We start from the raw sequence: 50,606 nt of genomic DNA on the forward strand, positions 1-50,606 counted from the left end.
GGATCGCCTTCTGGGCGATGACATAGCCGTAGGGGCGGTTCTCGAAGTTGCCGCAATAGGCCGTGCGGGTGGCGCTGCTCAAGCCGTCGCGGGTGGCGCTGACCAGCCCGCTGGTGGTGAAGCCGGTGCAATGCCGCGCCAGTCCGGCGGCGATGTAGGCGAGGTAGGTGTCCGGGCCCATGTCCTGCGCGGCGAAGCGCTGCACTAGGATGCGGTCGCGATAATCTTCCAGGCCCTGGCCGCGGGGCAGGTATTCCTCGTGGCGGACACCCTTGCCTTCCCGCAGGTCGACGATGCGCCAGGCTGGGCCGGACGGCATCGGCACCGGCCAGTGGAGGGTCGCGGGCTCGGCGCAAGCCGCCGTGGCGGCGAGCAGGCTGGCAAGGAGGACGGTCGGTCGGAGGAGGCTCACGGTCGTTTCCGATGGCGCACACGGACCACAACGATAGGGCAAGGACATGTTTTTTGCCATGCCGGTCGCACTTTGTTACCGGCGGGACGCCGGTGTCCCGCCGTGGCAACGCCTGCTTGGATATAATCCTGTGCTTTTAGTCGCAGTGTTTGCCATGAGCGCCGATTCCAAAACCCAGCTTGCCGACCTTTTGCGCGCCGCCCTGTTGAGCGTCGCCCCCGAACAGGCCGAAACCCCCATCAACCTGGAGCGTCCCAAGCAGGCCGGCCACGGTGATTTTGCAAGCAACCTGGCGCTGCAGCTGGCCAAGCCGCTGAAGCGCAATCCGCGTGAGCTGGCCAACCTGCTGCTGGCCGAACTGCCCAAGTCCGACCTGATCGCCAAGGCCGAAGTGGCTGGCGCCGGCTTCATCAACTTCACGCTGGTCTCCGACGCCAAGACCGCCGTCGTGCGCAGCGTGCTGGAGCGCGGCGAGGCCTTCGGCCGCGGTGACAAGAGCGGCGTCAAGGTGCAGGTGGAATTCGTCTCCGCCAACCCCACCGGCCCGCTGCACGTCGGCCACGGCCGCGGTGCGGCCTACGGCGCGTCCCTGTCCGACGTGCTCGACTTCGCCGGTTTCGAAGTCACCCGCGAGTACTACATCAACGACGCCGGCCGGCAGATGGACATCCTGGCGCTGTCCACCTGGCTGCGTTACCTCGACCTGTTCGGCATCGCGATTGCCTTCCCGCCCAACGCCTACCAGGGCGACTACGTGAAGGACATGGCGGCGCAGATCAAGGAATCCCACGCCGACCGCTTCGCCAAGGTGTCCGCTGCCGACGTGCTGGCCGGCGCGCCGTCCGTCGAGGCCGACAAGGAAGGCCACCTGGATGCGCTGATCGCCAACGCCAAGAACCTGCTCGGTTCCGACTACGCATGGGTGCATGGCTTCGCGCTCACCGAGCAGCTCGGCGACGGCCGCGAGGATCTGGCCGAGTTCGGCGTGACCTTCGACAAGTGGTTCTCCGAGCGCTCCCTGTTCGACACCGGTCTGGTCGAAAAGGCCGTCACCGCGCTGGAAGCCGGCGGCCACCTGTACGAACAGGACGGCGCCAAGTGGTTCCGCTCCACCGCCTTCGGCGACGAGAAGGACCGCGTCGTGCAGCGCGAGAACGGACTGTTCACCTATTTCGCGTCCGACATCGCCTACCACGCCAACAAGTACGAGCGTGGCTTCGACCGCATCATCGACATCTGGGGCGCCGACCACCACGGCTACATCCCGCGCGTGAAGGGCGCCCTGCAGGCCCTCGGCCTGCCGCCCGAGAAGCTCGACGTGGCGCTGGTGCAGTTCGCGGTGCTGTACCGCGACGGCCAGAAGGCAGCGATGTCCACCCGCTCCGGCGAGTTCGTCACGCTGCGCGAGCTGCGCAACGAGGTCGGCAACGACGCCTGCCGCTTCTTCTACGTGTTGCGCAAGGCCGACCAGCACCTGGACTTCGACCTCGATCTGGCCAAGAGCCAGAGCAACGAGAACCCGGTGTATTACATCCAGTACGCCCATGCCCGCCTGTGCTCGGTGCTCAACCAATGGAACGGCACGCCGGCCGACCTGCTCGAGGCCGACCTCGCCCGTCTCGACAATGAGCGCGAGCTGGCCCTGTGCGCACGCCTGACCGCCTTCCCGGAAGTCGTCCGCAGCGCTGCCGCCGATTACGCGCCGCACCAGATCGCCTTCTACCTGAAGGACCTGGCCGGCGAGTTCCACAGCTACTACAACGCCGAACGCATGCTGGTGGACGATGAAGGCCTCAAGCTCGCCCGTCTGGCCCTGGCCGCCGCGGTGCGCCAGGTGATCCGTAACGGCCTCGCGCTGCTGGGTGTCTCCGCTCCCGAATCCATGTAATCGCCGGACCCGTCGTTCATGAGCCGTGATCTGAAACCCCGTCTGCAGACCAACAAGCCGAAATCGGGCAGCCGGGGCAGCACCCTGGTCGGTATCTTCGTCGGACTGATTCTCGGCGCGCTGGTGGCGGCGGGGATCGCGCTGTACTTCACTTCTTCGTCGCCGTTCCAGAAGTCGAAGCAGGAAGACAAGCCGGTGGCGCCGCCGCCGCCGCCCAAGCCGCAGAGCAGCGAGCCCATCGCGCTGCCCGGCAAGGCCGGCGACAAGCCGGTGGAGAAGCCGCGTTTCGACTTCTACAACGTGTTGCCGAAGGGCACCGATGCGCTGCCGGCGCCGGGAAAGCCCGAGGAAACCACCGAGGACATCCGGCCGGCCAAGCCGGAGAAGGCCGACAAGTCTGACAAGACCGCCAAGACCGACGAGGTCCAGAAGGGCGACAAGGCCAAGGCCGACGCCGAACGCGCCAAGGCTGAGGCCGCCCTGCTCGACAAGCCGCTGACGCCCGAGAAGTACTACCTGCAGGCGGGTTCGTTCGAAGACCCCTCCGAAGCGGACAATCTGAAGGCGCGTCTTGCGTTGATGGGGGTGGAAGCCAGCGTGCAGAAGGTCGACGTGCCCGACAAGGGCACCGTGCATCGGGTCAGAACCGGTCCCTACCTGGGGGCCGATGAAATGAACAAGGCCAAGCAGCAGCTCGCTGCTGGTGGCATCAATGCCGCCATCGTCCGGATCAAGCCCAAGGAACCAAAGCCGGCCAGCAGCGCTCAATGAGTGCTTTGCCGATTCAAGGAGAAACCGTAATGCAGCGTCGTGATGTCCTCAAACAGCTTTCCGCCGCGGTGGCCGTCGGCCTCATCGGGCGTCCCGTCCTGGCCCAGAGCGGCAGCGGCTTCGAGCTGGTTTCGCCGCCGCAGCCGACCGAGGCCAAGGGCAAGGTTGAGGTGATCGAGTTCTTCCATTACGGTTGCCCTCACTGCCGGGCCTTCGACCCGCTGCTGGAGCAATGGGTCAAGAAGGTGCCGGCCGATGTGTACTTCCACCGCGTGCCGGTGACCTGGGGCAATCCCCAGCTGGCCGGTTTCGCCCGTCTGCACCTGACCCTCGCGGCAACGGGCGATCTGGCCCGCCTGCACGGGCAGGTCTTCGATGCGATCCAGACCGACAAGCAGCCGCTGCATACCGAAGCCGGTGCCCAGGAGTGGGCGGTCAAGAAGGGCATCGACAGCAAGAAGTTCCTCGATGCCTACCGCTCCTTCGGCGTGCAGGTCGGCTTGCAGCGTGTCGAGAAGCTCGGCCGCGATTACAAGGTGCAGGGCGTGCCGACCCTGGCCATCGACGGCAAGTACTTCACCTCCGCCTCCATCGCCGGCTCCCACGAGGCTTCCCTGAAGGTGGCCGACCAGCTGATCGTCCGCGCCCGCGGCGAGCAGGGCCGCAAGTAAGCCGTTCCGGTCGCGGTGCCAGCGGTGCCGCGGCCAGGTCCTTCACCCTCCTCCCCTTTTCCGCCTCTTTACCTGTGACGCTCCGCGTATTCATCACCGGTGCCTCGAGCGGCATCGGTGCTGCGCTGGCCCGCCACTATGCAGCGGCCGGTGCCAGCCTGGGCCTGGTCGGACGGCATCGCGAGGCGCTGGCCGAGCTGGCGGCCGGCCTGCCTGGCGTGCATGCCGTGTATGGCGTCGACGTGGCACAGCCGGGGGCGCTGGCCGATGCCGCGACGGATTTCATGGCCCGCTTCGGGGTGCCCGACGTGGTGATCGCCAACGCCGGCGTGTCGGTGGGCACGCTGACGGAGGAAGCCGACGACCTGGCAGCGTTCGAACGGGTGATGCGTACCAACGTGCTGGGTATGGTCGCCACCTTCCAGCCCTTCGTCGCGCCACTGCGCCAGTGCGGTGGCGGGCGCCTGGTCGGCATCGCCTCAGTGGCCGGCATCCGCGGCCTGCCCGGCGCCGGGGCCTACAGCGCGTCGAAGGCGGCGGCGATCGCCTATCTGGAAAGCCTGCGCGTCGAGCTGCGTGGCAGTGGCGTGAAGGTGGTGACCATCGCGCCGGGCTACATCGACACGCCGATGACCGCCATCAATCCCTATCCGATGCCCTTCCTGCTGCCTGCCGACGAGGCCGCGCGGCGCTTTGCGCGGGCCATCGAGGCGGGTGTCGGCTACACCGTCATCCCGTGGCAGATGGGCGTGGTCGCCAAGTTGCTGCGCCTGCTGCCCAATCCGCTGTTCGACCGCCTGTTCGCGCGGGCCGGGCGCAAGCCGCGGGGCTTGCCGCTGTAGCCTGCGCCGGCGCCGTCAGTGGGCGGCGTCGCCGGTGGCGGCGGGCCGGCTGTGGGTCGGGTGGGTCAGCCACACGCTGACGAGCAGCAGCAGGAACAGGCAACCCGACAGCCAGAACACATCGTTGGCGGCCAGTGAAAAGGCTTGCACGTTGACCTGGCGTTCCAGGATCCCGAGGCCGCGGGTCAGATCGATGCCCTGGGCCTGCAACTGGTTCAGCGTGTCTCCGGCGATCGGGTTATAGACGCTCACCTGCGCGGCCAGCTGTTCGTGGTGCAGCGCCGCGCGGCGCTCCCACAGGGTGGTCATCAGCGACGCGCCGAAGGCCCCGCAGGTGATCCGCACGAAGTTCGACACGCCCGACGCCGACGGCACGCGCTCCATCGGCAGCCCCGACAGGGTGATCGACACCAGCGGGATGAAGAAGCAGGCCATCGCGATACCCTGGATCAGCTGCGGTACCACGATACTGCCCGGTGCGATGTCGGTGGAGAAGCCCGCGCGCATGAACGACACCAGCGCGAAAACCAGGAAGGCCACGGTGGCCAGACGGCGCGGGTCGGTGCGCGGCAGGATCTTGCCGACCGCCGGCGACAGCAGCAGCGCCAGGATGCCGATCGGTGCCGTCACCAGCCCGGCCCAGGTGGCCGTGTAGCCCATGTACTGCTGCAGCCACAGGGGCAATACCACCACGTTGCCAAAGAACACGCCGTAGGCGGTGGCCAGCGCGATGACGCCGAACAGGAAGTTGGGGCGGGCGAACAGGCTCAGGTCCACCACCGGGTGTTCCTCGGTGAGCTCCCAGACGACGAACAGCGCGAAGCCCACCACCGTCACCACCGCCAGCGCGACGATCTCGGCGGACTGGAACCAGTCCAGCTCCTTGCCCTTGTCGAGCAGGATCTGCAGCGCGCCGACCCAGATCACCAGCAGCGCCAGCCCGACCTTGTCGATGGGCAGCTTGCGGGTCGGTGTCTCGCGGTGTTTCAGCAGCTGCCAGCTCATCCAGGCTGCGCCGATGCCGACCGGCACGTTGATGTAGAAGATCCACGGCCAGGACAGGTTGTCCGACAGCCAGCCGCCGAGGATCGGGCCCATCACTGGCGCGACGAGGGTCGTCATCGACCACATCGCCAGCGCCATGCCGGACTTTTCCCGTGGGTAGGCCTGCAGCAGCAGGGCCTGGGACAGCGGGATCATCGGCCCGGCGACGGCACCCTGCAGCACCCGCGCGGCGATCAGCATCTCCAGGCTGCCGGCCAGGCCGCACAGCAGTGAGGCGAGCACGAACAGCACCACGGAGGCGACGAACAGGCGCACCTGGCCGACGCGCTGGCTGAGCCAGCCGGTCAGCGGCACGGCGATGGCGTTGGCGACGCCGAATGAGGTGATGACCCAGGTGCCCTGGGTCGGGCTGACGCCCAGGTCACCGGCGATGTTGGGCAGGGACACGTTGGCGATGGTGGTGTCCAGCACATTCATGAAGGTCGCCAGCGACAGGGCCACGGTGGCCAGCCGGCGTGCCCCCGGTTCGAGGGGCGGCAGCGGAGCGGGGGCGGCGCTCATCGCTCAGGCCCGGGTGCGGCGCGGGGTGGCCAGGGCGGCCGCCGGCGGGATGGCTGGCAGGGTGACCTCCGGCAGGCCGGCTGCCTGCCCGCCGCTGTTGGTCGAGATGATCGCGCGGATGCGTTCGCGGGCGGCCTTGCCCAGGTCGGCGAAGACGTCGGTATGGGCCACCGGCACGGCGGGCGCGGCGTCCAGCGGCGCGTCGCCGCCGTCGTGAAGATCCACCTCCACCTGCATCGACAGGCCAATGCGCAGCGGATGGGCGGCGAGTTCCTGCGGGTCGAGGCTGATCCGCACGGGCACCCGCTGCACGACCTTGATCCAGTTGCCGCTGGCGTTCTGCGCCGGCAGCAGGGCGAAGGCGGCGCCGGTACCGGCGGCCAGGCCGGCGATCTTGCCGTGGTATTCGACCTTCGAGCCATACACGTCGGCACTCAGGGTTACCGGCTGGCCGATGCGCATGCGGCCGAGCTGGCTCTCCTTGAAGTTGGCGTCCACCCACACCTGTTCCAGCGGCACGACGGCCATCAGCGGCGTTCCGGCGCTCACCCGCTGGCCGACCTGCACCGCACGGCGGGCGACGAGGCCGCCGACCGGAGCCGGCACCACGCTGCGCGCGAAGGCCAGGTAGCTTTCCTCGACCTTGGCGGCCGCCCGCAACACGTTGGGGTGGCTTTCGATGCGGGTACCGCTGGTCTGCACCCGGTTGGTGGTGAGCTGCTCACGGGCCGTCTGCACGGCGGTTTCGGCGGCACGCAGCGCGGCGCGGGCGTGTTCGATCTCCTCGGCGGCGACGGCGCCGGTGCCGGCCACCTGCTGGCGGCGGGCCAGGTCGTCCCTGGCCTTGGCGAGGTCGGCTTCCTTCTGCTTGACCGCCGCGTCGAGGGCGCCGCCGCCGGCGTACAGCGCACGTACTTCGCGCACCGTCTGGCCGAGCTGGGCCTCGGCCTGCTGCAGCGCGACGCGGGCGTCGGCGTCGTCGAGGCGGACCAGCGGCTGGCCGGCCTTAACCAATTGGGTGTCGTCGGCATCGATGGCGACCACCGTGCCGGCGACTTGCGGTGTGATTTGCACGACGTTGCCGGCCACGTAGGCGTCGTCGGTGTGTTCCAGGTAGCGGCCGTGGGTCATCCACCAGCCGCCCCAGGCGGCGCCGGCCAGGGTGCAGGCGACGGCGATGGTGATAAGGCTGCGCTTGCGCTTGCCGTTGGTGGTGTTTGCTGCGGTGCGGTCGGGGCTGGTCATGGTCCAGTTCCTTCTTGGCGGGATCAGTGGGACGTGTTGGTGGGCAGGTAGCCGCCGCCGAGGGCGCGGGCCAGGCCGGCGCTGGCGTCGAGGCGGCGGGTGCGCAGCTCCGCGGTGAGGCGGCGCTGGACGAGCAAGGGGGTTTCGGCGGCGAGGACGGCCGTGTAGCTGGCGAGGCCGGCCCGGTAGCGCACTTCGGTGAGGCGCCAGGCGTCTTCGTAGCGGGCCAGCGCAGCTTGCTGGTCGCGTCCTTCGATGTCGGCACCGCGCCAGCTGGTGAGTTGGTCGGCTACGTCGCGCAGGGCATCGACGAGGGTCGCGTTGTACTGGGCGATGGCCGCGTCCTGTTCGGCGTTGCGTGCGGCCAGGCGACTGCGCAGGCGGCCGCTGTCGAACACCGGCAGGTGGATCGCCGGGCCGACGCCGAGCATGCGGCTGCCGCCTTCGAAGAGGTTGGACAGGCCGATGGACTGCAGGCCGATGAAGGCGTTGAGATTCACGTTCGGGTAGAAGTCGGCGCGGGCGGCGTCGGTCTCGCGGCGGCTGGCTTCGACGCGCCAGCGCTGGGCGTTCACGTCGGGCCGGCGGCCGAGGAGGTCGGCCGGCAGCTGGCTCGGCAGTGTCACGGCGACGTCGTGCAGGGCTGGCGGGGTGAGGTCGAGGCCGGCGTCGGGGCCGTGGCCGGTGAGGGCGGCCAGCTGATTGCGGACCAGCGCCAGTTGCACGTCGAGGGCGCTGCGTTCGGCGCGGGCGGCGGAGATGCCGGCGTCGGCCTGGCGCAGGTCGGTTTGGTTCTCGAGGCCGGCCTTCAGGCGCAGGCGGACCAGCTCCTGCAGCTTTTCGCGCTGCGTGACGGTGGCGTCGGCGATGGCCCGCAGCTGATGCAGGCGATCGAACTGCAGGTAGGCGCGGGTGATCGCGCTGCTCAGGATCAGGCGGGCGCCGGCGGCTTCGGCCTGGGCGGCGCGGGCATGACCGACGGCGGCATCCAGCGCGGCGCGGTTGCGGCCCCAGAAATCCAGGTCGAGGCTGAAGTCCAGCGCGGCCCGATTCAGGCTGGTGTAGCGCCCTCCCAGGCCGGGCGGGAAGATGTAATTCTCGGACAGACGCTGCTGGGTGCCTTCCGCGTTGGCGCCGATCTGCACGCCGTCGGCGGCCGCGGCCAGCCCAGCCATCGCGCGGGCCTGGGCGAGGCGGGCCTGGGCGAGTGTCAGGCTGGGGCTGTCGTGCAGCGCGTCGGCGATCAGGCGGTCGAGTTGCGGGTCGCCGTAGGCGGTCCACCAGGCGTCCGTGGGCCATTCGCCAACGGGGGCTGCCGCCAGGCTGCGTTGGCTGGCCAGCTGGTCCGGCGCAAGGGGCGCGGCGTGCGGGCTAAGGCCGCTGGGGCTGGCGCAGGCGCCGAGCAGGCCGAGCAGCGGTAACAGGAGGGCAAGATGTCGCTTCATACGGAATTTCCTGTATTGGGCTGAGACTGTCTGTGCTGTATCTGCCAGGGCAGATATTTACTTCAAAAAAAGCGGCGGAATCCGCCGCGCTGCCGGAGCGCTGTCCGGTTCAGTCGTTGCGCTTGTCCAGGTTGGTGACGATGCGTGAGATCAGTTGTTTGGTCAGCACGATCTCTTCTGGCGTGAAGTCCCTCAGCGCCTGGTTGAGCATGTCCACGACCCGCGGTACGAGCAGCGGGAGCAAGGCCTTGCCGGTGTCCGTGACGTGCAGCAAGACCACCCGCCGGTCGGTAGTGCTGCGTTCCCGGCGGATCAGCGCCTTTTCCTCGAGGCGATCGATCATGCGCGTCATCGAGCCGGTATCGCAGCCCATGCATTTGCACAGCGTACTTGCGGTTTCCCCGTTGCGCAGGGCGATCTGCTTGAGCACCGTCCATTGGGCCGTGGTGATGTCCAGATCGCCGATCCGTTCGTCGAGGGCCTGGGTGAGGCGGAGCTTGGCCTGATGCAGCAGGAAGCCGATGCTCTCCTCCTGGCGATAGTTCTCGACAGTGTAGGGCGGGGACTGCGGGGTATTGGCTGTATTGGGCATTTGCGGCAAGAGCAATTACTGCATAGGCAGATAATTTGCCTTTTCTCGATTCAAGTCAACAGGTATCCGTCACGGGAGAGAACCCGTGACGGCGAAGGGGGCGCTCAGGCCAGCTGGGTGATGGCCGGCAGGTACTTCTTGCCGAGGGCTTCGGCGACCTGCGGGTGGGTCACGTTGCCGGCGCAGATGTTGAGGCCGGCGCGCAGGCCGGCGTCGTCTTTCAGGGCTTCCTTCCAGCCCTTGTCGGCGATGGCCAGCACGAAGGGCAGGGTGGCGGCGTTGAGCGCGTAGGTGGCGGTGCGGGCCACGGCGCCGGGCATGTTGGACACGCAGTAGTGGACGATGCCGTCCACCAGGTAGGTGGGGTCGGCGTGGGTGGTCGGCCGGGAGGTCTCGAAACAGCCGCCCTGGTCGATGGCCACGTCCACGATCACCGCGCCGGGCTTCATCGCGGCGAGCATCGTGCGGGTGACCAGCTTGGGCGCGGTGGCGCCGGGGATCAGCACGGCGCCGATCACCAGGTCGGCCTGCAGCACCTGGCGCTCGATGGCGTCGCGGGTGGCATACAGCGTCTTGACGCGGCCGCCATAGACTTCGTCCAGGTGGCGCAAGACCGGCAGTGACTTGTCGAGGATGGTCACGTCGGCGCCGATGCCGACGGCCGTGTGCGCCGCATTGTTGCCCACCGTGCCGCCGCCGAGGATGATCACGCGGCCCGGCTCGACACCGGGCACGCCGCCGAGCAGTACGCCACGCCCGCCGTGGGATTTTTCGAGGGCGGCGGCGCCGGCCTGGATGCTCATGCGGCCGGCCACTTCCGACATCGGGGCGAGCAGCGGCAGGCCGCCGCCGGGGGCGGTGACGGTCTCGTAGGCGATGGCGGTGGCGCCGCTGGCGAGCAGTTCTTCGGCCTGGCCGGGGTCCGGCGCCAGGTGCAGGTAGGTGAACAGCACGTGATGGGGCTTGAGGCGGGCGCGCTCTTCGGCCAGCGGCTCCTTGACCTTGATGATCAGCGTGGCCTCCCCGAAGACTTCGTCGGCGCTCAGGGTGACCTTGGCGCCAGCCCGCTCGTAGTCGTTGTCGCTGGCGCCGATGCCATGGCCGGCGCCGGATTCGACGAAGACCTCGTGCCCGTGGGCGACGAGTTCACGGACCGAAGCGGGGGTCAGGCCGACCCGGTATTCGTGGTTTTTGGTTTCCCTTGGGACGCCGACTTTCATGATTTTCTCCGTTTATGCTGCGGCTGCGGCTTATCGCCCCAGATTACCGCGACTTGCGCCGGCTTCCAACAAGGATGCGGGTCTTGAGATACTGGCGGGATGATGAACGAGAGAGAAGTCGATTTCCTGGTGGACGCCACCGGTCAGCGCCACGATCCCTGGGAGGGGCCGGCGCGTATCGTGTCGCTGGTGCCGTCGCTGACCGAACTGGTGTGCGAACTCGGGCTGGCCGACCAATTGGTCGGGCGTACCGGCTTTTGCATTCATCCACGGGCGACCCTCAAGACCATTCCCAAGGTTGGCGGGACGAAGGACGTGAACCTGGCCCGCCTGCGCGAACTGGCGCCGACCCACGTGATCGTCAATATCGACGAGAACCGCAAGGACTGTGTGGAGGAGATCGCCCGCTTCGTGCCGAACGTGATCGTTACCCACCCGTGCCAGCCGGAGGACAACCTGCCGTTGTACCGTCTGTTCGGCGCGGTGTTCGGCTGCGAGGCGCGGGCTGAGGCGTTGGCCGATGAGCTGACGGAGGCGGTCGCGCTGGCGCTGGCGGCCGGCCGCGAGCTGCCGCGGGAGAGGGTTCTGTACCTGATCTGGCGCGACCCGTGGATGACGGTGGCGCCGGATACCTACATCTCGGCGAGTCTGGCGATGGTGGGCTGGGACAGCTGGCCGGCGCCCGGTGACGGCGTCCGTTATCCGGCCTTTGATTGGGATGCGCCATGGCTGGCGGAGGTGGATCGGGTCTTCCTGTCGTCGGAGCCCTATCGTTTCCGCGATGCGCATGTGGCCGAAGTGGCTGGACTGGCCGGGCGGCCGGCCCGGCTGATCGACGGGGAAATGACGTCCTGGTATGGCAGCCGCGCGGCCGCCGGGTTGCGTTACCTGGCGGCCTTGCGGCGGCAACTGGCCGCCTGACGCGACGGCCTGGCGTCAGACCTGCTGACGCAGAACCTGATGCGGTGCCGGTACCGGCCAGCCGTTGGCACTGCCAATCTCGGCGAGGGTCTTGTTGGTGTCGAAATACACCTGCCAGTAGTGATCGTTGTGGCAGTGGGGGCGCACCACGAGCCGGGTGCCGGCGGCGTTGAACTCGAGGATCTCCACGTCCGGGGCGGGGGTCGCCAGCACGTTGGGGATCTGTGCGACGCGGTTGCGGATCAGCTCCATTGCCTGCTGAGGGGCGACGCTGTGGGCCAGTTGCGCGAACAGTTCGACGCGGCGTGACGGGTTGGCGGTGTAATTCACGATGTTGTCGGAGAACAGCTTGTTGTTGCCGACGGTGGTGCGCACGTCGTCGGGCTGGTCGATGGTGGTGGCGAACAGGCCGATCTCCTTCACCGTGCCGGTGATGCCGGCGCCGCTGATGAAGTCGCCGACCTTGAAGGGCCGCAGGATGATCAGGAAGGCGCCGGCGGCGAAGTTGGACAGCAGGCCACTCCAGGCCACCCCGATGGCCACGCCGGCAGCCGCGATCAAGGCCGCGAAACTGGTCGTTTCGATGCCGAACACGGACAGGATGACGATCACCAGAACGATGCGCAGGATCACCCGCAGGGTGGCTTCCAGGTAGCGGACCAGCGTCGGTTCGACTTTCTGGCGGGTCATGCTGCGGCTCGACAGGTTGCTGACCATGTTGATCAGCCAGCCGCCGATGATCCACAGGGCAATCGCACCGGCCAGCTTCCAGCCGAGGGGGATGAGGTAAGAGGTGACGAAACCGGTGAGGTCGATGTCGCTGTCGAGGGCCATGGCAGTGCTCCGTGGGTTAACAGGTTTGAAACCAGTCTAGTCGCTGCCCGTGGCAAAAGCTGCTATGCCAAGTTAATTTTTTGTGGCGCATCCCCGGAATCGGGCAGCAGGGCCTGCAGGCGTTCCGGGGGAAGGATCGCAAAGCGGGCGGCGACCACCGGGCGGCGACCCAGCTTGAGGACCAGCTTGTCGCGGGACAACAGGGCCCGGGCGCCGCTGTCGCGGGCGACTTCGAGGAATTTCTGGTCGTCCCGGTCGAGGCAGTTCGGGAGCTCGCAGGCCGGTGGATCGACCGCTTCGACGAGGTGGCAGCGGGCCCGGTAGGCCGCGGCGATCTCGGCCTGGCGCTCCGGCGTCTGCTTGAACTGGGAATAGGCCAGGACCCGGACCAGTTCGTCGAGGCAGTCCTCGCGGCCGATGGGGCGCAGGGCTCCACTTTCGACGGCGGCGCGCAGGCGGACCAGGCTCGGGTCTTCGAACATCCACAGGGACAGCACCACGTTGGTGTCGAGCACGACCGGCAGGCCGTGGGGCAGGGGGGCTTCGAGGAGATGGGTAGCCACGGGAGGGATAGGCAAAAAAATACGGAACTCAGGTCAAAACAGAAAGGGGGCCGCAGCCCCCTTCCGGTCAATCAGGTGCTAATGCACCCGTTCAGGCGGCCTGCTGTACATCCAGACGGGACTTGACGTAGGAACCCGGGGCGTCCTCGAGCACCTTGAGGGTGCCCTTGACGGGATCGCGGGCCGGCACCTTGCTGGCGTCCTGGCCTTCCAGCCAGGCTTGCCAGTCGGTCCACCAGGAGCCCGGATGCTGCTCGGCGCTGGTGAAGAACGCGTCGGCGGTTTCGGGCAGCTTGGCGGCCGAGTTGGTCCAGAAACCGTACTTGTTGGCCGCCGGCGGGTTGACGATGCCGGCGATGTGGCCGGAACCGCCCAGCACGAAGCGCACGTTGCCGCCGAAGTTGCGGGCACCCGAGTAGGTGCTCTTCCACGGGGCGATGTGGTCTTCGATGGTGGAGATGAAGTAGGTCGGAACCTTGATCTTGCCGAGGTCGATGGGCACGCCGCCCACTTCGATGCCACCCGGCTCCTTCAGCAGGTTCTTCATGTACATGTTGCGCAGGTAGAAGCTGTGCATCTTCGCCGGCATGCGCGTGGAATCGGAGTTCCAGAACAACAGGTCGAAGGGGAAGGGGTCCTTGCCCATCAGGTAGTTGTTCACCACGAAGGACCAGATCAGGTCGTTGGCGCGCAGCATGCTGAAGGTGCCGGCCATCTCGGAGCCTTCCAGGTAGCCGCGCTCGAACATCTTCTTCTCGAGGCTGGAGACCTGGCCTTCGTCGATGAACACGCCCAGCTCGCCCGGATCGGCGAAGTCGGTCATGGTCGTGAAGAAGGTGCCGGAGGCGATCCGCTTGTCACGCTTGCCGGCCATGTAGGCCAGCGTGGTGGCCAGCAGGGTGCCGCCCAGGCAGTAGCCGGCGGCGTTGATCTCCTTCGCGCCGGTCTGCTCGACGATGGCGTCCACCGCGGCCAGCGTGCCTTCCAGCAGATAGGAGTCGAAGCTCTTCTCAGCCAGGCGCTCGTCCGGGTTGACCCAGGAGATCACGAAAACCGTATGGCCCTGGTCCACGCACCACTTGATGTAGGAGTTCTTCTCGCGCAGGTCGAGGATGTAGAACTTGTTGATCCACGGCGGCACGATCAGCAGCGGGCGCTTGAACTGGTCCGGGGTGCTGGGCGTGTACTGCAGCAGCTGCATCATGTCAGTCTGGAAGACGACCTTGCCCGGCGTGGTGGCGACGTTCTTGCCCAGCTCGAAGGCCGAGGTGTCGGTCATCTTGACGCGCAGGTTGCCGTCGCCTTCTTCCACGTCGCGCAGCAGGTTGTTCAAACCCTTGATGAGGTTCTGGCCGTGGCTCTTGACGGTTTCCCGGAAGACTTCCGGGTTGGTCAGCGCGAAGTTGGACGGGGACAGGGCGTCGATGTACTGACGGGTGTAGAAATTGACCTTCTTCTGGGTCTGGTCGTCGAGGCCGTCCACGCTGCTGACCGTGTCATGGATGTGACGGGCGGCGATCAGGTAGGACTGCTTCATGAAGTCGAACAGGAAGTGCTCCTGCCATTCCTCGTCCTTGAAGCGCTTGTCGTCCTTGGCCGGAGAGGCCACCGGGCTGCCGCCCATGCCGGTGAAGCGCATGACGGAGTGCTGCCACAGGGAGAAGTAATCCCACACCAGGTTCATCTGGGCCTGGGCCAGGCGATACGGATTGGCGAGCAGCTTGCCCATCATGTCCATGAAGGCCTGGGCGATGCCCAGTTCGTCGGACGGGGTACTGAGGCCTTTCTTGACCTGCTTCTGGATATGGTCGGCGAGCAGTTTGGAGGCCCGCTGCGCAACTTCGGCGTAGGTCTTGGCGACTTCTTTCGGGTCCGGCAGTTCGGACTTGACGGTTTCTTTTTCTGGCGCAGCCATTCGTGGGCTCTCCTAATTAATGGCTTTTGACGAAACGGACAATTCCATCGCTATCCACCGACCGGCACACCTCCCTTTTGCGCTCGAGATGGTTCAGGTGGGCGATGGCTTCCCCCATGGCAAACATGACCTGATGCGTGTCGAGCGGCCGCGGGAACAGCGTCGTCAGCAGTTCCCCCGCGCAACGCGGCACATCACAGGCGGCGAGAAGTTCCGCACAGCGTGCATCGTGGTGCTCGACGAGCTGATCCACGCGCAAGCCGATATTGCGGAACGGACTCCCGTGGGATGGTAGCACGAGCGTTGTTACCGGCAATCGCTTGAACTTGCGGATCGAATCGAGGAAGCGGCCGAGGGGATCGTCCTCGGGCGTGACCGCGAAAACGCTGACATTGGTGGAGATCCGCGGCAGCAGCATGTCGCCGGAAATGAGGATGCCGGCATCCTCGCAAAAGAGGGACATGTGCTCCGGCGAATGGCCGTAGCCGACGATGATTTCCCAGTCGCGGCCGCCGATACGCAGGCATTCGCCATCCACGACGCGTTCGTAGCGGGACGGCAGCGAAGGGACGCCGCGCTCATAGGCATTGCCGCGCTGGGCGAGGGCCTGGCAGCGTTCCTCGTCGAGGCCGTTGCGGCGGAACTGGGCGACCATCGGCTCAGTGCCGTAGCCCCCCAGCTGGTGCCAGACGGCATGGCCGCTGAGGTATTCGCCGTGAGTCATGGTGATGCCGGCGCCGGTGCGTTCCGACAGCCACTGGGCGAGGCCCAGGTGATCGGGGTGGAAATGGGTCACGATGATCCGTGTCACCGGTTTGCCGACGTCTGCCAGGATGCGTTGCCAGGCTTGCTGGGTAGCCTCCAGGCCGAAGCCGGTGTCCACGATCGCCACGCCGTCGCCATCCTCGATCAGCCACAGGTTGATGTGGTTGAGGGCGAAGGGCAGCGGCATCCGGATCCAGTGCACCCCGGGCGCTACCGTCAGCGTCGTGCCTTCGGATGGAAGGGTGTCGAAGGGGTATTCCAAGGTCTCGCTCATATGCCGTTCTCCTGGTTGGGTCTTGTAATGTTTATTGGGAAGTGTGCGCGTTGCCCGCGCTGTTGAAATCTGATCTACTGCGCGCCATTCCGTGCCCTGACGCCGTAAGCCGCGTCCGACTCGACTCATGAGCCAGGAACAAACCTACACCATCACCGATCTCGCCCGCGAGTTCGGGATTACCCCGCGGGCGATCCGTTTCTACGAGGACGAAGGCCTGCTCGCGCCGACCCGCGCCGGCCGCAACCGTGTCTATGCGCGGCGCGACCGCACCCGCCTGCGTCTGATCCTGCGCGGCAAGCGCCTGGGCCTGTCGCTGGCCGAGATCGGCGAACTGCTCGGCATGTACGATGGCGTGCGCAATGCCGCGCCCCAGCTGAAGCGCTTCCTCGCCGTGCTGGCGGACCGGCGCCGGGCCATCGAGCAGCAGCGCGAGGACATCGAAGCCGTGCTGGGGGAAATCGCCATGCTCGAAAAGCAGTGCACCGAACTCCTGGCCGAAAATCCTGCCGGTGCGGCGGCAGCCCGTGCCGAACTGGCAGCCCGTTTGCGCGACGCACCATGATTTTTAGCAGGAAAATTACGTTAACGTAAGCGTAATCTGTCGTGTCGTAAGCCTTGTCCCGTGTGCCATGCGAGCCTTTTGCCGCGGGGTTGATAAGGTGTCGCGGGGGATTTTTCCGCCGCCATCATGGGTGAAACCGGGGGCGAGGACGGGTATCGTACTGACCTGTTCCGTTTTCAAAGGAAGAGAAGATCGATGGCAGTAACACTCCGCGTTCTCGGCTCCGACAACAGTGTCGAACTCGAACATGTCCGCCAGTTTTTCCGCAACTATGCAGGATGGCTGGGGGTGGATCTGGCGTTTCAGAGCTTCGGCGATGAAATGGCCAGCCTGCCGGGGGCATACTCGGCGCCGGCCGGGCGCTTGTTCTTTGCAGAACTCGACGGCCAGCCCGCCGGTTGCGTCGGCATCCGCCCCTTCACCGAAGGTGTCTGCGAGATGAAGCGCCTGTACGTGGAGCCCGAGCTCCGCGGCAATGGCGTCGGACGCGAACTGGCCCTGGCGGCCATCAAGGCAGCCAAGAGCCTGGGTTACCGCCGCATTCTGATCGATACCCAGCCGGCGATGCGCATCGCCGTCAAGCTGTATCGCGAACTGGGCTTCACGGAAGCGCCGGCCTATTATCCGACGCCGCTCGAAGGCACCATGTTCCTGGCCCTCGATCTGGATAACTGGAACGAGACCGAGGTCAATAACGAGAACCTGTTCCACCTCTTCGATTACAACCTGGCCTGGGCCAAGCACATGCGCCAGGTGGACCCGGGTTTCTTCGAGAAGCTGTCCAAGCTGCAGGCCCCCGAGTACCTGTGGATCGGCTGTTCCGATTCCCGCGTGCCGGCCAACGAGATCATCGGCCTGCTGCCCGGCGAAGTCTTCGTCCACCGCAACGTCGCCAACGTGGTGGTGCACACTGACCTCAACTGCCTGTCGGTGATCCAGTTCGCCGTCGATGTGCTGAAGGTCAAACACATCATGGTGGTCGGTCACTACGGCTGCGGCGGCGTCGGTGCGGCGCTGCGCCGCGAGCGTGTGGGACTGGTGGACCTGTGGCTGCGTCACGTGCAGGACGTGCATGTAAAGCACGCCAGCCGCGTCGATGCGCTGCCGCCGGAGCTGCGTCAGGATCGTCTGTGCGAACTCAATGCGCTGGAGCAGGTGGTCAACGTCTGTCAGACCATCGTTGTGCAGGACGCCTGGCGGCGCGGTCAGCGCCTTACCGTGCATGGCTGGGCCTACGGCCTGAAGGACGGCCTGATCCGCGACCTGGGCATCAACGTCAGCCGGCCGGAAGATCTCACCCCGCGCTACCTGTCGGCGCTGGAAGCGCTGGAGGCCTGATCTGCAGGATGTCCGCTCCACGCAGGGGGCGGAACATTCCTGTAGGGGCGAATGAATTCGCCCGCGGAGGCGGATAAACGTGGCAGGGTGAATGAATTCGCCCCTAAGGGGAGCCGGGGCGACAGCCCGGCGGCTCCGGAGCCAAAAAGAAAAGCCGGGTAAACCGGCAGCACAAAACAGGAGACATGCGGCGATGGCCGATTTCAAATTGCGCGAAGGCGTCAGCCTGGAATCCCTCAACAGCCGCGGTGCCGGGCACCTGCCGGGCTGGTTCGGTTTCGAGGCGGTCGCACTGGCGCCCGGCAAACTGTCCTCGCGCATGTTGATCCGCCCCGAGATGCTGGCCCCCAACGGCTTCCTGCATGCGGCGACGATCATTGCACTGGCCGATACCTCGGCCGGCTACGCCACCATCGCCCACCTGCCCGACGGGGCGCAGAGCTTCACGACCATCGAGCTGAAGAGCAATTTCCTCGGCACCCAGACCGACGGCGTGCTGCTGTGCGACGCCACCGCGGTGCACCTCGGCCGCAACACCCACGTCTGGGATGCCGAAGTGCGCTGTGGCGGTAGCGACCGGCGCCTGGCCCTGTTCCGTTGCACCCAGATGATCCTGTGGCCGAAGGCCGCCTGAACGGGAGATTGCCGCCATGAACACCCCCCAACGTTCCGCCGCGCCGCTGGATTTCTACTTCGACTTCTCGTCCCCGTACGGCTACTTCGCCGCCGAGAAGATCGACGAGCTGGCTGCCCGCTACGGGCGCAGCGTGCTGTGGCACCCCTTCCTGCTCGGCGCCACCTTCAAGGTCACCGGGCTGGGGCCGCTGCCCAGCATTCCGCTGAAGGGCACTTATTCCCTTCACGATATTCAGCGCTCGGCGCGCTATTTCGGCCTGCCTTACCGTCAGCCGAGCAGCTTTCCGCTGCCGACCCAGCATGCCGCCCGCGCCTTCCTGTGGATCAACGACCGTGATCCGGTGTTGGCCCGTCAGTTCGGGCTGGCCATCTACCGCGCCTATTTCGTCGATGATCAGAACATCTCCGACCTGGCCGTGGTGCTCGACGTGGCCGCCGGTCTGCGCCTGGACCGGGACGAATTGTCCGCCGTCGTCGGCAGCGCCGAGATCAAGACCCGGCTGATCGCCGAAAGCGAACTGGCGCTGGCCCGTGGCGTGTTTGGCTCGCCCTTCATCTTCGTGGACGGCGAGGCCTTCTGGGGCGCCGACCGCCTGTCGCAGGTCGAGAAGTGGCTGGCCGAAGGCGGCTTTTGATTACGTGAGGAACTTGTGCCGCGGGTCTGTTGCCCATCGCGAAGCGCCTGCCATGGATAATGCGGGGCCTTGAATCAAAGCCCCACGACCCCGGAGACCTGGATGTCCGCCCCGATCGATTTTTATTTCGACTTTTCCTCGCCCTACGGCTACCTGGCTTCCGAGCAGATCGACGTCATCGCGGAAAAATATGGCCGCACGGTGATGTGGCACGCCATCGTCCTCGACGCCCATTTCCAGCCCCAGGGCGGCATGCGCATCCCGTCCGCGCTGATGCGCTCCGAGTATGTGCGGCGCGACGTTGAGCGCTCGGCGGCCTTTTTCGAAATCCCCTTCAAGGAGCCCAGCCCTTACCCGCTGCATACCGAGCATGCCGCCCGCGCCTTCCAGTGGCTCAGCGATCGCAACCCGGACGAGGCGCGGACGTTTGCCCACGCGGTGTACCGCGCCTATTTCGTGGACGGCCGCAACATCGCCGAGACCGCGGTGTTGCTCGATATTGCCGAAACGCTGGGTCTCGACCGGGAAGACGTTTCGTCAGCCTTCGCGGATGCCGGCACCAAGGCCCGCCTGAAGGCCGAGATCGATCTGGCCGAAGCCCGCGGCGTGTTTGGCTCGCCCTTCTTCATCGTCGAAGGTGAGGGCTTCTGGGGTAACGACCGCCTGCTCCAGCTTGAGCGCTGGCTGGCCAAGGGGCCGTACTGAGGAGCGGGCGATGCGGCGTATCTGCGTATTCTGCGGTTCTCGCATGGGCGGCCGGCCGGTCTACCGGGAAGTGGCTGAGACGCTCGGCCAGACGCTGGCCGAGAAGGGCGTCGAGCTGGTCTATGGGGGCGGTAACGTCGGCCTGATGGGCGCCGTCGCAGATGCTTGCCTGGCGGCCGGCGGCAAGGTGGTGGGCGTGATCCCGCGGGCGCTGCTGGACTGGGAAGTCGGTCACGAGGGTCTGACCCGCCTGGAGGTGGTGGACTCCATGCACACCCGCAAGGCGCGCATGGCCGAACTGGCCGATGGCTTCATCGCATTGCCTGGCGGGCTCGGCACCTTCGAGGAACTCTTCGAGATCCTCACCTGGGCCCAGCTCGGTTTCCACGCCAAGCCGGTCGGCCTGCTCAATGTGGAAAGCTACTACTCGCCGCTGATCCAGATGCTCGACCGTGGCATTGGCGAAGGCTTCATGAAGGCCGAGAACCGCGGCCTGCTGCAGATCGAGGACAATGTCGCGGCACTGTTGCGAGCCATGGGTCAGCACCACCCGCCGGCCGTCGGCAAGCGCATCCGCGATGAGAAGCAACTTTGAATGGCGTCGCCGTCCGCCGCCTGAACGAAGTCCGCGGGCGAATGAACTCCCCCCAACAAGCCGTTCCAACCACGACCCGTCGCCACGCAGCGGCGGGCATCCTTGACCCAGAGAGTGTTTCATGAGCATCCCCTCCCCCTGTATCAACGTCTGCCGCATGGATGAGGCCGCCGGCTACTGCGCAGGCTGTTTCCGCACCATTCCCGAGATCACCGAGTGGAGTGGCGCCAGCGAGGCCCGCAAGCAGGCCATTCTGGACCTGATCGCCGGGCGCCAGGCGGCCCTCTTCGATGGCCCGGCGGCCAGCGCGCAGCCCGCCTGAGGACGCCGCGATGAGCGACGACAATCCCTGCGTCGGCATCTGCCAGATCGACGAAAGCGGCTACTGCATCGGTTGCGGCCGCAGTGCCGACGAGATCTTCGGCGAGACCGATTCCGCGGTGGGCGGCCAGGACAGCGCGACCGACAGCCTGAAACCCGTCGCCGGCTCGCCGGCGGACGCGTCAGACTGAGCGTCGGCCATGTCCGCCTGTCCCTTGCCGCCCGGCATCCGGGTGCTGGAGCGCGGCTGGCTGTCCGCCAACAACGTGTTGCTGTTCGACGGCGACACGGCCACGCTGGTGGATAGCGGCTACGTCACCCATGCCGGCCAGACTGTCGCACTGCTGCGCGAAGCGCTGGATGGACGGCGTCTTGGCCGTCTCCTCAACACCCATTCCCATTCCGATCACATCGGCGGCAACGCGGCGGTGCAGCGCGCCTTTGGCTGTGCCATCGGCGTGCCGGCGGGCATCGCCGAGGCCGTTCACGCCTGGGACGAGGCGGCCCTGCTGCTGAGTACCGCCGCCCAGCAGGGCGAGGCCTTCCGGCCCGATCACGTCATCGCCGCCGGCGAGCGTCTGCAGATGGGCGGCTACGAATGGCAAATCCTGGCGGCCCCCGGTCACGACATGGACGCGCTGGTCTTCCACGCGCCCGACGCGCGCCTGCTGATCTCGGGCGACGCCCTGTGGCGGGACGGCTTCGGCATCCTGTTCGCCGAGGTCCTCGGTGCCGGCGGTGGACTGGAGGGCGCGCGCTCCACGCTGGAGGCCATTGCCCGCCTGCCGGTGGAGCAGGTCATTCCCGGCCACGGCGCACCTTTCGTCGAGGTGGAGGAGGCGCTGGAGTCCGCGTTCGCCCGTCTGCGCGCCTTCGAGGAAGACGGTGCGCGGATGGCCCGCAACGCGATCCGCGCATGCTTCACCTTCGCCCTGCTGGACGCCGGGCAGATGGACATCGACGGCCTGCCGGCCTACCTGGAGCGGGTGCCCCTGTACCGGGAGGCCAATCGCCGCTTTCTCGGTCTGGATGCCGGCAAGCTGGCGGAATGGCTGCTGCGGGAACTTGAACGTGCCGGCGTGGCGCGGGCCCACGGACAGACGCTGCGGGCGGCCTGAAAATCTGGCAAATCCCCGATCTGCGCGGAAACGCGGATGGTTGTGGCGAAAAATTTTGTTTATGCTGTTTCCGCCCTCGCCCCTTTCCCGGCTGCGGGACCCTCTGGCGCGGGTGCAAACCCCACCTTCGTTTTCGAAACAGGATTGCCCGACCTCATGCAACTCGTTCTGATCAGTGGACTGTCCGGCTCCGGCAAGAGCGTCGCCCTCAATGTCATGGAGGACTGCGGCCACTATGTGGTGGACAACCTGCCGTCAGCGCTGCTGCCGCAGTTGGTGTCCCACCTGCGCGGTGCCGGCTACCAGCGCATCGCGGTGGCCGTCGACGTGCGCTCGGGGGCCGGCATCGTCTCTTTGCCCAAACAGGTCGAGGCGCTGCGGGGGATGGTCGATGACCTGCGCTTCCTGTTCCTCGACGCCCGCGACGACGTGCTGATCGCGCGTTTCTCCGAGACCCGCCGCCGCCATCCCCTCGGCGATGCGTTCAGCACCCTCGGTGAGGCGATAGCCCGCGAGCGGGAAGAGCTGGCGCTGATCGCCGAGCTCGGCCAGCGCATCGACACCAGCGACCTGGCAGCCAACACGCTGCGCAACTGGATCAAGAATTTCATGAATCTGGAGGCCGGCAGCCAGATCGCCGTGCTGTTCCAGTCCTTCGGCTTCAAGCACGGCATTCCGCTGGATGCAGACCTGGTCTTCGACGTGCGCTGCCTGCCCAACCCCCACTACGATCCGCTGTTGCGTCCCCTAACCGGGCGGGACCAGCCGGTCATCGACTTCCTTGAAAAGGTACCCGAGGTGGGGCAGATGGTGGACGACATCTATGCCTTCGTGGCCTCCTGGCTGCCGGCCTACGTCAATGACAACCGCAGCTATCTGACCATCGCCATCGGCTGTACCGGCGGCCAGCACCGTTCGGTGTATGTGGCCGAACAGCTGGCTGCGCGCTTTCAGGACAATGCGCGGGTCCAGGTGCGCCACCGCTCCTTCAAATGAACCGGGCCGTCGCCCTGCGCCGCTGGCTGGCCGTGTGGGCGAGCTACCTGCAGGCGGGCGACGTCCTGACCCTCGGCGTCGCCCTGGGGGTATGCGTGCTGTCGGCGCTGACCCTGTGGCAGGGCGGACATCCGGACAAGGCCATCATCCGCGCCGGCGGCCGCGTCTTTGCCGAAGTCGACCTCAATGCGCCGCGGGTGGTGGAAGTGCCCGGTCCGATCGGCACAACCCGCATCGAGGTGCAGCCGGGCCGCGCCCGCGTTGCCGCCGATCCCGGCCCGCGCCAGTACTGCGTGCGCCAGGGCTGGCTCAGCAGCGCCGGCGCGGTGGCGATCTGCGCGCCCAACGAGGTCAGCCTGTCCCTGTCCGGGCGCACTGCCGACTATGACTCCCTCAACTACTGAGATCGAACTCAAGCCGACAGCGGACGACCACCGGGTGGCCCGCCACGCGGCGGCGGCCATCGTGCTGACCGTTGCGGAAGCGGCCATCCCGCTGCCGCTGCCGGGCATCAAGCCGGGCCTTGCCAACATCATCACGCTGGTGGTGCTGGCCCGCTGGGGCTGGCGCGAGGCGGCCTGGGTGGCGCTGCTCAGGGTGCTGGTCGGTAGCCTGCTGCTCGGCCAGTTCCTGGCGCCGGGTTTCTTCCTGAGCCTGACAGGTGGCGTGATGAGCCTGGTGGTGCTGGGGCTGGCGATGCATTTGCCGAAACGCTGGTTCGGCCCGGTCAGCCAGAGCGTACTGGCAGCCTTCGCGCACATCGGCGGCCAGGTGCTGGTGGCGCGCGTGTGGCTGGTGCCCCATGACGGGGTGTTCTACCTGGTGCCGGTCTTTGCGCTGGCGGCGACGGTGTTCGGCCTCGTCAACGGCCTGATCGCCGCCCGCCTGCTGTCCGAAGAGCTGGCGGAGAAGGGCGTCAGCGCCGCCGACGTCGGGAAATAGGTCGTGGCGCCGGCTTGTCCGGCAGGCCGAGGGCGGCCCGCGACAGGCGGTCGGCGTCCGGATTGCGGTGGCGGGGGACCCACTCCAGGCGCACTGACACGAAAGCACCCAGCTCGGTCTGCAGCCGCTCGATGATGCCGTGCAGGCGGGCGATGTCGGTGCGCGCTTCGCCGTTCAGATGACGGACTACGAAATCGCTGTCGCCCCGCACCCGCAGGTGGGCGGCTCCAGCCTCCCCAGCCAGGCGCAGGGCCTGTTCGAGGGCCAGCAGCTCGGCCTCGTTGTTGCAGCCGTTGCCGTGGGCGGTGGTCGATAGTTCAATGTGCTGTCCGTCCGGGCCGCGCAGCAGCGCGCCGAGGCCCAGCCGTCCGGGATTCGGGTAGGCCGAGCCGTCGAACCAGATCTGCCATTCGGTGCTGAGGTGGGGAGGCGAGTTCATCGGATGTAGGTGCGAAGTCATTCGCCCGCGGAGGTGGATTCGCGCGTTGCGGGCGGATGAATGCGCCCCAACGAGATCCGTGCCCACGGGATGTGCCGCAAGCATGCGGCAAATCGGGGCGGGCGAAAAGGCTGACGGCCGTCATCCACCCATCACTTCGCCGTAACACCGGTGCAGCATGCCGCCGCAACACTGGTGGGATGGACCACGCCGGACTCATCTGCCAGGAACTCGCCAGCCATCGGACCTCCCTCCGGGTGGCGGTGGTGACCGAGACTTATCCGCCTGAAATCAACGGGGTGGCGATGACCACCGGGCGCATCGTCGACGGCCTCGTCGCCGCCGGCCACCGGGTGGATCTGATCCGCCCGCGCCAGGCCCAGGAGGGGGGCGCCATCGCCGGTGGAAACGACGGTATCGAGGAGATGCTGTCCCGCGGCATCCCGCTGCCGCGCTATGCCAATCTGCAGCTCGGCCTGCCGGCCCGCAAGGTGCTGCTGAGGCGCTGGTCGCATCAGCGCCCGGACGTCGTGCAGGTCGTCACCGAAGGTCCGCTCGGCTGGTCGGCGCTGACCGCCGCGCGCAAGCTGAACCTGCCGGTGATCAGCGAGTTCCACACCAATTTCCACCGCTACAGCGGCCACTACGGCGTCGGTTGGCTGAAGCGCCCTATCGCTGCCTACCTGCGCAAGTTCCACAACCGGGCCGACCTGACTCTGGTGCCGACCCGCGCCCTGTGCTTTGAGCTGGCCGGACAGGGCATCCCGCGGGTGGATGTGGTGTCGCGCGGCGTCGATACCCGGTTGTTCGATCCGGACCGCCGCAGTGGCTTGCTGCGCCGCAGCTGGGGGCTGGAGCCGGACGATCTGGCGGTGGTGTACGTCGGCCGCATCGCCCCGGAAAAGAACCTGGCCCTGCTGGAAAAGGCCTTCGAGGCGATCCACGCCCGCCAGCCGCGGGCCCGCCTGATCATGGTCGGCAGCGGCCCGGCCCTGCAGGGCATGCGTGCGCGCCAGCCGCGGGCCATCTTTACCGGCCCGCAGACCGGCGAGGCGCTGGCCGAGCACTACGCCAGCGGCGACCTGTTCCTCTTTCCCAGCCTCACCGAGACCTACGGCAACGTCGTCGCCGAGGCCCTGGCCAGCGGCCTGCCGGTGGTGGCCTACCGGGACGCCGCCGCTCAGGAGCTGGTCAGCCATCAGGTGCATGGCTGGCTGGCCGAGCCGGGCAACGAGACGGCCTTTGTGGACGGCGCCGTGGCCCTGGCCGAGGCCCCCGAATTACGCGCCCGTCAGCGTCTCGCTGCGCGGGAGCGGGTGGCCAGCCTGGCCTGGCAGGCCATCGTCGACAGCCTGGTGGCCTTGCAGCGCCAGGTCATCCTGAGTTCCCCCGTCGCTGCCCGGAGGTAAACCCATGTTCGTGCTGCCCGCCCGCCTGCAACTGCTCGACGACCGCCTGGCAGTCCGCTCCAACCGCCTGTCCCGCCATCGTGGCCTGCGCGACCTGATGCGGGCGGTGAGCCGGCTTGGCGACGGGGTGGCCTGGTACACCCTGGCGGCCTGCCTGTTCGCGCTGTTCGGCGCCGAGGCCCTGCCGGCCTTGCGCCAGATGCTGGCCGTCGGCGTTATCGGGGTGATCGTCTACAAGATCCTCAAGACCCGCACGCTGCGCCCGCGTCCCTTCGAGGTGGTCAGCGACGTGGTGTGCACCGGTGCGCCCCTCGACAAGTTCAGCTTCCCGTCCGGCCACACCCTGCACGCGGTGAGCTTCTCCCTGGTGCTGGCCCAGCATTTTCCACCGCTGGCTCCGGCGGTGTTCGGCTTTGCGGCGCTGGTGGCCGTGTCCCGTCCGGTGCTCGGCCTGCACTATCCCAGCGACGTGCTGGCCGGCGGTGCGATCGGCGCCACGCTGGCCTACGGTGCCGTCACGCTGTTGTAAAGCCGCGCCCGATGGCCTGCTGCATCGGCTGCGAGGGACTAGACTGAAACTATGCCCGGTAGCCAGGAGATGCGCATGAGCACGCCGACCCGATCCGAGCGGGATTCCTTCGGCCCCATCGACGTTCCCGCTACCGCCCTGTGGGGCGCCCAGACCCAGCGTTCCCTGCACCATTTCGCGATCTCCATCGAACGCATGCCGGCCGCGCTGATCACGGCACTGGCCGAGGTCAAGCGCGCCTGCGCGGTGGTCAATGGCGAGCTTGGCGTACTGGCTGCCGACAAGGCGGCGGCCATCGTCGCGGCCGCCGACGAGGTGCTGGTGGGCGATCACCCGGAGGCCTTTCCGCTGTCCGTGTGGCAGACCGGCTCCGGCACCCAGACCAACATGAACATGAACGAGGTGCTCGCCAACCGTGCCTCCGAGATGCTCGGCGGCGAACGCGGCATGGGGCGGCGGGTGCACCCCAACGACCATGTGAACCTGGGCCAGTCGTCCAACGACGTCTTTCCGACCGCCATGCATGTTGCTGCCGTGCAGGTGCTGGCCGACGGGGTGCTGCCGGCCCTGCGCGCGCTGTTGGCGACACTGGCCGCCAAGGCCGCGGAGTTCGCCGACATCGTCAAGATCGGCCGCACCCATCTGCAGGACGCCACGCCGCTGACCGTCGGACAGGAGATGGGCGGCTGGGTGGCCCAGCTCGACCTGGCGGAAGCGGCCATCGTTGCCAGCCTGCCGGCGGTGCTGGCGCTGGCCATCGGCGGCACCGCGGTGGGCACCGGGCTCAACGCGCCGCCGGGCTTCGGCGAGCGGGTCGCCGCCGAGCTGGCGGGGCGCACCGGGCTGGCCTTCCGCAGCGCGCCCGACAAGTTCGCCGCACTGGCCGGCCACGATGCGCTGGTCGGCGCCCACGGGGCTCTCAAGCAGCTCGCCACGGCCCTGATGAAGATCGCCAACGACGTGCGCTGGCTGGCCTCGGGGCCGCGCTCCGGTCTCGGCGAACTGCTGATCCCGGAGAACGAGCCGGGCAGCTCGATCATGCCCGGCAAGGTCAATCCGACCCAGTGCGAGGCGTTGACGATGCTGTGCTGCCAGGTCTTCGGCAACGATGTGGCGCTGACGCTGGGCGCCGCGTCCGGCAACTTCGAGCTGAACGTCTTCAAACCGCTGATCGCCCACAACTTCCTCGGTAGCGCGCGTCTGCTGGCCGATGGGATGACCAGTTTCGACACGCACTGCGCGCGGGGCATCGAGGTGAACCGCCCGCGCATTGCCGAGCTGGTGGAGCGGTCGCTGATGCTGGTGACGGCGCTGAGTCCGCATATCGGCTACGACCGTGCCGGCGAGATTGCCAAGCTGGCCCACCACCGCGGCACCACGCTGCGCGAGGCGGCGCTGGCACTCGGCTACGTGACGGCGGAGGAGTTCGACGGGTGGGTGCGTCCGGAGGCGATGGTCGGGCTGTAAGCCGTGTGCGCCTGCTGGGCGACGAACAAGTCCTCCGGCAGCGGCAGGCAGGCCCGCAGCAGGCGGCGCGGTGCGGTAATCAGCCTGGCGCGGGCTTCGACCGGTTCGACTTCGGCCAGCCAGCCGGGCTGTTCCCCTTCCAGCAGGCGGCCGAGCTGGCCGAGGCGGCGGCCGGTGTGGCCGAGGTAGAGGTTGAAGCGGCGCTGCACGCGACGGTCGATGAAACGCGCCGCGTGGTACAGCCCGGCGTGCAGGCCGCTGTTGCGCAGCCAGCTTTCGCCCTTGGTGAGGGTGGCCAGGGCCTGGCCGACCTTGTCCGGATGGCACTGGAAGGCGCGCCCCATCAGCGGCGCGAGGACGTCCCGCTCGCTGCGCATCAGATCCGCCGGGCGGGCGAACAGTTGCGGCGCCACGTGGCGGTCCATGGCCCATTCCACCGCTACGTGGGTGGCCAGCTCCGACTCGAACCACAGCCGCTCATGGGCCGGCACGAAGTGGTTGTGGGCGATGATGTCGGCCATCAGATGGCTGGCGTAGCCGAGCACTGCGGCCTGCTCGGCATCGCCGCGGGCCGTATCCATCAGCGCCTGCAGCTGGGGCCAGCGGTGGCTGGTGGCCAGGGCCTCGGCGCCGGCGCTGCGGGCGGTGAGGGCCACGTCGGGCAGGCAGGCGCCGGCCATCACCAGCTTCGGGTGGCGGCGTGCCAGGCGGTGCAGGGCCGGGTCGGCAAGGGGGATCGCCCAAAGCAGCAACTGGGCGAAATAGACATGGGTGTACAGGCCCCAGGCCACTGCGTCGGCACTGGTCAGCAGCAGCGCCGGCAGCCACAGCAGCGTATGTGCGGCGAGCCGTCGGCGGGTGCGATGCAGGGGCAGGATGTCCATGCGTGACAATGTGCACGCTGCCTGTGACGAAAGCGTGGAATGGGGGTGTCAATGCCGTGACACCTGCCTTCAGACTGATCGCCACCTGCCGTTAGCGCCTGTTGCGCCGCTATCAATCCTTGTGAGTGGCGGTGCTTTTTGGGTTGGCTCATGAAACTGCCGTCGTTCGCGTTTTTTCCTGCATCCGTTCCGGGTCGGTTCCACCGCCTGCTGTTGATGGCCGTGGTATTGACCAACGTGGCGGCGATCGCCCTGGCGGCCTTCAACCTGAGCCAGAGCCAGCGCAAGGCAGAGGCATTGGCGACCCTGACGACCCGCAATCTGGTCGAAGCCGTCGAGCACAGCCTGGTCAGCACCAGCCGCACCATCGACGTGACGCTGCTGGCCCTGGTGGACGAGATCGAACGGTCCGAGCGTGAAGGCGCCGGCTATCTGTCCAACGCGGAGCTGCTGGGCCTGCTGGCCCGCTACAAGTCCTGGCTGCCCGAAACCGACGGCTTTCGCGTCTTCGACGCCCACGGCCGGCCGCGCTGGTGGTTCAGCCGGACCGGCTCGGCGGCCGGCATCGACGTCTCCGACCGGGACTATTTCAAGGTCCTGCGCGACGATCCGGGGCGCGGCCTGTTCGTGGCCCGGCCGGTGCTCAGCCGGGTGACCGGTACCTGGGTGATCACCTTCGCGCGTCGCCTGCGGCATGCGGACGGGGCCTTCGCCGGGGTCGTCACCGCGGTGGTGCCGCTCGAACACTTCAACCGCCTGCTGCCCCGGCAGCAACTCGGGCCCCAGGGCGGCGCCACGCTGCGTTACGAGGATCTCGGCTTGATCGTGCGTTCCCCACCGGTGCCCGGGCCGGCGGGGATGATAGGCAGCACGAAGGTGTCCGACGACCTGCGTACCCTTGTCGCCAGCGGCCGTCCGGAAGCGAGCTACCGGACGGTCACCGCTTCCGACGGGATCGAGCGGCTGAACACCTTCCGGCGGGTGGACGGATTGCCCTTCATCCTGGTGGTCGGCATGGCCACCGACGACTATCTGGCCGACTGGAACGAGTCGGTACGTCATACCGTCGAGTTGCTGGCGGTCTTTCTGCTGGTGTCGATGGGCTCCGCGGTGCTGATCGGGCGGCTTTACCGGCGCCAGTTCCAGAGTGCCGAAAACCTGCGGGAAAGCCATGCCCGTCTGGAAGGGACGCTCGCCGATCTGCGCAATCGCGATCAGGTGCTCAGCGCCACCGAGCAGGTGGCCGGCCTGGGGGTGTTCTCCATCGATCTGCACAGCGGCGAGGCCTACAGCTCGGCGCAATTGCGCGGGATCCTTGGGGGGGCGCCGGAGGAGCCCCTGAGTGTGGACATCTGGGCCGAGCGCATCCATCCGGATGACCGGCTGCGGGTGGTGTCCCGCTTCCGCGAGGGCCTGATGCAGCGGGGCGAGCCCTTCGACGAGGAATACCGGATCCGGCTGCCCGATGGCGCGATCCGCTGGATCCATGGAATCGGCGGCGTCGATCTGGACGCCGACGGCCGGCCGGTGAGTGTGCACGGGGTTTCGCTGGACATCACCGAGCGCAAGGAGGTGCAGGCCTCCCTGCAGGCCGCCCTGGACGAGTATGAAAAGCTGGTGGAGCGCATGCCGGCCGGCGTCTTCAAGCAGCGGGTGCGTGCCGACGGCAGTTTCAGCTTCGACTATGTCAGCCCGCGCTTCTGCGAGCAGGTCGGCATCGACGAGGCGGCGATCCTCGCCGACCCCCACATTGTCACGCGGCATATCCATGCCGACGACTATCCCGGCTATGTGGCGCGCTGCCAGGCCGTGCGCGAGCGGCCGGGCCCCTTCGAATGGGAGGGGCGCGTGGACGTCAATGGCGAGGCGCGCTGGATGGCGATCTTGTCGCGCCCGACCCGCCTGCCGAATGGCGACATCCTGTGGGAGGGGGTGCAGTCCGATGTCAGCGATCGCAAGCGCGCGGAACTGGCCCTGCGCGAAAGCGAGGCGCGTTACCGTTTGCTGCTGCAGTTCTCGCCGGTGGGGATCCTGCAGTACGACACCGAACTCAAGGTCAGCTACTGCAACACCCAATTTGCCGAGATCATGCAGGTGCCCCACGACTACATGGCGCACGTGGACTGTAGCCAGCTCAGCGACCGGCGTGTGCAGCCGGCGCTGCGGGCGGCGCTGGAGGGGCGCCTCGGCGAGTACGAGGGGCCGTACCGGACGACCTTTGCGGGCAAGGAGCTGAACATCGCGATGAACTGTTCGCCGCTGCGCGATCCGGCCGGCGGCCTGATCGGCGGCATCGCGATCCTGCAGGACATCACCGAGCGGGTATTGAAGGACCAGGAACTGGCGCGCTATCGCGACCACCTCGAAGAACTGGTGGCGGAACGCACCGCCGATCTGGTGGCGGCCCGTGCCGAGGCCGAACGCCTCGCACAGGCGAAGAGCGAGTTCCTCGCCAACATGAGCCACGAGATCCGCACCCCTCTCAACGGTGTGCTCGGGCTGGCCCACATCGGCTACCGGGAGAGCCAGGGGCGCGACCGGGCGCGGGATACCTTCGCGCGCATCCTGTCGTCCGGCCAGTTGCTGCTGGGCATCATCAACGACATCCTCGATTTCTCGAAGATCGAGGCTGGCAAGCTGCGCATCGAGGCGATCCCGGTGGAGCTCGCCGGCGTCATTGGCGAAAGCCTGGCCCTGATGGAGGCGCGGGCCCAGGCCAAGGGGCTGGTGCTGCGCTTCCGTCGGGCCACCCCGCTGCCGGAGCGCTGCGTCACCGATCCGCTGCGGGTGGGGCAGATCCTGCTCAACCTGCTCTCCAATGCGATCAAGTTCACCGAGCAGGGCAGTGTCACGCTGAGTGCCGAGTTTGCCGACGGGCAATTGATCCTGCGGGTCAGCGATACCGGCATCGGCATGAATGACGAAGAAATCGCCAAGGTCTTCGCCCCCTTCGAGCAGGCCGACAACTCCGTTACCCGCCGTTTTGGCGGCACTGGGCTGGGCTTGGCGATCACGCACCGGTTGGTCGAATTGATGGGCGGTCTGCTGAGGGTCAACAGCCGGCCCGGCAGCGGCAGCACCTTCGAGGTGCGTCTGCCCTGCGAGCCGCTGCCGGCCGGTGCGGCCCCCGAATTGCCGCTGCTGGCCGAGGATGCGCTGCCGGGCACCCGGCTGGCCGACATGCAGGTGCTGGTGGTGGAGGATAACGAGGTCAACCAGATGGTGCTGGAGGCCCTGCTGCAGGAAGAGGGCGCCCGCGTGACCCTGGCCGGAAACGGCAAGGAGGCGGTGGAGCAGGTGTGTGCCGGCGGCGACGAGGCTTTCCAGGTCGTGCTGATGGATGTCCAGATGCCGGTGATGGATGGTTATGCGGCCACCCGTGAGATCCATGCCCTGGCGCCCACTCTGCCGATCATCGGACAGACCGCCCATGCCTTCGAAGAGGAAAAGGCGCGCTGCCTGGAGGCCGGGATGGTGGCCCACATTGCCAAGCCGGTGGATCCGGAACTGCTGGTGCGGGTGATCCTCAGGCATGCCCGTCGCCGGGTTGCCGTTTCGCTGTAGACGACCGCCGTAGGGGCTGGCCCTTCGTTGGGGCGGGGACGGCTGCCGGCCCCGGCCTACGAACGTGGGGCGAACATGATGATCGCCATGCCGGCCAGCGCCACGCTGCCGCCGATGGCGTCCCACAGGGTCGGGCGGATGCCGTCCACCGCCCACAGCCACAGCAGCGCGACGCCGATATAGACGCCGCCGTAGGCCGCGTAGGTGCGGCCGGCGGCGGTGGGGTGGAGGGTCAGCAGCCAGGCGAAGGCGGCCAGGCTCACTGCCGCCGGCAGCAGCAGCCAGGCGCTGCGGCCCTCCCGCAGCCATAGCCAGGGCAGGTAGCAGCCGAGAATTTCGGCCACGGCGGTGACGGCGAAGAGTATGAGGGTCTTGAGTTCCGGCATGGTTGGATGGGGACACGAATGTGGGTCAAGATTAACCCGTCGCAGCAGGAACCGTGCCTCTCGGCCACGATCCAATCCTCGCAGGCCGGCCAATCGGAGGATCGTTCATGAGCGAGCAGTCCCGTAGCGAGCCCTTTCCGGCCGGCGATGCCTCATTCCGTCGGGTCGTCGAGTGGGCGCCAACCGCGATGGTGATGGTGGATCACGAAGGCCGCATCGTGCTGGTCAACGCCCAGGCCGAGCGCCTGTTCGGCTATGCCCGCGACGAGCTGCTGGGTGAGTCCGTCGACCGCTTGGTGCCGTCCCGCCTGGCGGGCCATCATCCGGCCTATCGGGCCGGCTTCTTTGCCGATCCGCATCCGCGGCCGATGGGCAGCGGGCGCGACCTGTTTGCCCGGCGGCGGGATGGCAGCGAGTTCCCGGTGGAGATCGGCCTGACGCCGATCGAGGCCGGCGGCAGCTTCATGGTGCTGGCGGCGGTGGTGGACATCACCGAGCGCAAGCGCCAGGAGGAGCGTTTTCGGCGCGTCGTCGAGTTTGCCCCGAGCGCGATGGTGATGGTGGATCGCAGCGGTCGCATCGTGCTGGTCAATGCCCAGACCGAGCAGCTGTTCGGCTATCCCCGCCAGGCGCTGATCGGCGAGGCCGTCGAGATGCTGGTGCCCGAGCGCCTGCGCGGCGAGCACCGGCAGTTCCGCAGCGGTTTCTTCCACGCGCCGCTGGCCCGGCCGATGGGCGTCGGCCGCGACCTGTTCGCGCGGCGTGCCGACGGCAGCGAGTTTCCGGTGGAAATCGGCCTCAACCCGATCGACACCGACGAAGGGACCATGGTGCTGGCTTCGATCGTGGATATCACCGAGCGGCGCCGCGTACAGCAGACGCTGGAGAATGCGCTGCAGGAAAAGACCGTACTGCTCAACGAGGTGCACCACCGGGTCAAGAACAACCTGCAGGTCATTTCGAGCCTGCTCAACCTGCAGGCAACCCACGCCAGCGATCCGCGCCTGCGCAACATCCTGGCGGAGAGCCAGAGTCGCGTGCGGGCGATGGCCCTGACCCACCAGCTGCTGTACGAGCGCAAGGATTTCTCGCGCATCGACCTCGGCGAATACCTCGACCGCCTCACCCAGTTGCTGCTCAGCAGCTACCGGGAGGACAGCGCGCGCATCGCGCTGCGCTGCGTGCTGCCGGGCGAGCCGCAGTTCCTCGACCTGGAGCGCGCCGTGCCCTGCGGCCTGATCGTCAATGAGCTGGTTACCAATGCCTTCAAGCACGCCTTCCCGGCCGGTCGCGGCGGTGCGGTGCAGATCGAGCTGACGGCGGTCGGCGCGGAGCTCGACCTGGCGGTGAGCGACGATGGCGTCGGACTGCCGGAGGGCTTCGACCTGGCTGGCGTGACTTCCCTTGGCCTTCAGCTGGTGCCGCTGCTGGCCGACCAGTTGCGCGGCCGGTTTACCGTGGCGAGCGGCGAGGGGGCCCGTTTCGCGTTACGCTTCCCGCTGGCCCTGCCGACCCGGAGATCTCGATGATTGCCGACAAGCCGATCAATCTGATGCTCGTCGAGGACGAACGCGTCGTCGCCTTCGACCTCAAGAACCAGCTGCAGTCCCTCGGCTATCGCGTCGGTGCGATGGTGGGGAGCGGCGAGCAGGCAGTGCGCCAGGTGGCCGACGTGGCGCCCGATCTGGTGCTGATGGACATCCACCTGGAAGGAGACATGGACGGGGTCGAGGCCGCCACCGAAATCCAGGCCCGCCACCGGATCCCGGTGATCTACCTGACCGCCTTTGCCGAGGACGACACCCTGCGCCGGGCCCTCGACAGCCGGCCCTTCGGCTACCTGGTGAAGCCCTGGGATGTGCGCGAGCTGCATGCGTCGATCCAGATGGCCCTCGCTCGCCGGGAGGTCGAAGTGGCGGTGGAGCGCAGCGAGCTGCGCCTCAAGCTGGCCCTGGAGGCAGCGGCGCTGGGCGTCTTCGAGTGGCAGCCCGGGCAGCCGCGCAGCCCAGGGGATGGCGGAACCGCCGCCGTGTTCGGTGAGGGCAGCTTGGTCGCCGAGGGCGATCGGGAGGCGTCTTTCCTGGCCCGCGTCAATCCCGATGACCGCGAGCGGGTTGCCGCCGGCCTGCAGGCCGCGCTGCTCAGCGACGATGCGCGGCGCATCGAGTTCCGTACCGCCCGGGACAATGGTGAGCCGCACTACATCGAGGCTCACGTGAAGGCCCATGCGTCCCGGCCGGTGCGCCGGGTGGTCGGCGTGCTGCAGGACGTGACCGAGAGGCACAAGATCGAAGAGCGCCTGCGCCAGTCGAGCGTGGTCTTCCATACCGCTGCCGAGGCGATCCTGATCGCCGACGGCGAGCGGCGGGTCTGCGCAGTGAATCCCGCCTTCACGCGGATCACCGCCTACAACGAGGCCGAGGCGCGCGGTTTCGACGTGGACGTGCTGTTGCGCATCCAGCGCGGAGAGCAGGGCAGCGCGGCCTTCTTTGCCGAGCTGGCGGCCAATCCGGACGGCTACTGGCAGGGCGAGGTGATCTGCCGGCGCCGCGGCGGCGAACCCTTTCCGGCCTGGCAGAGCCTCAGCGTGGTGCATGACGCTCAGGGGCGTGTCGGCAATTACGTGATCGCCTTTTCCGATGTGAGCGAGATGCACGTCGTCGAGGAGAAGCTGCATCACCTGGCCCACCACGACCCGCTCACCGGCCTGCCGAACCGTCTGCTCTTCGACGACCGCATCGAACAGACCATCGAGCTGGCGCGGCGGAGCCAGCAGCACTGCCTGCTGTTGTTCCTCGATCTGGACAGCTTCAAAGTGGTCAACGACACCCTTGGCCACGTGGTCGGCGACGAGCTGTTGCGCATCGTCGCCGGCCGCCTGCGCGGCGCCTTGCGCGGCACCGACACGATTGCCCGGCTGGGCGGCGACGAGTTCGTGGTGCTCACCGGCAGCAGCAGCCCGGAGTACGCGGCCGAGCTGGCCGGCAAGATCCTGCAGACCGTCAGTGCGCCGATCCGCCTCGGCCGGGAGGGCATCACCGTCTCGGGGAGCATCGGCATCGCGGTCTATCCGGAGGATGGCGGCGACCGCCACGCGCTGATGCGGGCCGCCGACATTGCGATGTATTCGGCCAAGGCCGCGGGGCGCAACCGCTACCAGTTTTACTCCCCCGAGATGGCGGAGCGCAGCAACGAACGGTTGAACCTGGAGCAGGGCCTGCGCCGCGCCATCGAGGAGGACCAGCTGCTGCTCCACTACCAGCCGCAGGTGGAGCTGGCCGACGGGCGCATCGTCGGGGTCGAGGCGCTGGTGCGCTGGAACCATCCGCAGCACGGCATGATTCCGCCGGTGCGTTTCATCCCGGTGGCCGAGGAGAGCGGCGTCATCGACAGCCTCGGGCGCTGGGTGCTCGAACGGGCCTGCCGCGAGGTGGCCGGCTTGCGCCAGCGCAGCGGCGAGCAGCTGCGGCTGGCTGTCAATGTGTCGGCGCGGGAGTTCATGCGCGAGGATTTCATTGCCAGCGTGCTGGCCACGCTGGCCCAGACCGGTTTCCCGGCCGCGGCGCTGGAACTGGAGATCACCGAGAGCACCCTGCAGACCATCGAGCGCAGCATGGAGATCCTGGCCGCCCTCAAGCAGCACGGGATCGCGGTGAGCATCGACGATTTCGGCACCGGCTATTCGTCCCTCAGCGTGTTGCGCGACCTGCCGATCGACCGCATCAAGATCGACCGCTCCTTCATCATTCACCTGCCGGAAAGGCGTGAAGGCATGGCCATCATCGAAGCCATCGTGGCCCTCGCCAGTTCCCTCGGCATGGAGATCATCGTCGAGGGCATCGAGCGGCGCGAACAGGCTACCTTGCTGCTGGGGCTGGGTTGCGGCGGTGGCCAGGGCTACCTGTTCAGCCGTCCGGTGCCCCATCCGCAGCTGCTCGATCTACTGGCCGGTACGGACTGAGTCCCGTCGCCGCGGCGCGCGGCCGCCGTCCGCACCTTTCTGTACGTGGACGGGGCAAAGTGCCATCATGGGGCCCAGGCACACGAAAAAGAACACGTGGCCCATGGCGCCCAGCCCAACAGACTTAGCCTTGCCCGACGCCATGGCCGGATCCAGGGAGTTCGGCATGCGTCTGTTGCACGATCACACTTACCGGCCTGGCCGGCGCAGCTGCCTGCACATGCTGGCGGCGCTGGCCGCCACCGGCCTGACGGCGTCCTGGCCGGCCGTGGCGGGCACCACCTACACCTTCGGTGTCGTACCGCAATTCGAGCAGCGCAAGCTGTTCGCCATCTGGAAGCCGGTGGTCGATGAACTGGCCCGCCGCACCGGGCTGGACATCAAGCTGGAGGTGACCCTGTCGGTGCCGGAGTTCGAGGCCGCCATTGAGGCGGGCAGTTTCGATTTCGTCTATGCCAACCCGTACCACATCCTGAAGCTGCGGGATTCCCAGGGCTACATTCCGCTGGTGCGCGACGAGGAGCCGCTGCGCGGCATCATCGTGGTGCGCAAGGACAGTCCGCTGAAGAGCGTGAAGGAGCTGGACGGCAAAACCATCGCGGTGCCGTCGCCGAATGCGCTGGGTGCCAGCCTGCTGCCGCGCGCCGAGCTGGAGCGCCTGCACGGTGTGCGGGTGCAGATGCTCAATGTGAAGACCCACAGCTCAGTCTATCTGCACGTGCTCAACGGCCTCACCGAGGCCGGCGGCGGCGTGCAGAAGACCCTCGCCGAGCAGCCGTCGGCGATCCAGGCCCAGCTGCGGGTGCTGTACACGACCCGCGACATCCCGTCCCATCCGGTGGCCGCCCATCCACGCATTCCGCAGGCGGTGCGGGAAAGTGTCCGGCTGGCGCTGCTGGCCATCGGCGCCAGCCCGGCGGGCAAGGCCCTGCTCGACGACATTCCGATGCCGCGGCCGGTGGTGACCTCCCTCGACGACTACCTGCCGATGCGCCAGTGGGGGCTGGAGAAGTACTGGGCCATGGACCGCAAGTAGGTGGCCATCGTGAGCCATTCCCTGCGCTGGAAACTCCTGTTGCCGCTGCTGCTCGGCAGTGCGCTGATCCTGGCCGGCCTCAATTTCGTGTGGACGCCGCGTTACCTGGAAGACCAGCGCACCGAGTATCTGGAGGAGGTCAATCACCACCTCGACAGTGTCATCGAAGGCCTGGTTCCGCTGATGCTGGCCAGCCAGCTCGACATCATCACCGAGAACCTGGGCGAGCTGCAGAAGAAGAACCGCGACTGGCACGAGATCCGCCTGATCGATGCGCGTGGTCGACAGATCTACCCACCGATGGTGGGTGCCCCGGCGGCGATCGTCGCCCATCCGGCGATGCAGGTGATCGACAAGGACATCGCCTACCTGGGGGTGCCGGCCGGCCACCTGCGGGTGCAGATCGACCTCAGCCGCTGGCTGGCCAAGCGCCACGCCCAGCACGGCCAGCTGGCCCTGATGCTGGCCGGTTGCGTGGCCCTGCTGGGCCTGGTGTGGAGCGTGATGGTGGAGGGCATCGTACTGCGTCCGCTGCTGCGCCTGTCCCGCGCCGCCAAGGCGCTGGCCCGGCGGCGTGTCGATGTGGCGCTGCCACCGGCGGGGCGCGACGAAGTGGGCGACCTGGTGACCAGTTTCGCGGCGATGCGTGAGGAGTTGCAGGCTTATCACGAGGAGCTGCTCGGCGAGATCGGCGAACGGGAGAAGGTCGAGCAGGCCCTGCGCGAGCATCGTCAGCACCTGGAGGAGCAGGTCGCTGAGCGGACCGTCGAACTGGTCGCCGCCAAGGAAACGGCCGAATCGGCGAGCCGGGCCAAGAGCGTCTTCCTGGCGACCATGAGCCACGAGATCCGCACCCCGATGAATGCCATCGTCGGTCTCACCCACCTGCTACAGCGCCATGTGCACGAGCCGCGGCAGCTGCAGCAGCTGGCCACCATTGCCGACTCCGCCCAGAACCTGCTCGGCATCCTCAACGACATCCTCGACTTCTCGAAGATCGAGGCCGGCAAGATCGAGCTGGAGTCGGCGGACTTCGAGCTGGAGTCGATCTTCGAGAACGCGGCCGCGCTGATCGGCGCCCGTGCGGCGGAAAAGGGCGTGGAGGTGGTCACCCACCTGGACCCGGAGATCCCGCGGGTGCTGCGTGGCGATGCGCTGCGGGTAGCCCAGATCCTGCTGAATTTCGCCAACAACGCGGTCAAGTTCACCGAGCACGGCAGCATCGCGCTGCGGGCCCGTCTGCTGTCCCGACGCGGGGATCTGCTTGGCCTGCGCCTGGAGGTCCAGGACACCGGAGTCGGCGTGCCGCCGGAGCTGCGCCCGCGGCTGTTCCAGGCCTTCGAGCAGGCCAGTAGCGGGACGACCCGCCGCTACGGCGGCAGCGGCCTGGGTCTGGCGATCGTCAAGCGGCTGGCCGTGCTGATGGGCGGCGAGGTCGGTGTCGACAGCACTCCGGGTGAGGGCAGCACGTTCTGGTGCGTGATCCACCTGCAGCGGGGTGACGGCAAGGCCGTCCTGCGGCCGGCCCATTTCGCTGGGGAGCGGGTGCTGGTGGTGGACGATCTGCCCGACGCCCGCGAGATGCTGCAGGTGATGCTCGAGAGCCTCGGCCTGCAGGTCGATACGGCGGCCTCGGGACCCGAGGCGCTGGCGCTGATCGCCGCCGCCGACGGCGCCGAAGTGCCCTACCGGGTGGTATTGCTGGACTGGCGCATGCCCGACATGGACGGCTACGAGGTGGCCGCGCACATCCGCCGCATGACGCTGGGCGCGCCGCTGCTGATCCTGATGGTCACCGCCTACGGGGCCGAACTGCCGCCGGACGGGGCCGCGGCGGTGCATTTCGACGGGGTGCTCGCCAAGCCCGTGCAGCGCCTGCAGCTGACCGAGGCCCTGGCGCGGGCCCTGTCGGCCGGTGCCAGCGTGGTGGGCGGCACCCAGGATTCGGGCGTGGCGGGCTTCGATGCCGCCAAGGCTGGGGCGCACATCCTGCTGGTGGAGGACAACGTGGTGAACCAGCAGGTGGCGCGGGATCTGCTGGAGGAGGTCGGCTTGCAGGTCGAGGTGGCCGACAACGGTGCGCTGGCCGTCGAGCGCATGGCCGGCGGAGCCCATTTCGACCTGATCCTGATGGACATCCAGATGCCGGTGATGGACGGGCTGGAAGCCGCCCGGCGTATCCGCCAGCTGGAGGCCGGGCGCAGCCTGCCGATCCTGGCGATGACTGCCAACGCCTTTGCGGAGGACCGGGAGCAATGCCTCGCTGCCGGCATGAACGGCCATGTGCCCAAACCGGTGGAGCCGGACCGGCTATACCAGATCCTGTCCACCTGGCTGCCCCTTGCCGGGCAGGCCCCTTCCGCGCCGGCTCCCAGTGCCCCGCCGTCCGCCGGAGCGGAAGACGATGCGGACGAAGCCGGATTCGCCAGGCTGGAGGCCCGTTACCAGGCCAAGCCGGCCTTCGTCGCCAAGCTGCTCGGCACCGTGCTGCAGGAGTTGCCCGGCGATGCGGAACGGCTGCGCCGGGGCGTCGATGCCCGGGATCTTGCCGCCTTGACCAAGGCCGCCCACGGCCTGAAAGGCATGGCTGGAAGCATCCTGCAGGACACCCTCGTCAAGCAGGCCCGCAGCACCGAGCTGTCGGCCCGCGACGGCAATCCGGAAGCCCTGGTGCTGGCCCTGGCCCTGGCCGAACACCTGGACCGGTTATCCGTCACGATCACCGCGCATCTGGCGCGCCGGCGCGTCGAAACCGCCCCGCCGCAAGGCTGACGCAGCCCGCGCCGGGCGTATACTGAAACCAAAAAAACCGAACGATCCCGTGCCTCGTGAGAATCGGTGATGCCCTACAAGCGCCACATCCTGATCGCCGATGACCAGCCTGCCATCCTGCTGGTGCTCGAAGAAATGCTCGAGGAGCGCTTCGAGGTGCACGCCTTCGCCGACGGCCGTAGCCTGCTCGATTACGTGAAGACCGGCGGTCGGGCCGACCTGGTGCTGACCGACGTGATGATGCCCGAGGTGGATGGCTTCGAAGTGTGCCGCCAGCTGAAGGCCGACGCGGCCACCCGCGACATTCCGATCCTGTTCCTGTCCAGCCTGGAGAGCGACACCGACGAGGCCTACGGCCTGTCCCTCGGCGCCGAGGACTTCATCCACAAGCCCTTCTCGCCACCGGTGGTGCTGGCGCGGGTGCGCAACCACCTGGCCCTGGCGGATGCCAGCCGGCAACTGCTGCGGCGCAACGAGGAGCTGGAGGAACTGGTCGCCGAACGGACCCGCGAGGTGGTGCGCCGCGGCCAGCAGCTGATCAACGCCCAGGACGCGATCATCACTGCGTTGTGCACCCTGGCCGAAGTGCGCGACAACGAAACCGGCAACCACATTCTGCGTACCCAGGCCTACGTTGGCGTGCTGGCGCGGGCGCTGCAGGGCCACCCTGACTTCGCCCCCTTCCTCGACGACGAGGCGATCGCGCTGATTACCAAGTCGGCAGCCCTGCACGATGTGGGCAAGGTGGCGATCCCCGACGCGGTACTGCTCAAGCCCGGGCGCCTCGACGCCGAGGAGCGCCTGATCATCCAGAGCCACTGCGCCTACGGGCGCGACGCCATCGCCAAGGCGATCGCCGGGGCTACCGCCGACAACCGTTCCTACCTCGACTACGCGCTGGAGATCGCCTACAGCCACCACGAACGCTGGGACGGCGAGGGCTATCCGCAGGGCCTCAGGGGGGCCGAGATTCCCATGTCGGCACGCCTGATGGCGGTTGCCGACGTGTATGACGCACTGATCTCCCGGCGGGTTTACAAGCCCGCCATCCCTCATTCGAAGGTCGTTGCGATCATCGCCGAGGAGCGTGGCAGGCAGTTCGACCCGGACATGGTGGATGCCTTCCTGCGGGTCGCCGACCAGTTCGAGCAGATCGCCGTGCAGCACCGGGATGCGGGCGCTGTGCGCTGAGTGCCCTGCGGGGGCTTGCAAAGCGGCGCCGGGCGGCTATAATGCGCGCCCTTCCCCAGTGCAAAGCCATCCGCGCCACGCACAGGCAGTCATTGCCCGGGTATGCGTCCTTAGCTCAGTTGGTTAGAGCGCCACGTTGACATCGTGGAGGTCGGCGGTTCGACTCCGTCAGGACGCACCACTCCTTCTCTGCGCTTCCCCCCGAACACGCGTCCCGCTACAGTCCGGTTCCGTCTCCGCCACGGCCCTGCCGACGATCCGCCATGACCCGTACTTCGACTTCGCCGAGCCCGCCTTCCGCGCCCCAGTTCGTCCCCGTCGGCATTGTGCCCACCGCTGAACAGCGCGACATCCAGACCTGCCGCGCGCGCTACGTGATCGCCATGGCCAACGCCGGGGCGGCCAAGACCACCACGCTGGCCTTGCGCATCGCCGAGTCGATCACCCGCGGCGTGTGGCCGGAGAGCATCCTGGCCCTCACGTTCTCCGCCGAGGCTGCACGGGTGCTGCAGGCCCGCCTGGTGGACATCGGCGTGGACGAGCGCAGTGCGCGGCGCGTCAAATGCCTGAGCTTCGACGCGTTCGCCCGCCAGGTGCTGCTCCATGCCGAAGGGGCGGAGGCGCCGTGGCTCGACACACCGGAAGCCCTGGCGCCCCAGGTGCGCATCGCGGCCGCGCGCCTGCAGGCTGAAAACGCGGCGAGGCGCCACCCGCGGGAGCTGTGGCTGCCCGAACACAACGAGCCGATCTTCGAGTTCCTCGAGCTGTCGCGTCGCCTCAAGGCGCGCCTGGTGCCGCCCGGCGGCGACGACGAGGAGAGCGTCGAGGACTGTGCCGAGCGCTTCGACGTCCCGCTTGCCGCCTTCTTGCTGCACGGCGCGCTGGAGGCGCTGCGCTCGGGCCTTGAGGATGTACCGCGCTGGCGCGCCGAATTCGACGCGACCTACGACCTGGCACGCCGGCTGGGCGACTCCGACCGTCCCATCGAGCTGCCGGCCTACCGCATCGTGGTGGTGGACGAACTTCAGGACATGAATCCGGCCAGCTACGCGGTGCTGGAAGCCTTGCTGATGCGCGGCAAGGCTTTTTTCACCGGCGCTGGCGACTTCGACCAGGTGATCCACCGCTGGGCCGGCGCCGGCACGGATTTCCTGCATACCCGTTTCGGCCAGGGCTGGCCCGGCGTCGTGCGCCTGCCGCTGACCCGCAGCTACCGTTACGGCCCGCCGCTGGCGGCGGCCACTGCCGCGCTGAAGAACAAGGCTGTGGATTCCGGGCGCGAGCACGAGACGGTGCTGCGCGTGTCGTCCTGTGCCGATCACCGGGCCGTCGCCGCGCAGGTGGCGACAGACCTGGCCGACTGGAAGAAGCAGGGCGGCCGACTGGCGGCGTGCGCGATCATCCTGCGCGCGCCCTACCAGTCGATTTCGATCGAGAGCGCGCTGCTGGAGGCCGGCATCGGCTGGCGCATGGAGGGGCTGGCGAGCTATCTGCTGCGCTCCGAGGTGCTGATGCTGCGCGGCGTCATCGCCTTCGCGCTGCAGGACTACGACTCCATCCCCGGTGTCGACAAGCGCCTGCAGGTGCTGCAGGCCTTGCTGCAATGGCAGCAGTTCGAATGGGGCGCCGAGCGTCTCGACGATGCGGCGCTGAAGACCGCCGCCGCCCAGCCCTCGCTGTTCGAGGCCTTCCTCGACGGCACGCTGCTCAAGCCCCAGACCCGCGCCGACAAGCGCGCCGCCGGCCAGTCCGGCGAGGCGCAGTTGCAGGAGGAGTTCCGCTTCCTCGACAAGCTGAAGGCCTTGCGCCAGAGCGGCCAGCACCACGAGGCCAACGCGCTGCAGCGCGTCCGCGACGCGGAGGCGGCGACTGTCGACGAAAGCCCCGCCCAGCGCAGCGCCCGCGAGCGCCTCGCCCATACCCTCGCCGCGCTGCGTGCTGCGCCGCCGGACACCCCCGCCGCCACGCTGATCGAACAGGCGGTGGCGCTGCTCGATCTGAAGGGCGTGGCCCGGCGGCTGTTCCTGGCCCCCGCCACGGCGGCGCTGGTGGCCCGCTCCATCGACGGTTTCATCGACGTGGCCCGCCGCCAGGATCTGCCGCTGCGCGAGTTCTCCCACTGGCTGCGCCAGGCGGAGAGCAAGGCCGAGCGCCTGCGCAAGTCCGACACGGTGCTGTTGTGTTCCGTCGAGGCGGCCAAGGGCCAGGAGTTCGAGGCCGTGCTGCTGCCTTTTCTGGAGGAAGGCGCCTTTCCGCTTGCCGGCAGCGATCCGCTGGAGGAGAGCAATCGCTTCTATGTGGCGGCCACCCGGGCGCGGAACGAATTGCGGCTCTACGTGCCCGCGGCTGTCGAGCAGATCAGCCGCTACGTGAAGGCGATGCGCATCGACAAGGCGGTGTTGCGCGGCCGCCACCAACTGGCTGGCAGCCAATGGAGCTGAGAGATACGGACCTGGCGGTGCCGCCGCCGGGGGTCGTCATCGTCTACGTGGATGAGGCGCTGATCGTCGCCGACAAGCCGTCGGGCCTGCTCTCCATGCCGGCCCGCGGCGAAGACCGGCAGGATTGCCTGGTGGCCCGCGTGCAAGCGCAGTTCGCCGATGCGCTGCCGGTGCACCGCCTCGACATGGCGACCTCCGGTCTGATCCTGCTGGCCCGTGGTGCCGAGATGCAGCGGCGCATGAACCTCGCCTTCGAGCAGCGCATCGTCGGCAAACGCTACGAAGCGCTGGTGCATGGAGACCTCGGGCCGGACGCCGGCGAGATCGACCTGCCGCTGGCCGCCGACCCGCAGCGCAATCCGCATCAGATCGTCGATCTGCAGCGCGGCCGTCGCGCGCTGACCCGCTATCGGGTCGTCGAACGCCGCGGTGCCGGGCCGGACGCCGTCACCCGCGTCGAACTGAAACCGGTCACGGGGCGGACCCACCAGTTGCGCGTGCATCTCCAGTCCCTTGGCCACCCCATCCTCGGCGACCCCCTCTACGCCCCGCCGGCCAGCGCCGTCCGCCACCGCCGCCTGCATCTCCACGCCGCCGCCATCACGCTGATCCACCCGCAACGGCGCGTGCCGTTGGGCTTCGAGAGCGCAGTACCGTTCTGATCGGGATTGGAACCCATTCCGCGCTGGCCAGTCCGACACATGCTGTTTCAAAAGTTCACTTGAAGCAGGGAGGGGGGGCTAGCACTCTCGCCGGTCTGGCGTGGAGGCGTTTCCCGTACATGTGCGAGCGGGCAGGGCGCCCGGCGCCGTCGGAAGGTACAAGTTCAAGAACATGTTGTTTCAAGCCCTGAAGGACATTCGCTGGACATCGCTGGCGTGGCTGTGCGTGCTGGGCGGATGTGCGGCGGTGGGGCCCAACTACACCTCTCCCGCGTTGTCGTCGGCCGACGTGCCGGGCAAATGGACGTCCCGCTCGGACGTGCCGGCGCCCGCTTCCGTCAAGGGCGCCGGGGTGAAGGAGACGCCGGTCACCTGGTGGGCGGAGCTGTCCGATCCGGTGCTCGACCACATGGTGGAGCGGGCCTTTGCGAGCAGCCCGACGCTGGAGGCGGCGATGGCCAAGCTCAACCAGTCACGCTCCCTGACTGGCCAGGCCAATGCGGCAGCCTCGCCGACGGTGGATGGCGCGGGGAGTGTGCAGCGCGCGTCCGGCAGCTCGGGGAGCAAGGGTTTCACCGAGTCCTGGCTGTCGATGAATTCTTCCTGGGAGATCGACCTGTTCGGTGCCGTGCGCCGTGGCCGGGAAGGAGCACTGGCGCGGGAGGCCGCGCAGGCGGCGACGCTGGCCGATGCGCGGGTGAGCCTTGCGGCGGATGTGGCCGACGCCTACCTGAGCTACCGGGCCTGCCAGTCCTATGCGGCGCTCAGCGAGCAGGACGTGAGCTCGCGGGAGGCCACCGCACGGCTGACCGAGGCCAGCGTGAAGGAAGGTTTCACCGCGCCCTACCAGGCCATACGCAGCACGGCGTCGGTGGCCGAGGCGCGTACCCAGCTGGCGGCGACGCGGGCCCAGTGCGAGCGCCTGGAGAACCAGCTGACGCGCCTGACCGGCATTCCGCGGCCGGAGCTGATGCTGGCGATGGCGGACAAGCCGACCGGGCTGGAGCGCCTGCCGGTGCCCAAGCATTTCGACATTTCGATTCCCCGCGACGCACTGATGCAGCGGCCGGACGTCCGCTCCGCCGAGCGCAGCCTGGCCGCTGCATCGGCGGACATCGGCCTGGCAGAGGCCGACCGTTACCCACGCATCACCCTCAATGGGGACTTCGGCTTCACGGCGACCAACAGTAGTGGCCGCAGCGGTACCGTGTCCTTCGGGTCGTGGTCCTTCGGGCCGTCGGTGAGCCTGCCGATCTTCGACGGCGGGCGCCGCAAGGCGGCGGTGGAGCTGGCCAAATCCCGCTACGACGAGGCGCTGGCCGACTACAAGGCCAGAATCCGCCAGGCCATCCAGGAGATGGAAGACGCCCTTACCCGGTATGCGGCGGCCCATGAAAGGGCGGAGAATGCACGTATCTCCGGCAGCGAGTACCAGCGTTTCTTCGAGTCCGTCGAAGTCCGCTTCCGCGAGGGGGCCAGCAATTTGCTGGAGCTCGAGGACGCCCGGCGCTCCATGCTCAATGCCCAGCAAACTTATCTGAGCGTCCAGCAGGAACGCCTGCAGGCGTGGATCGCGTTGAACCGGGCGACCGGAGGCGGGGCGCAATACGCGTCCGACGCCGACCCGGCCCCGCGTGCCGTGGCGGCGGATGCGTCCACACCGAATTGAGGTTTCAATCTTGTTTTCCGTAAATCGACCCTTCTTCAAAAAATGCACCGTTTCGGCGCTGGCCATGGCTACGCCGCTGGCCTTGCTGCTTGGCTCCGCGTCGTTCTCGAGCGCGGAGCAGGGGACTGTGGTCCCCGCGGTGACCCCGCCGGTCAAGCCCGCGGCGGCCGTCGTAGTGCCTCCACCGCCGCCGGCACCACGTTCGGTGTCCTGGCTGCATCCCAGATCCGCCGTGTGGCCTGATTTGATCCGCGCCAGCGGCAACGTGATGCCGTGGCAGGAGACGCGCATCGGCTCCGAAGTGGGCGGGCTGCGTCTGTCCAGTGTGCTGGTGACCGTCGGCGATCAGGTCAAGAAGGGGCAGGTGCTGGCCCGTCTGGATGCGGCCACGGTGGAGACCGACATCGACGCGGCGAAGGCCCAAGTGGCCGAGGCCGAGGCGACCCTGGCCCAAGCGACTGCCACGCTGGAGCGCGGTAAGCGCCTGGCTCCGTCGGGTGGCGTCAGCCAGCAGGAGCTGACCCTGTACGAAACCCAGAAACACACTGCAGAAGCCCGCGTGAATGCCGCTCGGGCGCAGGAGAAGCGACAGCAGCTGCGCCTGCAGTATGCGACGCTGGTCGCCCCGGACGACGGCCTGATCTCGGCCAGCTTTGCCGCGGAAGGCACCATCGTGCAGGCCGGTAGCGAGCTGTTCCGCCTGATCCGCCAGGGGCGTCTGGAGTGGCGCGCCGAAGTGAAGGGCGAACTGCTCGGCAAGCTGGCGCGGGGGCAGGATGTCACCGTCGAAAGTCCTCTCGGACCCGACGTGAAGGGCCGCATCCGCCTGGTGTCCCCCACCATCGATCTGGCGAGTCGCAACGGTCTGGTCTATGTGGACCTGCCGGTGGACACCGACCTCAAGGCGGGCCTGAACGTTTCCGGCAGCATCCTGCTGGGCCGGCGCAAGGTTCTCGCCGTGCCGGTCGCCGCCGTGTTGCGACAGAAGGGCAGTGCACGGGTGCTGGTCGTCGATGCGGACAACAGGATCCAGTCCATCGATGTCAGCCTTGGGCGGACCAAGGACGACTGGGTCGAGATCACGGCCGGTGTCGATGAGCACAGCCGGGTGGTGTCCAGGCCGCAGGGCGAACTCCACGTCGGCGACGTGGTCAAGCCGGTGTCCGATGATCAGGCTTAGAATCGCAACTTCGAAACCACTCTTCCGGCGTTTGCCCGTGTTCCGCTCGGGAATGGACGCCGACTTCGCGCCGCAAGGATGAGCCTCAGGCAGCCCCGGTGGCGCGCACCTAACGATTGCACAAGAAGTCCATGCTTTATCGTCATATCCTTCCGGGCCTGGCGCTGGCCGTTTCCTTCGGCGCCCAGGCTGCCCAGCATGAAACCGCGCATCACGCGGCTCCCCCAGCCAAGAGTGCCCCGGCCACCAAGACCGCCAAGGCTGCATCGAAGAGGACGGCCGTGAAGCCCGCCCCCCACAGGGACAAGGCTGCTCCGCCCGTTGCCAGGAAGGTTGCCGCGGTACCCGCTCCGGCGATTCCACCGGAAGTCGTCCGGCGGATGACCGAGCTCGAGAATTCGAACCGCCAGCTGGAAAGCCGGGTCGAGGAATTGGGCCGTCAGCTCGGCGGCCTGAATCAGGCCCATGCCGAGCTGAAAAAGGCTCATGCCGCACCGGCTGCGTCGGTGGCTCAGCCGGCCTCGCCGGTGCCGATCATCGGCACGTTGGTGGCCAGCGTCTTCGGTGGCTTGTTCGGCTTTTTCGGTGCGCGCCTGGGGCGGGGCATGAAGCCCTCGGCGGAGCCGAAAACCGCCGCCAGGAAGCCCGTGCCGTCCAAGGCCCAGGTTGCCGCGCGCATGGAGCCGAACGGCGAGCGTATCGAGCCGGTGCTGATGTAAGTTCTCGTGGTGCCCCAGCGGGCCCGCCGTCCTGATGCCTGGCGCTTACTCCACGTGGGAGGAAACGCCGCCGCTATTGCTGCCGGGCCGCATCGCTGCTGCGCTTCCGCTCCTGCATGTACTGGCAGCACGCGGCGTCCGATACCAGCAGGTGATGTGTGGTCCAGTCTTCCATGACGCTCAACAGCCCGCTGCGGTCGAGGTTCCCCGCCATGGCTTTCATCAGCAGATCGAGGATCCGCTCGTTGAACGCGGCATGTTCTTTCTTGTGCTCCTTGAGCGTCGGGCAGGCGTTCAGGCGGAGCAGGGCCTCCTCGGTCTGAAAGTGCCTTGCTGCCAGCGTGGTCAGGTTGTTCAGCAGCGCATGAAACTCGCTGGAGTTACCGCCACGGCTATCGTCGAAGCAACTCATGGCCTCCCGGGCGAGGGTCAGTATCTCCTGATGCTGCTGGTCGATGATCCTGTTCCCGGTGATCAATCCAGGTCTGACGATCTCCATTTCGCTTGTCTCCTCTTTTGTCTTGGTATGTCTGATTTTTCCCTGTGAGGATACATGGATGCAAATCCATGGGCTCATGGATTTGCATCAAAAATGGACAGTCTGGGGCATTAAAAGGCTGCGGACTGTTCAGCCGGCACGGGCTCCGTCGTTTCGCCAGTCCGTCGCCACGATGATGGCCTGGCACTTGGCACAGCCTTCCCACGGCAGGCAGTCGCAGCTGAGTTCGAAGTAGAGCGCCCCGACCTTGACCAGTGACGCGGCCGTTACCGGTTTGCTCTGGCCCCCTGACGTTCCTCCGCTTACCGGGGCTGCCGCTTCTGTTCCCGCGGAGGGGTGCCAGCGGGCGAAGGCGCTCAGGTCGGTGACGTTCAAAACGTACCACACGCGCCGCGCAGGGTCCCAGCGTGCACCCAGGCGCTTGGCCTCGTCTTTTTCGGCAAACGGTACTTTAAGGTTGGTGCGCATCGTGTTTTCTGCTTTCTGCTTCGGTGACGGCTGCGCGACTTGGACCGACCGAATCTGATTCGCTTCCGGCCCTGAACGTCTGGCGTCGCCAATTTTGTGTTGTTTTCTGAGTGTGAGGCATCCCGGTCAGGATCCGACGAGTGGCATCCCTACACGCTTCCGTCCCTGACGATCCGTAATTGCGTTCCCCTCGACATGCGCTCTGGAAACGGGAATGGCGCATCAATCATATTCCATTTCATCTCGCGCACGTCCTGCCGCCCTGACCGCGCTGACGGGAAATCTGCGCGATGGTTACGTGGCTCATCTGCATGCCATCCTGTCTGCCGATTGCCACGTCTTGCACAGAAAAAAGGCCACTCCATGCGGAGTGGCCTTTTTGTTTGAATCCGATGTGGAGCGGGCGATGGGGATCGAAAACGTCGAGCGGCGACTATCGGGTGGCTCCGTCATGCATTCAAGGCCCTGAAAATAAAACAACTTCTTTGATCGGCGAACGCGCATCTCTTCCCGCGGGGCCCCCGTATCGGGATCTGATTGGACCGGCTTTGACTGAGCGCTGACCAGAACGTGACCAGACGGTCCGGCTTGGTATGCCCGTCAGGCGACCTCCGCCATCAGGCTGATGCGCTGCGCAGTGGCCCGAACTTCCTTCATCCGGCCGTGACCTGGCAGGATCTTCTCCGAGACCCGTCACCAGACCCGCCCGCGCCAGCTCATCCACATCCCGCTTGACCGCGCTGCGGTCCCGGTGAAGGCGCTCCGAGATCTGGGTGATCGAGCCGGGCATCTCCTTGATCGCGCGGAATAGGGCCAGCCGCGCAGTGGTGATCAGCTTCACCACATCCGCCGGGTTCTCGAAACCAATCGCGCTCTCGCTGGGTAGCGCCTCACCGCGATCCGCTGCGCGTGCCAGTTGGCGGCCCCGCTGGAAGAAATCGTCTTCGATAGCCGTTTTGATCGTCAGCTTGCTCATTTGCAATCCCTCAAGATGATCCGGTCCTGCTCGAAGCGCTCTTCGAAGCTCACGAAGTCCACAAGTTCCACCACGCCGAAGTAATGGCGGTGGTGGCCGCCATGGGCGTTGTCGTAACCCACGACGCGTCCGTTATTCCCATCCCCTTACACACAATTCACCCCTGATCCATTTTCCTTGCCTGGCGCATGCCTTCGACAAAGACGGCCAGCTGCTGGAGACCGAGCCAGATTGTCTTGGCGCCGGGCTCACCATCATGTCGGCGGGCCAGGAAGCCTCCACGCTGGGCGATCAGGCGCAAGACGGTGTTCAGCGCGGGCACGGCTGTCGGGATGGGCTTCTTGTTCAGGATAAAGGCGGCCCGCCACTCATCGGCTTCGAACGCCATGTCGGCGGGTAAATCGGGCAGGCTCCGACCCAGGCGCATCAGGCGGTTGATCCGCCAGGCGATCACCATGTAAAGCGCCAGCGCACTTTGCAGGCGACGCGTGTCGGCCAGTTGCAGGCGCTCGACCCGGCAGCCTTCCTTGAGCACCAGGAAGAACAGTTCGATCTCCCAGCGGGCGCGATACCAGTCGA

Annotated in this window: 50 protein-coding genes and 1 tRNA gene (1 of these 51 only partly in view); 33 read left to right on the forward strand and 18 right to left on the reverse strand. The window is 67.4% G+C overall.

Going from position 1 to position 50,606, the window contains the following annotated elements; all coding sequences use genetic code 11:
• On the reverse strand, positions 1-412 hold the 5' portion of the coding sequence (locus tag B4920_RS14085; protein WP_079435335.1) for a hypothetical protein. Its footprint begins 254 nt before the window's first position; the window shows 412 of its 666 coding nt (coding positions 1-412); its start codon is at positions 410-412; its stop codon lies beyond the left edge, outside the window.
• A gap of 154 nt (positions 413-566) precedes the next feature.
• Here B4920_RS14085 and argS point away from each other — a divergent pair, with 154 nt between their 5' ends.
• From argS to B4920_RS14105, 4 genes are all read left to right on the forward strand, one after another.
• Positions 567-2,300: an arginine--tRNA ligase gene (gene argS / locus B4920_RS14090; protein WP_079435336.1), complete on the forward strand. Its 1,734-nt coding sequence runs from the start codon at positions 567-569 to the stop codon at positions 2,298-2,300.
• An 18-nt stretch (positions 2,301-2,318) separates the two neighbouring features.
• Positions 2,319-3,071: an SPOR domain-containing protein gene (locus B4920_RS14095; protein WP_079435337.1), complete on the forward strand. Its 753-nt coding sequence runs from the start codon at positions 2,319-2,321 to the stop codon at positions 3,069-3,071.
• A gap of 29 nt (positions 3,072-3,100) precedes the next feature.
• Positions 3,101-3,742 carry a thiol:disulfide interchange protein DsbA/DsbL gene (locus tag B4920_RS14100; protein WP_079435338.1) on the forward strand — a complete coding sequence of 214 codons (642 nt, stop codon included), beginning with the start codon at positions 3,101-3,103 and terminating at the stop codon, positions 3,740-3,742.
• Positions 3,743-3,816: 74 nt separating this feature from the next.
• Positions 3,817-4,584: an SDR family oxidoreductase gene (locus B4920_RS14105; protein ID WP_254050940.1), complete on the forward strand. Its 768-nt coding sequence runs from the start codon at positions 3,817-3,819 to the stop codon at positions 4,582-4,584.
• Positions 4,585-4,599: 15 nt separating this feature from the next.
• Here the strand turns inward: B4920_RS14105 and B4920_RS28425 are convergent, their stop codons facing one another.
• From B4920_RS28425 to ald, 5 genes are all read right to left on the reverse strand, one after another.
• Positions 4,600-6,150 carry a DHA2 family efflux MFS transporter permease subunit gene (locus B4920_RS28425; RefSeq protein WP_088179466.1) on the reverse strand — a complete coding sequence of 517 codons (1,551 nt, stop codon included), beginning with the start codon at positions 6,148-6,150 and terminating at the stop codon, positions 4,600-4,602.
• Between the two features lie 3 nt (positions 6,151-6,153).
• On the reverse strand, positions 6,154-7,395 hold the full coding sequence (locus tag B4920_RS28430; protein WP_088179467.1) for an HlyD family efflux transporter periplasmic adaptor subunit: 1,242 nt from the start codon (positions 7,393-7,395) through the stop codon (positions 6,154-6,156).
• A gap of 23 nt (positions 7,396-7,418) precedes the next feature.
• Positions 7,419-8,840 (reverse strand): efflux transporter outer membrane subunit, encoded by a 1,422-nt coding sequence (locus B4920_RS14115; protein ID WP_079435339.1) that lies wholly within the window; start codon positions 8,838-8,840, stop codon positions 7,419-7,421.
• Positions 8,841-8,949: 109 nt separating this feature from the next.
• Positions 8,950-9,432: a MarR family winged helix-turn-helix transcriptional regulator gene (locus tag B4920_RS14120; protein WP_079435340.1), complete on the reverse strand. Its 483-nt coding sequence runs from the start codon at positions 9,430-9,432 to the stop codon at positions 8,950-8,952.
• A gap of 104 nt (positions 9,433-9,536) precedes the next feature.
• Positions 9,537-10,652, reverse strand: coding sequence for an alanine dehydrogenase (ald, locus tag B4920_RS14125; protein WP_079435341.1), 1,116 nt, complete (start codon positions 10,650-10,652; stop codon positions 9,537-9,539).
• Positions 10,653-10,754: 102 nt separating this feature from the next.
• On the opposite strand from ald, the gene B4920_RS14130 reads away from it, so the two are divergent.
• A complete protein-coding gene (locus tag B4920_RS14130) occupies positions 10,755-11,573 on the forward strand; it encodes a helical backbone metal receptor (RefSeq protein WP_254050944.1) in 819 nt (272 codons plus the stop codon).
• Between the two features lie 15 nt (positions 11,574-11,588).
• On the opposite strand, the gene B4920_RS14135 is transcribed toward B4920_RS14130, so the two are convergent.
• From B4920_RS14135 to B4920_RS14150, 4 genes are all read right to left on the reverse strand, one after another.
• Positions 11,589-12,407: a mechanosensitive ion channel family protein gene (locus tag B4920_RS14135; RefSeq protein ID WP_079435343.1), complete on the reverse strand. Its 819-nt coding sequence runs from the start codon at positions 12,405-12,407 to the stop codon at positions 11,589-11,591.
• A gap of 62 nt (positions 12,408-12,469) precedes the next feature.
• Positions 12,470-12,970 (reverse strand): putative toxin-antitoxin system toxin component, PIN family, encoded by a 501-nt coding sequence (locus B4920_RS14140; RefSeq protein WP_254050941.1) that lies wholly within the window; start codon positions 12,968-12,970, stop codon positions 12,470-12,472.
• Positions 12,971-13,061: 91 nt separating this feature from the next.
• Positions 13,062-14,885, reverse strand: a complete 1,824-nt coding sequence (locus B4920_RS14145; protein ID WP_079435344.1) for an alpha/beta hydrolase — start codon at positions 14,883-14,885, stop codon at positions 13,062-13,064.
• Positions 14,886-14,901: 16 nt separating this feature from the next.
• Positions 14,902-15,924 (reverse strand): MBL fold metallo-hydrolase, encoded by a 1,023-nt coding sequence (locus B4920_RS14150; RefSeq protein WP_079435345.1) that lies wholly within the window; start codon positions 15,922-15,924, stop codon positions 14,902-14,904.
• 127 nt (positions 15,925-16,051) lie between these two features.
• Between B4920_RS14150 and B4920_RS14155 the strand changes: the two genes are divergently transcribed.
• The 12 genes from B4920_RS14155 (at position 16,052) to B4920_RS14210 (ending at position 23,775) form a co-directional block, all read left to right on the forward strand.
• Complete coding sequence (locus B4920_RS14155; RefSeq protein ID WP_079435346.1) at positions 16,052-16,489, forward strand: MerR family DNA-binding transcriptional regulator; 438 nt, start codon at positions 16,052-16,054, stop codon at positions 16,487-16,489.
• A gap of 195 nt (positions 16,490-16,684) precedes the next feature.
• Positions 16,685-17,827, forward strand: a complete 1,143-nt coding sequence (gene can / locus B4920_RS14160; RefSeq protein WP_079435347.1) for a carbonate dehydratase — start codon at positions 16,685-16,687, stop codon at positions 17,825-17,827.
• Between the two features lie 193 nt (positions 17,828-18,020).
• Positions 18,021-18,461, forward strand: coding sequence for a PaaI family thioesterase (locus tag B4920_RS14165; RefSeq protein ID WP_079435348.1), 441 nt, complete (start codon positions 18,021-18,023; stop codon positions 18,459-18,461).
• Between the two features lie 16 nt (positions 18,462-18,477).
• The gene (locus tag B4920_RS14170; RefSeq protein WP_079435349.1) at positions 18,478-19,098 is read left to right on the forward strand and encodes a 2-hydroxychromene-2-carboxylate isomerase; all 621 of its coding nucleotides are present in this window, start codon (positions 18,478-18,480) and stop codon (positions 19,096-19,098) included.
• A 102-nt stretch (positions 19,099-19,200) separates the two neighbouring features.
• The gene (locus B4920_RS14175; protein WP_079435350.1) at positions 19,201-19,803 is read left to right on the forward strand and encodes a 2-hydroxychromene-2-carboxylate isomerase; all 603 of its coding nucleotides are present in this window, start codon (positions 19,201-19,203) and stop codon (positions 19,801-19,803) included.
• A gap of 10 nt (positions 19,804-19,813) precedes the next feature.
• The gene (locus B4920_RS14180; protein ID WP_079435351.1) at positions 19,814-20,398 is read left to right on the forward strand and encodes a TIGR00730 family Rossman fold protein; all 585 of its coding nucleotides are present in this window, start codon (positions 19,814-19,816) and stop codon (positions 20,396-20,398) included.
• Positions 20,399-20,519: 121 nt separating this feature from the next.
• A complete protein-coding gene (locus B4920_RS14185; protein WP_079435352.1) occupies positions 20,520-20,720 on the forward strand; it encodes a DUF1289 domain-containing protein in 201 nt (66 codons plus the stop codon).
• A 10-nt stretch (positions 20,721-20,730) separates the two neighbouring features.
• Entirely contained in the window at positions 20,731-20,910 is a 180-nt protein-coding gene (locus tag B4920_RS14190; protein WP_079435353.1) for a DUF1289 domain-containing protein, read from the forward strand.
• 9 nt (positions 20,911-20,919) lie between these two features.
• Entirely contained in the window at positions 20,920-21,837 is a 918-nt protein-coding gene (locus tag B4920_RS14195; RefSeq protein ID WP_079435354.1) for an MBL fold metallo-hydrolase, read from the forward strand.
• Positions 21,838-21,993: 156 nt separating this feature from the next.
• Positions 21,994-22,833 (forward strand): RNase adapter RapZ, encoded by an 840-nt coding sequence (gene rapZ / locus B4920_RS14200; protein ID WP_079435355.1) that lies wholly within the window; start codon positions 21,994-21,996, stop codon positions 22,831-22,833.
• Positions 22,830-23,237: a NusG domain II-containing protein gene (locus B4920_RS14205; protein ID WP_088179468.1), complete on the forward strand. Its 408-nt coding sequence runs from the start codon at positions 22,830-22,832 to the stop codon at positions 23,235-23,237. The genes rapZ and B4920_RS14205 overlap by 4 nt, the downstream gene beginning before the upstream one ends.
• The gene (locus B4920_RS14210) at positions 23,218-23,775 is read left to right on the forward strand and encodes a Gx transporter family protein (RefSeq protein WP_173862667.1); all 558 of its coding nucleotides are present in this window, start codon (positions 23,218-23,220) and stop codon (positions 23,773-23,775) included. The genes B4920_RS14205 and B4920_RS14210 overlap by 20 nt, the downstream gene beginning before the upstream one ends.
• Here B4920_RS14210 and B4920_RS14215 read toward each other — a convergent pair.
• Complete coding sequence (locus B4920_RS14215) at positions 23,750-24,214, reverse strand: ribonuclease HI family protein (protein WP_079435356.1); 465 nt, start codon at positions 24,212-24,214, stop codon at positions 23,750-23,752. The two genes, B4920_RS14210 and B4920_RS14215, sit on opposite strands and share 26 nt — an antisense overlap.
• Positions 24,215-24,414: 200 nt before the next feature.
• On the opposite strand from B4920_RS14215, the gene B4920_RS14220 reads away from it, so the two are divergent.
• The 3 genes from B4920_RS14220 (at position 24,415) to fumC (ending at position 27,619) form a co-directional block, all read left to right on the forward strand.
• Positions 24,415-25,623, forward strand: a complete 1,209-nt coding sequence (locus B4920_RS14220) for a glycosyltransferase family 1 protein (protein WP_079435357.1) — start codon at positions 24,415-24,417, stop codon at positions 25,621-25,623.
• Positions 25,624-25,627: 4 nt separating this feature from the next.
• On the forward strand, positions 25,628-26,152 hold the full coding sequence (locus B4920_RS14225; protein WP_079435358.1) for a phosphatase PAP2 family protein: 525 nt from the start codon (positions 25,628-25,630) through the stop codon (positions 26,150-26,152).
• Between the two features lie 75 nt (positions 26,153-26,227).
• The gene (fumC, locus tag B4920_RS14230) at positions 26,228-27,619 is read left to right on the forward strand and encodes a class II fumarate hydratase (protein WP_079435359.1); all 1,392 of its coding nucleotides are present in this window, start codon (positions 26,228-26,230) and stop codon (positions 27,617-27,619) included.
• Here fumC and B4920_RS14235 read toward each other — a convergent pair.
• Positions 27,559-28,503: a zinc dependent phospholipase C family protein gene (locus B4920_RS14235; RefSeq protein WP_079435360.1), complete on the reverse strand. Its 945-nt coding sequence runs from the start codon at positions 28,501-28,503 to the stop codon at positions 27,559-27,561. The genes fumC and B4920_RS14235 overlap by 61 nt on opposite strands.
• A 150-nt stretch (positions 28,504-28,653) precedes the next feature.
• Here B4920_RS14235 and B4920_RS14240 point away from each other — a divergent pair, with 150 nt between their 5' ends.
• Positions 28,654-32,067: an ATP-binding protein gene (locus tag B4920_RS14240; RefSeq protein ID WP_079435361.1), complete on the forward strand. Its 3,414-nt coding sequence runs from the start codon at positions 28,654-28,656 to the stop codon at positions 32,065-32,067.
• A 56-nt stretch (positions 32,068-32,123) separates the two neighbouring features.
• Here B4920_RS14240 and B4920_RS14245 read toward each other — a convergent pair whose 3' ends face one another.
• Positions 32,124-32,453 (reverse strand): YnfA family protein, encoded by a 330-nt coding sequence (locus tag B4920_RS14245; protein WP_079435362.1) that lies wholly within the window; start codon positions 32,451-32,453, stop codon positions 32,124-32,126.
• A 107-nt stretch (positions 32,454-32,560) separates the two neighbouring features.
• On the opposite strand from B4920_RS14245, the gene B4920_RS14250 reads away from it, so the two are divergent.
• The 11 genes from B4920_RS14250 (at position 32,561) to B4920_RS14300 (ending at position 48,084) form a co-directional block, all read left to right on the forward strand.
• On the forward strand, positions 32,561-33,982 hold the full coding sequence (locus B4920_RS14250) for a sensor histidine kinase (protein ID WP_079435363.1): 1,422 nt from the start codon (positions 32,561-32,563) through the stop codon (positions 33,980-33,982).
• The gene (locus tag B4920_RS14255) at positions 33,979-36,414 is read left to right on the forward strand and encodes an EAL domain-containing protein (RefSeq protein WP_079435364.1); all 2,436 of its coding nucleotides are present in this window, start codon (positions 33,979-33,981) and stop codon (positions 36,412-36,414) included. Before B4920_RS14250 ends, B4920_RS14255 begins: the two co-directional genes overlap by 4 nt.
• 166 nt (positions 36,415-36,580) lie before the next feature.
• Positions 36,581-37,450 carry a phosphate/phosphite/phosphonate ABC transporter substrate-binding protein gene (locus B4920_RS14260; protein ID WP_079435365.1) on the forward strand — a complete coding sequence of 290 codons (870 nt, stop codon included), beginning with the start codon at positions 36,581-36,583 and terminating at the stop codon, positions 37,448-37,450.
• 9 nt (positions 37,451-37,459) lie between these two features.
• Complete coding sequence (locus B4920_RS14265; RefSeq protein ID WP_139379512.1) at positions 37,460-40,222, forward strand: response regulator; 2,763 nt, start codon at positions 37,460-37,462, stop codon at positions 40,220-40,222.
• Positions 40,223-40,291: 69 nt separating this feature from the next.
• A complete protein-coding gene (locus B4920_RS14270; protein WP_079435367.1) occupies positions 40,292-41,413 on the forward strand; it encodes an HD domain-containing phosphohydrolase in 1,122 nt (373 codons plus the stop codon).
• Positions 41,414-41,517: 104 nt separating this feature from the next.
• A tRNA-Val gene (locus B4920_RS14275) sits at positions 41,518-41,594 on the forward strand.
• 82 nt (positions 41,595-41,676) lie between these two features.
• A complete protein-coding gene (locus B4920_RS14280; RefSeq protein ID WP_079435368.1) occupies positions 41,677-43,854 on the forward strand; it encodes a UvrD-helicase domain-containing protein in 2,178 nt (725 codons plus the stop codon).
• Positions 43,845-44,516, forward strand: coding sequence for an RluA family pseudouridine synthase (locus tag B4920_RS14285; RefSeq protein WP_079435369.1), 672 nt, complete (start codon positions 43,845-43,847; stop codon positions 44,514-44,516). The genes B4920_RS14280 and B4920_RS14285 overlap by 10 nt, the downstream gene beginning before the upstream one ends.
• 172 nt (positions 44,517-44,688) lie before the next feature.
• Positions 44,689-46,185, forward strand: a complete 1,497-nt coding sequence (locus B4920_RS14290; protein ID WP_079435370.1) for an efflux transporter outer membrane subunit — start codon at positions 44,689-44,691, stop codon at positions 46,183-46,185.
• Between the two features lie 64 nt (positions 46,186-46,249).
• The gene (locus tag B4920_RS14295; protein WP_161493306.1) at positions 46,250-47,365 is read left to right on the forward strand and encodes an efflux RND transporter periplasmic adaptor subunit; all 1,116 of its coding nucleotides are present in this window, start codon (positions 46,250-46,252) and stop codon (positions 47,363-47,365) included.
• A 131-nt stretch (positions 47,366-47,496) separates the two neighbouring features.
• On the forward strand, positions 47,497-48,084 hold the full coding sequence (locus B4920_RS14300) for a hypothetical protein (RefSeq protein ID WP_139379513.1): 588 nt from the start codon (positions 47,497-47,499) through the stop codon (positions 48,082-48,084).
• 73 nt (positions 48,085-48,157) lie between these two features.
• On the opposite strand, the gene B4920_RS14305 is transcribed toward B4920_RS14300, so the two are convergent.
• Both B4920_RS14305 and B4920_RS14310 read right to left on the reverse strand, forming a co-directional pair.
• Positions 48,158-48,583, reverse strand: coding sequence for a bacteriohemerythrin (locus B4920_RS14305; protein ID WP_161493307.1), 426 nt, complete (start codon positions 48,581-48,583; stop codon positions 48,158-48,160).
• Positions 48,584-48,712: 129 nt separating this feature from the next.
• Positions 48,713-49,051, reverse strand: coding sequence for a DUF5710 domain-containing protein (locus tag B4920_RS14310; RefSeq protein ID WP_079435374.1), 339 nt, complete (start codon positions 49,049-49,051; stop codon positions 48,713-48,715).
• Between the two features lie 214 nt (positions 49,052-49,265).
• Here B4920_RS14310 and B4920_RS28825 point away from each other — a divergent pair, with 214 nt between their 5' ends.
• On the forward strand, positions 49,266-49,520 hold the full coding sequence (locus tag B4920_RS28825) for a hypothetical protein (protein WP_139379514.1): 255 nt from the start codon (positions 49,266-49,268) through the stop codon (positions 49,518-49,520).
• Here the strand turns inward: B4920_RS28825 and B4920_RS14315 are convergent.
• The 3 genes from B4920_RS14315 to B4920_RS14325 all read right to left on the reverse strand — a co-directional run.
• The gene (locus B4920_RS14315; RefSeq protein ID WP_216819877.1) at positions 49,509-50,027 is read right to left on the reverse strand and encodes a MarR family transcriptional regulator; all 519 of its coding nucleotides are present in this window, start codon (positions 50,025-50,027) and stop codon (positions 49,509-49,511) included. The genes B4920_RS28825 and B4920_RS14315 overlap by 12 nt on opposite strands.
• Entirely contained in the window at positions 50,024-50,149 is a 126-nt protein-coding gene (locus tag B4920_RS30765; protein ID WP_256376088.1) for a hypothetical protein, read from the reverse strand. Before B4920_RS30765 ends, B4920_RS14315 begins: the two co-directional genes overlap by 4 nt.
• Positions 50,150-50,184: 35 nt before the next feature.
• The coding region (locus B4920_RS14325) for an IS4 family transposase (protein WP_305847118.1) at positions 50,185-50,606 on the reverse strand (422 nt) is incomplete at its 5' end.

The organism is Zoogloea sp. LCSB751 (assembly GCF_002028455.1).
Classification (GTDB): Bacteria; Pseudomonadota; Gammaproteobacteria; order Burkholderiales; family Rhodocyclaceae; genus Zoogloea.

What these genes read in the sequence shown, in the direction of transcription:
- B4920_RS14170 (WP_079435349.1), top strand. Translation starts at nt 18,478, where the DNA reads ATGAACACCCCCCAACGTTCCGCCGCGCCGCTGGATTTCTACTTCGAC.
- B4920_RS14255 (WP_079435364.1), top strand. Translation starts at nt 33,979, where the DNA reads ATGATTGCCGACAAGCCGATCAATCTGATGCTCGTCGAGGACGAACGC.
- B4920_RS14100 (WP_079435338.1), top strand. Translation starts at nt 3,101, where the DNA reads ATGCAGCGTCGTGATGTCCTCAAACAGCTTTCCGCCGCGGTGGCCGTC.
- B4920_RS14295 (WP_161493306.1), top strand. Translation starts at nt 46,250, where the DNA reads ATGGCTACGCCGCTGGCCTTGCTGCTTGGCTCCGCGTCGTTCTCGAGC.
- B4920_RS14155 (WP_079435346.1), top strand. Translation starts at nt 16,052, where the DNA reads ATGAGCCAGGAACAAACCTACACCATCACCGATCTCGCCCGCGAGTTC.
- B4920_RS14135 (WP_079435343.1), bottom strand. Translation starts at nt 12,407, where the DNA reads ATGGCCCTCGACAGCGACATCGACCTCACCGGTTTCGTCACCTCTTAC.
- B4920_RS14165 (WP_079435348.1), top strand. Translation starts at nt 18,021, where the DNA reads ATGGCCGATTTCAAATTGCGCGAAGGCGTCAGCCTGGAATCCCTCAAC.
- fumC (WP_079435359.1), top strand. Translation starts at nt 26,228, where the DNA reads ATGAGCACGCCGACCCGATCCGAGCGGGATTCCTTCGGCCCCATCGAC.
- B4920_RS14185 (WP_079435352.1), top strand. Translation starts at nt 20,520, where the DNA reads ATGAGCATCCCCTCCCCCTGTATCAACGTCTGCCGCATGGATGAGGCC.
- rapZ (WP_079435355.1), top strand. Translation starts at nt 21,994, where the DNA reads ATGCAACTCGTTCTGATCAGTGGACTGTCCGGCTCCGGCAAGAGCGTC.
- B4920_RS14150 (WP_079435345.1), bottom strand. Translation starts at nt 15,924, where the DNA reads ATGAGCGAGACCTTGGAATACCCCTTCGACACCCTTCCATCCGAAGGC.
- B4920_RS14225 (WP_079435358.1), top strand. Translation starts at nt 25,628, where the DNA reads ATGTTCGTGCTGCCCGCCCGCCTGCAACTGCTCGACGACCGCCTGGCA.
- B4920_RS14235 (WP_079435360.1), bottom strand. Translation starts at nt 28,503, where the DNA reads ATGGACATCCTGCCCCTGCATCGCACCCGCCGACGGCTCGCCGCACAT.
- B4920_RS14310 (WP_079435374.1), bottom strand. Translation starts at nt 49,051, where the DNA reads ATGCGCACCAACCTTAAAGTACCGTTTGCCGAAAAAGACGAGGCCAAG.
- B4920_RS14260 (WP_079435365.1), top strand. Translation starts at nt 36,581, where the DNA reads ATGCGTCTGTTGCACGATCACACTTACCGGCCTGGCCGGCGCAGCTGC.
- B4920_RS14120 (WP_079435340.1), bottom strand. Translation starts at nt 9,432, where the DNA reads ATGCCCAATACAGCCAATACCCCGCAGTCCCCGCCCTACACTGTCGAG.
- B4920_RS14210 (WP_173862667.1), top strand. Translation starts at nt 23,218, where the DNA reads ATGACTCCCTCAACTACTGAGATCGAACTCAAGCCGACAGCGGACGAC.
- B4920_RS14270 (WP_079435367.1), top strand. Translation starts at nt 40,292, where the DNA reads ATGCCCTACAAGCGCCACATCCTGATCGCCGATGACCAGCCTGCCATC.
- B4920_RS14245 (WP_079435362.1), bottom strand. Translation starts at nt 32,453, where the DNA reads ATGCCGGAACTCAAGACCCTCATACTCTTCGCCGTCACCGCCGTGGCC.
- B4920_RS14180 (WP_079435351.1), top strand. Translation starts at nt 19,814, where the DNA reads ATGCGGCGTATCTGCGTATTCTGCGGTTCTCGCATGGGCGGCCGGCCG.
- B4920_RS14145 (WP_079435344.1), bottom strand. Translation starts at nt 14,885, where the DNA reads ATGGCTGCGCCAGAAAAAGAAACCGTCAAGTCCGAACTGCCGGACCCG.
- ald (WP_079435341.1), bottom strand. Translation starts at nt 10,652, where the DNA reads ATGAAAGTCGGCGTCCCAAGGGAAACCAAAAACCACGAATACCGGGTC.
- B4920_RS14115 (WP_079435339.1), bottom strand. Translation starts at nt 8,840, where the DNA reads ATGAAGCGACATCTTGCCCTCCTGTTACCGCTGCTCGGCCTGCTCGGC.
- argS (WP_079435336.1), top strand. Translation starts at nt 567, where the DNA reads ATGAGCGCCGATTCCAAAACCCAGCTTGCCGACCTTTTGCGCGCCGCC.
- B4920_RS14205 (WP_088179468.1), top strand. Translation starts at nt 22,830, where the DNA reads ATGAACCGGGCCGTCGCCCTGCGCCGCTGGCTGGCCGTGTGGGCGAGC.
- B4920_RS28425 (WP_088179466.1), bottom strand. Translation starts at nt 6,150, where the DNA reads ATGAGCGCCGCCCCCGCTCCGCTGCCGCCCCTCGAACCGGGGGCACGC.
- B4920_RS14195 (WP_079435354.1), top strand. Translation starts at nt 20,920, where the DNA reads ATGTCCGCCTGTCCCTTGCCGCCCGGCATCCGGGTGCTGGAGCGCGGC.
- B4920_RS14290 (WP_079435370.1), top strand. Translation starts at nt 44,689, where the DNA reads ATGTTGTTTCAAGCCCTGAAGGACATTCGCTGGACATCGCTGGCGTGG.
- B4920_RS14305 (WP_161493307.1), bottom strand. Translation starts at nt 48,583, where the DNA reads ATGGAGATCGTCAGACCTGGATTGATCACCGGGAACAGGATCATCGAC.
- B4920_RS14300 (WP_139379513.1), top strand. Translation starts at nt 47,497, where the DNA reads ATGCTTTATCGTCATATCCTTCCGGGCCTGGCGCTGGCCGTTTCCTTC.
- B4920_RS14315 (WP_216819877.1), bottom strand. Translation starts at nt 50,027, where the DNA reads ATGAGCAAGCTGACGATCAAAACGGCTATCGAAGACGATTTCTTCCAG.
- B4920_RS14190 (WP_079435353.1), top strand. Translation starts at nt 20,731, where the DNA reads ATGAGCGACGACAATCCCTGCGTCGGCATCTGCCAGATCGACGAAAGC.
- B4920_RS14175 (WP_079435350.1), top strand. Translation starts at nt 19,201, where the DNA reads ATGTCCGCCCCGATCGATTTTTATTTCGACTTTTCCTCGCCCTACGGC.
- B4920_RS14280 (WP_079435368.1), top strand. Translation starts at nt 41,677, where the DNA reads ATGACCCGTACTTCGACTTCGCCGAGCCCGCCTTCCGCGCCCCAGTTC.
- B4920_RS14095 (WP_079435337.1), top strand. Translation starts at nt 2,319, where the DNA reads ATGAGCCGTGATCTGAAACCCCGTCTGCAGACCAACAAGCCGAAATCG.
- B4920_RS28825 (WP_139379514.1), top strand. Translation starts at nt 49,266, where the DNA reads ATGGCGCATCAATCATATTCCATTTCATCTCGCGCACGTCCTGCCGCC.
- B4920_RS14215 (WP_079435356.1), bottom strand. Translation starts at nt 24,214, where the DNA reads ATGAACTCGCCTCCCCACCTCAGCACCGAATGGCAGATCTGGTTCGAC.
- can (WP_079435347.1), top strand. Translation starts at nt 16,685, where the DNA reads ATGGCAGTAACACTCCGCGTTCTCGGCTCCGACAACAGTGTCGAACTC.
- B4920_RS14285 (WP_079435369.1), top strand. Translation starts at nt 43,845, where the DNA reads ATGGAGCTGAGAGATACGGACCTGGCGGTGCCGCCGCCGGGGGTCGTC.
- B4920_RS14130 (WP_254050944.1), top strand. Translation starts at nt 10,755, where the DNA reads ATGAACGAGAGAGAAGTCGATTTCCTGGTGGACGCCACCGGTCAGCGC.
- B4920_RS14240 (WP_079435361.1), top strand. Translation starts at nt 28,654, where the DNA reads ATGAAACTGCCGTCGTTCGCGTTTTTTCCTGCATCCGTTCCGGGTCGG.
- B4920_RS14220 (WP_079435357.1), top strand. Translation starts at nt 24,415, where the DNA reads ATGGACCACGCCGGACTCATCTGCCAGGAACTCGCCAGCCATCGGACC.
- B4920_RS28430 (WP_088179467.1), bottom strand. Translation starts at nt 7,395, where the DNA reads ATGACCAGCCCCGACCGCACCGCAGCAAACACCACCAACGGCAAGCGC.
- B4920_RS14250 (WP_079435363.1), top strand. Translation starts at nt 32,561, where the DNA reads ATGAGCGAGCAGTCCCGTAGCGAGCCCTTTCCGGCCGGCGATGCCTCA.